Genomic DNA, 54,178 nt, shown 5'->3' with positions numbered 1-54,178 from the left:
ATATTATTTCAACTGTCAACTTGACAGGGCCCTAGTGCAGTGTTCAGAAGAACTGCTTTTTGTTTATTTTTGGTACCTTTCGTCCATTTCTCCACCGAGAGGAGGACAACTCTGCAAATTCCTCAATTTTTTGATTTGCTTCGCTTACTTTATACGATTTCCCTCAAATCCAATAAATCATCAATTTGATATGTAGGACTCACCGTCGAATGATTTGGCTGTAATGCTGGATTAAACCATACCGAGTCAATCCCAGCATTTTTACCACCCTGAATATCCGACGTTAACGAATCTCCAATGATCAGCGAATTTTTCGGCGTAAATCCGGCAATAGCCTTCGCCACATAATCAAAGAACTCAATTCTTGGTTTTTGAAAACCAACCTCCTCGGAAACAAACACATGGTTAAAGTAATTCATCAATCCTGAATCATTGAGCCGATGTTCCTGCACCGAAGCAATTCCATTGGAAACAATAAATAAATTAAACTGGTCCTGCAAACTATTTAATAATTCCCGTGCATGAGGTTCCAGCTGGTGCCCTTGATTCAAAAATTCACGATATATTCTTTCATATTTGGTACCATCCACATCTTCATTTAAGTGCGCAAATAGCTTTGTAAATCGTGTGTTGACTAAGGTTCGGCGGTCTAATTGACCAAGTTCAAATCTTTGCCACATTTTATCGTTTAAAACCCGAAAATAACTCACAATCTCATCAGTTAGCGGGTACTGAATTTCATTAAATAAGCCCTTGAGTGCTTGTTTTTCAGCCGCTTTGAAATCCAGTAGTGTGTCATCCACATCAAACAATAAATTTTGATATTTCATGCTTCTCACCTCAATCCCTCTTGAAGAGCATTATAACAAATCTAGCGATGCCTGACGAATTTCTTCAGAAAATGGACAATATTATGTTCATTTTGTCTCCAACTATGGTACATTAAATGTAAAGGTTCACATTAGGAGGATTAGTAATGAATGATTTAACAAAACTTGCTGAAGAAATCGTTAACTATCAAAAGAAGCATGATTTAACAGATGCAGATGTGGCATTTGGCACTCATTTATCGGTAGAAAAAATTCATAACATTAAGATTAATTCGTATACGCCCACTACGGACGATATTCAAAGAATCAATAATTTTATGAGAGATCATAAATAAAAGTAAACGGCACTAATTAAGTCGTTTTTCAAATATAAGTAGAGAAAAGACGAGCACGTAAGCCGCCCAAACTCTGATTACTTCTTAAAGATTGATTGTATAACTCTGACACTCCAGCTCAAAAACGATCCAACCAAAAAAGCTAAACCGGCCCTCTTTAGAGAGGGTAACTGGTTTAGCTTTTATGCGTTTATGCACGACTAGCAGTCAAATAAGCCTGATAAGTATCATTATCAAAACAAACCATCGTGACTGTCTTAACATTTTGAGCGGTGGCTAAAAAACTTTGAATCGTTTTGACCGCAATTTTTGCACCGTCTTGCAATGGAAATCGATAAACACCTGTGCTAATCGATGGAAAAGCCACACTCGTACACTGATTCTGATCCGCTAATTTTAAACTATTTAAATAACTATTGTGTAGCAATTGTGCTTCATTATGCTGTCCACCACGCCAAACAGGCCCCGGTGTGTGAATCACAAATTTTGCTGGCAATTGGAATCCTGGCGTAATTTTAGCCTCGCCGGTTTGGCACCCATGTAATCGTCGACACGCCGCTAACAACTCAGGCCCAGCCGCACGGTGAATAGCGCCATCTACCCCACCGCCACCAAGCAGCGTGGTATTAGCCGCGTTGACAATGGCATCCACGCTCATTTTGGTAATGTCACCGCGAATAACTTTAAAACCCATCATTTCACCTTCCTACAAAATGCCTTTATCTCGTAGATGATTTTCAAGCAGTACAGCATTTAAGAAATCAAAGGAGATTTCATCCACATCTTCAACATTAATCTCCACGCCAGTTTGATCCACATATAAATCTGTCTCAACGACATGAAAGCGGAAAGTTTTATCGTTTAACTCTGAAATGTAGCCCATATCATGGGCACCCGTCAGCAAGGTCACACTCAAGACGCGTGAAAAAGTGGCTGCTTGTTTTATTAAAGCCAAAAATAAATTATCGGTAGCATCAAAAAGACGCTCTTCGTTTAAAATAGGCTGAACAAAGGTGTGGTGCGCTTTTTGATACGCAATAAAAGCTTCAACAACCTTCAAATAATCTGAACGCAAGGTTATACTAGCGATCGTATCCATTCGAATCAATGAATAACCGCCGAATTGCCCCGCCATGTCTACCAAATTACAGAGCACCTCATGTTCATTGACCGCATTAATCGTTCCCACAAAGAAATTTGAAGATTTCGTCTCATCATTAATTGAAACCAAGCTCTGTTTTTCCTCAGCTGCTTTTAACACCTTATAAAAATTGCTTTCATCGGTCACCATGAGCCGTGACCCTGGTGTTTCATTTGCAATCTTAGGCCAGGTTGACGTTTCAACTTCCAATTCACGGCCTGAAAATTCCACGATTTCTGCTTCTGTATACTTAACCTTGGTTTCCACTAAATGAGCCAAATTAAACTTGTCAACCAAATGCATTTCAAACTCATTTTCATGCACCGCTACAACTGAACCTTCTTGATAATTTTGCAAATCACTTCTTGTTAAAACGATGAATTGTTTGCTTTGATAAGCTGCCTCAACAACCTGTTTGATTAAATCACTAGTGGCATCAAAGTTAGGAATATTTTCTGTGGCCATAAACAAATGATCATCCTCGGCCATTTGAATCATCTCAGCCATATTATTAAGATCCGGACTGTCATATTCAACATTATCAATGGCGTCAAATTGGATATAGACTGCACCATCAGCTTGTCCCGTATCATCAAAAGTATTGAGAATAACACCGTCAGCTCCGATACTATTTACAAAGCCTGTGTAAAACGTCTCTTGTGCCTTAGGAAACACATTGGCAAGACGTTGATCGTTCTTAGCAAATTCCAAATCATACAAGATTGAATCCATTATGACACCTTCTTTCGGTCTGGCGTTCTTCCCATTAAGTATACGACCAATAGGCCGAAAAGTACTAATCCCCCGAGCACGAAAAACGTCCCGTGGTTAAACCAGTCCGAAATAAACCCGAAAATAAAGGAACCAAACGGGTGCATACTATCAAAACAGAGGAACCAAATAGAAAACACACGCCCCAAATAGGCGATTTCCGTCACATTTTGCACAATCGTCATCATTCGTATACTCATTCGGGAAGTGTAGAAACCATAAATGAGTGCCATTACTAATAACACCTGATAGTTCACCCACACTCCGGTAATAATTAACGCCATTCCTAAAATAAAGGCATCTTGATAGTTATGTTTAATTTTGGGTTTTTGCTTATTCAGTACTAGTGACAAGCCACCAAGCAGGCCCCCGACCGCCACCAGGGTCAACACGTAACTGTACAGCCGCTCATCGCCATGATAATAACGGTCCACATCATATGGAAGTAAAAGTGTAAAACCGGCGTACATCGCCGCTAAAATAGCATCAAAAATGATTAACCGGAAAACATCTTGATTATTGCGGACATAACCAAGCCCATTTGCCAGACTCTTAAAGACAGGCATACTTTCTTTATCATGCTTTTGTTCCGGGACATACTTGAGAACCCAAGTAAAGATAAAGGATAGTAAAAACGATATCGCGTTGATCATCAAAAACGACCGAAAGTCGATCCAATGCAACGTGAGTAAAAAGCCCCCCAATAAGGGTGCGATAATGTCAGCTAGGGTCAGACCAGTATTTGACCAAGAATTAAAAATAGAAAGTTTATCATGCCGAATAATTTCCGGAACGACCGCCTTTGCAGCCGGAAAATTAAATGCCAAACCAATATCAATGACACAAGTTAGTAAGACCAGCTGGTAAAAAACAGGTTCATTCACATCCATGACCGCTGCCATCCCTAGACAAGCAAAAAAGCTAATGGCGTCAGCAAGTAGCATAATTAATTTTCGATTATATTTATCGACTAATGGTCCTGCAAATAGATCACCAGCCACCAAAATTATGCCCCCAATACCTTGCACAATTCCTAGTAAAGATGCATGCCCAGTAGCCTTGACAATGAACCAATTTAGCCCAAACACAAATAAAGCATCACCTAATCGTGATACAAAGGGGCTCAAAAATAAGGGCCAACTAAATTCTTTTTTTAACCGTTCATCCACATGAACACCTCCCTGTACGTAACCCCTCCATTTTACAGGAGTCCTCGGCTCTGAACAAGCCACGCTACTAGGATTGTTTCAGTAAATTTTCAGTAACTAAAAACTAACAATGAAGATCGCTCATTAGCACGTCTTCATTGTCAGTTTTCGAGTGACACATTTACTTAGCGGGATTATTCTTAATACCATTTTTATCAGTAAAATCAATAAAACCAACGTTATCATCAATTAGGCCGCCATCACCGCTGAGTTGCAATGTGCCTTGATGAGCATTAAATTTAATCGACATATTTTCTTCTAAATCTTCTGCGGAATAATCCTTAATCAACAGATCACCAATATTAGAATGAACTACCGCATTATACCCCTCAACTGGGGCATCCTTATCCACAATATTAATTGTAAACTGCACTTGCATATGAATCATTGCGTGTTGTGAATACTTACCAACACCATCCTCAAATGTAAGGAGCAACTGTTTGTTGTCATCCATATGTGCCTTAACTTTTTCTGCAGATGCCGTATCAAATGTAATATTCATACCCATTCATCCCCTTTTTATGCTCATTGTATTCGCTTCCAATAAATAATCCAAGCAAAAATACTTGGCAGGCACCGAAAATGGGTTATGCTATGATTAAGAATACAAACAGACGAGGAGACTCATTATGGAAAAGTTTGAAAAGTACCATCCAATTTTAACCCCCCATTTTACATTAGATTGGCTGACTGCTTCTAAAGTTAAAGATATTTTTGAACTACGACATGATAAAAAAATTGCCGCATTAAGTGGACGTGACATTGACGAAGACATTGAACAAACAGCTACGTATGTCAATCGAACCATGCACGCCATCATGAATAATGAGGCGTTACTCTGGGGAATTTTAGATCGTCGGACTGACAAATTTTTAGGCACTCTTTGCATTTGGCATTTTAATGACCAAAAAAACACTGCAGAGATTAGATTCGAAGTGCTTGCCGATCAACAAAATCAAGGTATTATGTCTGAAGTCTTAGGACATATGAGTTCATTTGCTTTTGCGGAACTTGGTCTCAAAAGTTTATACGCCATAACCCAAGCTAAAAACGGCGCTTCTCAAGCTGTTTTAAAAAAGAACCATTTCCAGCTTGATAAGACCGACACTAATGAAAAAGGCACCCTTAGATTTTATCTAAATGCGCCTAATAATGAAGCTTAATCGTTATACCACTCTAATTTTTCCAAACTTTTTTTAATGGCGTCGACCGATTGCTGCTGGCTTTTCGGTACGACGTTATTTTTTATTGCCGCTTTGTCGGTCTTATCTGTGGATCGATCATTTACCCGGGCAGTGAAAGACGATGTCTGAGTATTTTCATTGGTCATCCGATCCATCGTTTGATTCAACAATTGGTCCACGAAGACATTGCCTGCATTCGTAGCATGTCCTTTTGTCCAGTAATAATGTAGATGTGGAAACTGAGCCAATAAACGATCGAGTTCTTGCCATAACTCACGATTAGCCAACGGTTGATTACCACTACGTTGCCAACCACGACGTTTCCACCCGACTATCCAATTTTTTTGAATGGCATTTAACACGTAGCGCGAATCAGCCACAATGGCAACTTCCTGGGTAGCTTTCCCATTGTCTTTGAGCCAAGTTAGCGCTTGGATAAGGGCCATAATTTCCATTCGATTATTGGTTGCTCCGTACTCTCCTTGTGAGTCCGAATGCTGTTGTCCAGCAATCTCAATGAGATAGGCCCACGCAGCCTTGTCCTGCTTCTTCACATGACCACCGTTAACATTACCTGTATTACGCGAACCACCATCCGTATACACCACAATAGCCTCGGTAGGCTCTTTTGTGGACTCACCTGAGAGCGTTGCCGTTTTAGAAGGGGCCTTTGCTATCCGCGGCCCACCTTCGTCCAACCAAGATTGCGCTTCTTGTCGTGTAGCAAAGCCCTTATAGCGCGCACCAGCATATCCCTGAACCAGCGCTTTTGTGGTATTCCAATCTGTAAAAATACCAGTTTGCTTGCCTTTAGCAACGGCATAAAATTTTTTCTTCGCTGTCATCTTTATTCTCCAATTTCATATAATCCATATGCTACTTATAACTTATTCATTGAACCATATCTCCATCGCTAGTTTCAAGTAACCAAGGTATCAAAAAATTCCTCTAGAATAAGTTTAATACCTACGTATCAACTTATTCCAGGGGAATTGAACTTGTTACCCGAACCGGAATCATCAGCATTCAAAATTGCTAGACCTCGAATTTCTATTTAGTTTGCGTACTGTTGGTGTACTTGACCATTAGTTTTTTCGTATAACTTGTTAAGTGCTTCTGTGATGGTAACACCACTTGCTTTAATACTTGGATCATTTTTATCGCTAGCCCAGAATAACTGTGTTTTTGTATCCAAAGCAATGCGATAATCCTGATTACTAAAGTTTCCAAATCTCATTGTAAAACCCTCTTTCCTTTTGTTTCTCAACAAAGGCTTCAATGAGATACGAAATATCAATGATTCAAAAATGAATAATTTTTTGCAGCCGCGCTCTTCCCTTCAAAAATGATATGTCGTACCAAAATACCTTTGTCTGGTTACTACTTATAATTTAGCAACCGTTATTTATTACATTAACACCCCAACCGCCCACATGACAAGTAAAATGCCTGTAACAAGATTCTTTCTTTATGAATTTTTAAACTGATTTTTTAAGTTTTAGCTGTCTTCTTGGAAAATTTGTGCCTTTCTATTTTGTTTGCTTAAGGACAACTCCGCAAATCAGTAAGGGACATTTAAACGTGGCTCCATGCGGGATCGCCATCCCGCCTCCATCACCTCTTCACTGCTTTTCTCCACTGAGCCTTAGGACCGCTCGGCAAAACAAAAGGCGGAAATTAAGCACAACTCCCACGGGATCGCGATCCCGCCTCCGTTGTGCTTAATTTCCGCCTTTTACCGTTTTGCCTCGCGCACTCTTTTCTATCCCTTACTCAAAATATACATGAAGAAAATAAACACAAAGAACAAACCGTACATAATCGGATGCACCTCTTTACCCCTCTTCGCCGCAATCATCGTAATCGGATACGTAATAAATCCCAACGCAATCCCATCCGAAATACTATACGCCAAAGGCATCCCAATCAAAATCAGAAATGATGGCACCGCAATCTCCATCTTTTCCCATGACACATGCTTCATATTTTGCGCCATCAACACACCCACTATAATCAACGCCGGTGCCGTCACCTGATTCGTCACCACCGTCAACAACGGTGAGAAAAACATTCCCAATATAAACAGAATCCCAGTTGTTACCGCCGTTAATCCTGTTCGTCCACCAACCGCAATTCCTGCCGAAGACTCCACAAACGCACCAACCGGCGAAGTCCCCAACATTGAACCTGCCAACATTGCAGTTGAATCTGACATCAATGCCTTACCTACCCGCGGCATCTTATTATTCTTCATAAATCCAGCCTGCTGAGCCAAACCAACTAATGTTCCCGCCGTATCAAAGAATGTCACCAACAAGAACGTCAGCACCACAACCCACAACTGAACCGTATTAATATCACCAATATGCCGTACACCAACCAAAAAGGTCGACTTGATACTTGGCGCAGCTGAAACCCACTGTGCAGGCGCCTTAATCAAATTGGTCAAAAGTCCTAAAATTGCCGTTGCGGCCATTCCAATAAAAATGGCTCCTGGAACTCGACGAACCATTAAAACTGCCGTTAATAACAACCCAAAGATCGTTAACCATGTAGTCGCCACCGCAAAAGAACCCAGACCGACCACTGTCGATTTGTTAGCTACGATAAGCCCCCCGTCATGCAAACCAATAAAGGCAATAAACAGACCAATCCCACTTGAAATGGCATATTTTAAATCTGCCGGAATTGCATTAATAATCATTTCTCGCAATTTAAAAATAGTGATTAACATAAAAATTAATGACGCCACAAAAACGCCAGCTAAAGCCGTTTGCCATGGAATGTTCATCCCAATACATACCGAATAAGCAAAAAAGGCATTAATACCCAGTGCCGGTGCAGTCGCGATGGGATATCTTGCCAAAACTCCCATTAAAATACACCCTATTGCACTAGCCAGCGCAGTTGCTGTAAACACCGCACCTTTATCCATTCCTGAAGCACCAAGCACACTTGGATTCACGAAAAGAATGTAGGCCATCGAAATAAATGTTGTGAAACCTGCCAGCATCTCACGTTTTACCGTTGTATGTAACTGATCAACTTGAAAATAGTTCTTAATCTTTTCTCCCATAAGTACTTTCTCCCTTAGCATGACTAATTCAAAGCTTCTTAATGTGCTTTGTTCGTGTTTTGCTATTTAAACAACAATATACATCATACTATAAAAACTAATCAAAGTAAAACACAAACTTTAATTTTATTTCAGCCCATAATGCTTACTAATTTTAATCAACCTTTTTTCAAAATGCCCTTTAAGTTCTACTCGTAATTCCTAGAATAAGGGTGTATAATGCATATTTATGACAGTGTGTCACATTGAACACACAACGTATACTTAAAGGTAGGGATAAATTATGAAAAAAATGGTAACAGGTATTATTGGGTTACTCGCTCTTTTTACACTAGCAGGCTGTGGTAATCACCAATTGACCGTTGGTGCCACAACCAAGAAGCCAAGTGGCATGGTCGCAGTAATCAAAGGAAAAACCAATAAAGGTGCTAAACTCAGCTATCAAATTAGTGGTCAATCCAAAAAGACCGTCAAAAATACAGATGGGGCCTACATTATTGAAGTACCTGCCAAAACAAAGGATCAAAAAGTCACGGTCACTTCTAAAGATGGCACAAATGTGATTCATAAAAAAGTTATCGTAAAAAAAACCAAGGCTTTGGGAAATTATAAAAAAGTGGCAAATAGCTACAATCAGGCTGTGATTGGCATGTCACTTTCTAAGTCCACCCAACAAAAAGCCAAACAACTTGCTCAGGCTCAACAGAAAGCTAAAACGGCTGGCACCCAAACTTCAGCTGCAAAGGCCAAGGCAGCAATTGCCAAATTACCAGCAGCCGAACAGAAGAAGGCCGTGGCTAAGTTAAAAGCACAACAAAAACAAATGCAGGCTTTGCAGCAGGAAGCCAAAGAAGTGCAGTCGGCCATGGCTACAGCTAAAAAGAAAAATCAGGACAAATTATTACCGACTAGTTTAAAAAACGGCGTTCAAAACGTCATTACACAAAAAAATTACACCGTACGCGCGAACTACCAGGACCAAAACTTAATGGGATTGACTTTAATTGTGCCAACCAAAGCCATGAAAAATAAAGATCGTCAAAAAGATTTCGGAACCACCTTTGCTTTACTCACAACTGAGGTCGGCGCAAAACCGAAGTCTGTGATGAAGCAATTTGCCAAATTTCAAAAAGATGCCAAAAACAGTACCAGTACTTCAACCGCTACTCATATCATTAAATCAAATGGCGTTAAATTTCAGGTTGGGTACTCTACAACGCATTTATACATCTACATCACAAAATAAATAGCAGCTAAATAAGCTTGGGAAAAAGGTGTTTTGGTCACTTATCCCCTATAACTAAAAGCGGCAAGTGACTGCGTCAACTTTTTTCTCCGATTACACCTATATAAAATAAGAGACAAGCAAAGTGACTGGGAGGTTTCTCTCAGTCACTTTGCTTGTCTCTTATTTTAATGATCTACTTTTACCAGATTTGCACTCTGTCTTCCGGCTTCAAATACATGCCATCCCCAGGCTGCACATCAAATGTGTCGTAAAACTCGTCAAAGTTCTTCACTTGCACATTGGCGCGTAATTTGTTTGGTGCATGCACATCAATCGACAATAACAACTGTTTATACTCAGTTGTCGACTTGCTGCGCCATACAGTTGCCCAGTTCACAAAGAAGCCTTCCAAGTCGGTATTCTCCGTTTGCTTAGCCGCCTCTAAGGCACAACTTAAGCCGCCATCATCGGCCACATTTTCCGTCACAACTAACTTGCCATTGACCTTACCGCCAGCAAATGGCAAACCATCAAACTCCTTTACCATGGCTTCGGAGCGCTTCTTGAATTCTTTCATATCGGTCTCTGTCCACCAATTATGAAGACTACCATTTTCATCAAATAAAGCACCATTAGGATCAAATGCATGAGAAATTTCGTGCGCCATGACAGCCCCAATTCCGCCATAGTTTTGACTAGCTGTTTGTTTCAAACTATAGAATGGTGCTTGTAAAATAGCTGCTGGGAAACAAATCAAGTTTCCTTCTGGAGAATAATACGCATTAACCGTATCGGCACTCATTTCCCATTTTTCTTTATCAACAGGCTGGTTGTATTTACTTAATTGGTCCTCAGTAAAGATCTTGGAGAAGTTTTGCACATTGGTCAACAAATCACCACCGTCTTCAACGGGTGTAGTGTGCAAACGTTTATAAACCTCTTCCATTTTATCTGGATATCCCACATGAATATCCATCGCATTTAGCTTCACCACCGCTTTTTCACGAGTAGCTTTGCTCAACCAAGTATTATTTTGCAGACGTTTCTTATAAACACCTGTCATGGATACTGCCATATCATGAACATCTTGTTTGGCCTTTTCACCAAAGTACTTTTTGCCATAATAGTCGCCGACCACTTGGCTAAACATTCTACGTGCCATGTAAAAGGCACTCTTCTGTTGTTTCATAGCTTCTTTTTGTCCAGATAAGGCGCGCTGATAGGTGCCGCCTACCTGACGGAAGTCCTCACTCAAATAACCTGCAAATTGGCGTACCACATTGACCAATAACCAGTTCTTAAAGGCTGGGAAAGTCTCTTCATTTACAAATTTTGTGAAGTTTTCAAAGAATTTTGGTTCTGTCACAATGACTTGCTTGGGTGTCTCTCCCAACAGTTCACTAATCGCCTCATCCACTTTAAAAACGCCCAGATCTTTGATAATTTCAGCAAAATCCGTTGGGTTATACAGTTTGGAGACATCACTCATTTCTTCTGAGTTCTTTTTGAATGGGGCCATAGAGGCATCGAATTTCTTGGCATCTGCTACAATGACTTTTGCCTCTGATTCTGATTTACCTACCATGGTAAGTAATTTTTCTGCCATTTGTGTAAAGACTGCTAATAACTGTGGTCCGGCCTGATTATCTTTTTCATAATAAGTTTTATCAGGCAAAATTAGTGATCCACCTTCTGCCCAAAGGACATTTAGCTTCGTTTTTCCCTGTGTCTTCAAATCTGGCTCCACACCAAGATCAAAAGGCGTTGGTAATCCAGCTAATAGCCATTCTTTAAATTGTTTATTCAAGTCCTCGAAACTTTGAATGGCTTCTACTTGATCAATGTACGTTTTTAAAGGTGTCGCCCCATCTTGATCACGTTTTTCAAAATTAGCAGCTACATCATAGAATTTCAAAAATTCTTTTATCAAAGGATCGTCATTAGCTAATTTTCCCGACTTCATATCGGCAAAATCGCTCATTAACTTCTTATCCACATCATCCACCAGGTCCATAAAGCCACCCGTTGATGAATGATCACTTGGAATCTCAGCGGTTTTTAACCAGTCACCGTTTACGGCATCGTAAAAATCGTTTTTTGCTTTAGTTGCATCTATCATTAATAATCCCATCCTTTGCTTTCAGTTAGCAACATTATAGCGCACTTTTAATTTTCTCACAAAATTTTAATTTTAAGATACAGCATTACTTATATAATCCCGTAACGATTGTCCCTTCAAACCGGCACTAATCCCAATTAATAATTTGATCCGTGCTTTAGGTCCATTGAGTCCTTGACAAAATGTCACACCCATACGTTCTAAATCTATACCGCCACCGGGATAATCATAAATTGGTTCCGCGACACCATTATAACAGCGCGATACCATTACGACAGGGATTTGGTCATCCAGTAATTGTTGGATAGCTTGGACGGTTTCTAGTGGCATATTACCAGCGCCTAAGCCCTCGATAACCAGCCCATTCGTTTCTGGCTGATCCAAACACGCCAATAAGCTCGCTGGCATCCCCGCATACGCTTTCAACAGATACACATTATGTTTTAAGTGATCAATAGGAACCACCGTCTGCTGAATTAATTCCTGAAAGTAGTGAATACCTCGTTTTCCAACCAGTCCAATTGGGCCAAACGTGGGTGTTCGGAATGTATCCACATTGGTGGTATGCGTCTTTGTCACATAACGAGCGGTATGAATTTCGTCATTCATCACCACCAATACGCCTTTATCGAGTGATTCATCCGAAGCGGCCGTTAAAATTGCACTTTGAAAGTTATAAACACCATCCGACCCAATTTCATTAGAAGACCGCATAGCCCCCGTTAAGACAATTGGTAAGTGGTTTGGTAACGTTAAATCTAAAAAGTAGGCTGTTTCCTCTAACGTATCCGTACCATGCGTGATCACCACACCGTCATAAGCCTGTGTTTCCGCCTCTTTGACACGCTTTTGAATGATCAACATATCAGCGGGCGTTATGTGTTCCGAAGGCTTATTTAAGACAGTTTCGTTTGTCAGTGTAATATTGTCATTAATAAAACGACTATCCAACAAGGGATTTTCTTCATTCGTTGACACTTCACCAAGATCATTGGCTGACATTGAAATCGTGCCACCAGTATGTAAAGCTAAAATTTTTTTCACGCGTATCTCCTCCCGTTTTACAGTTCTCTATAAACTTGATTCTAATCGATTTTGGTCGAACTTACTAGGTATCGTAGAGGTATTTCTAAAAAAACTCTTGCGATTGCCATTTAAAGGTTTACAGTCACATTTAATGGGTTAGAATTAAGCTAACATCTTGTTCAATAGGTGAGTCGTATGATTAAAAAACAACAAAATTGGCTATTCTACTACCACTTTTTCATTGGCATTTTAGCGTTAATATCAAGTGGAATTGCCTTTTCAACCTTTTTCACACATGCCAATTTGCTAACCGGACCAATGGGTATTTTGATGAATATCATGCTAGCCATTTTCTGGATAGATTATTTAGTTCGCTTTGCTTTTTCGAAAAACAAAAAAACGTTTCTCATTGAAAATTCGTTTGATATGCTGGGTCTGGTCCCACTCCACCCAATTTTTGCGGTTTTCCGAATTGAACGCGTGATTCGTTTAATTCGTTACTACCATCTTTTTTGGCGATTAGGATTGGACGGCAGGCTAACTAAAGCTGTTCACCGATTTTTTTACGCCACTGGTTTTGTTTACCTACTATATATTAGTGTGGTTATCCTCGTTTTGAGTGCGTTACTCTACTCAATTGTAGAAAAGATTTCCTTGGCCGATTCACTTTGGTGGGCAATCACGACTGCCACAACGGTCGGGTATGGCGATATTTCTCCCCATAGCACCATTGGCAAAATTATTGCGTCGTTACTGATGCTTGGTGGTATCGGTTTTATTGGTTTATTAACTAGTACAATTACCGGTTTTTTCACCTCAAACAGCGCCCACATGGAAGATTCAGATTTAAATTTACTCCTACATAAAATTGATGATCTGTCCGATCAGGTTGCCCAACTGCAAAAACAAGTTTCCAAAAATCAGAAAAAGTCACGTAAGAAGAAAAAATAAAAACCAGCAGATTTTCGAATGCCAAATCTACTGGTTTTTATTTTTGGGTCTAATCCACAAACTTAACTGCCGTGCCATAAGCCGCTACCGTTTCCATATCTTGGCTAATCGAATCTGAATCAAAACGCATCATCACAACTGCATCGGCTCCTAGCTCAGAGGCATTATCTCGCAAGCGTGAAATAGCAGTATCGCGAGCTTCAGTCAGTAATTCCGAATAAGCTTTAATTTCGCCACCCACGATGTTCTTCAGTCCCGCACCAATATTTTTGATCACATTTTTAGATTGGGTCGTAAGTCCAAAAACTTCCCCGATAATTTCATAATGATGTCCTGGAATATTTTCTGTCGTGGTTACTAGAATTTTCTCTGTCATATTAATCTCCCCATTTCTTTAATCGCTGAATTATTAGTCGTATTATAGCATAAAAACGGTTAATCTAAACGAATTATTTTGTGGGTTCCTGGATACAGCCTTTGAACCATTTCTATAAATCTGTCAAAAACACTTCCACTGAGCTTTAGGACCGCTCGGCAAGTCAAAAGGGCAGAAATAAGAATGATTCCCGCGGGATCGCGATCCCGCATCCATCACCCTCTACTGCCTTTTTTCCACTGAGCTTTAGGACCGCTCGGCAAGTCAAAAGGGCAGAAATAAGAATGATTCCCGCGGGATCGCGATCCCGCATCCATCACCCTCTACTGCCTTTTTTCCACTGAGCTTTAGGACCGCTCGGCAAGTCAAAAGGGCAGAAATAAGAATGATTCCCGCGGGATCGCGATCCCGCATCCATCACCCTCTACTGCCTTTTTTCCACTGAGCTTTAGGACCGCTCGGCAAGTCAAAAGGGCAGAAATAAGAATGATTCCCGCGGGATCGCGATCCCGCATCCATCACCCTCTACTGCCTTTTTTCCGCTGAGCTTTAGGACCGCTCGGCAAGTCAAAAGGGCAGAAATAAGAATGATTCCCGCGGGATCGCGATCCCGCATCCATCACCCTCTACTGCTTTTTTCCACTGAGCTTTAGGACCGCTCGGCAAAACAAAAGGCGGAAATTAAGCACAACTCCCGCGGGATTGCGATCCCGCATCCATCACCCTCTACTGCTTTTTTTTCACTGAGCTTTAGGACCGCTCGGCAAGTCAAAAGGGCAGAAATAAGAATGATTCCCGCGGGATCGCGATCCCGCATCCATCACCCTCTACTGCCTTTTTTCCACTGAGCTTTAGGACCGCTCGGCAAGTCAAAAGGGCAGAAATAAGAATGATTCCCGCGGGATCGCGATCCCGCATCCATCACCCTCTACTGCCTTTTTTCCACTGAGCTTTAGGACCGCTCGGCAAGTCAAAAGGGCAGAAATAAGAATGATTCCCGCGGGATCGCGATCCCGCATCCATCACCCTCTACTGCCTTTTTTCCACTGAGCTTTAGGACCGCTCGGCAAGTCAAAAGGGCAGAAATAAGAATGATTCCCGCGGGATCGCGATCCCGCATCCATCACCCTTATTTCTGCCCTTTTACCGACTTGCCTCGCGCACTCTTATTTAATCCTCACTACCAACAAATTCGCCGACTCCCGCTGCCAACACTGCTCCTACCAACGGGGCCACCAAATACAGCCAATAATGCGCCATCGCCGAACCGCCCACAAACAACGCCGGTCCGAAACTTCTTGCCGGGTTCAATGAACCACCCGTCAAATTCAACGCCACAATAATCATCAATGCCAAAGTAATCCCAATTACCAAACCAGCAAAATTAGCATTACCCCATTTCTTACTTGTCACCAACAAAATTACCAATACAAATAAGAATGTTACCAATGTTTCCGTAATGAACGCGCCACCTACCGAAATTTTAGGAAAATCCGTTTGTCCCAAACTGTTAGTTGGCAAGCCAAGTTCATGCACCAAATCAAACACCATTGCTGAAGCTAAAATAGCGCCCACAAACTGGGAAATTACATAGCCTACAAAGTCTTTCCAACTCAACCGCTTATTAATTGCCATTGCCAATGACACCGCGGGATTAAAATGACCGCCTGATATTGCGCCTACCGAATAAGCCATTACCGTCACTGCCAGCCCGAAAGCCAGACCAATCGTTAGGGTACTCCCCTTGGCAACTGTCACTGTGCCTGTTCCGACAAAGACCAAGACAAAAGTACCAATAATTTCTGCAATATATTTTCTCATCCTGACATCTCCTCATATATTAAAAATAATGAATAATTGCTATCTACTAAAAATTATAGTTTATATTTTCAAAATAAACAATGTAGATGAACTAAAAATTACCTTTATTTCTTAACTATCCATTAAAAATTACGAAAACAAAGGCTTAGATAAGGTGAAAATGTGATTGTTATGGTAAAATATAACTAATATATTTTAGGGGGAATGACCATGAGTCAAATCGATGTCACATTAATCACAGAACCAACTGCCAAAGAATTTTTAACCGATTATAAAGAACAAAAACGTAACAATAACGTTCCCGAACTTAAAGCTCAGGGTCACTATATTCTACCCGATTACAAACTGACTAGACAACGTAAAGCTTTCAAAATCATGAAGCATACGTATTTAACAAAGCACTATAAATCCTACGTCGCTTTTGATTCTGACAATGGTCACACCCTATGGATGAAAAATTTTGCAAGCTTGACTGAAGCCGTCTTTTGGTTGGAAACCGGATTGGATATTGGCGACACAGATACCCGTTCCACATACAAAGATTGGAAAGTTAAACATAATGATGCCATTGAGGCGTTAAAGGATCAATTGCGTGACTTAAAAAAGAAACGTGATCAACGTGTTTCTTTAGACAGCGCCAACTAGTTATTTGCATAAAAATTGCCATTATTGAAGTTTTCTACCCATTTTTAGGTAGAAAGCTTTTTTCTTATTACAAAATTAATTTCTTCGTTTAATCACATTGAGACGTCATAGTTACGCTCTTGTAATATTTATCCCGTAAGATAGTCATTAAACAATTCGCGCGGGGGTAACAACATACATGAAAAACATCATCAAATTAATTGCAATGTTTGCCATCTTCATCGGAATCACAGCGGCAACTACCACACAGGTACACGCTGCTTCAACTTCTCGTGTAGTCTCTACTACCAATTTAACAGTTAAAAATTATGTTCGAAGAAGTGCCAAAGGATCGTTGTATAACTTAAAGGGCGGCTCCTATGTCAGCTTTCAACGCGTTCATGATTTAAAGAATTATCCTAATACCACTTGGCGGGTCACCAAATCACGTATCATTCTTCGTAACGGTGTTCGCACTCAGTATTTCTTTGTAACGAGCTGGAATGGTCGTGCATCGGGTTGGGTATGGCATGGTTATTTAAAAGCGAAACCAAGTACCGTGACTTACTCAAAAGTATATAGCCAAGCCCGTAAACAATTAGGTAAACGTTATGTGTATGGTGCGGTTGGTCCTAACTCATTTGATTGTTCCGGTTTAACTAAATATGTTTATAAAAAGTCCATCAAAAAAGCACTACCTAGAACTGCACAGTCTCAATACAATAAATACAAAAAAGTTTCCACACGAAGTCGAAAAAAAGGAGATCTTGTCTTCTTCGGCAGTAGCAAAAAACACATTTCTCACGTTGGTATCTACGTCGGAAGTGGAAAAATGATCGACGCACAAAATCGTGGTGTGATCACTGAAAAGGTTGCTTCACCTTGGTGGCATTGTGTCGGCTATTGTCGTCCTGCGACCTTACATTAAAAAGTTTAGTCATGCACACCTGCATGACTATTTTTTTACTTTTAACCATATTTCTATATACTTTTCTCTAAATCCGGTAAAATGTAATTAGAAATAATAAGGGAGGTTGATATCGATGACCACTGAAAACAAATTATTAAGTGCCCTTTCCTATCTGAGTATTTTATTCTTACCTGTGTTGTTTCCATTAATTGTTTGGATTCTAACCAGTGATCGCCCAGAAACGCGGCATTATGCAGCGAACGCTTTAGTTCTGCATCTTCTGCCCGCAATTCTGCTCTTTGCCATTTTTGTCACAGCCGGTATCCTAGGATTAACGACCAATAATGCGGCTTCTGTAGGCTGGTTTTTGATTATTTTACTCAGTCTATTTGCCCTCGTTGCATTTGGTTTCTTCATTTATAGTATTTATAAAGGCATCAAAATTCTTGTGGATTAAAACAAGCCTGTCTAGAGAGTGGGAAAAGCTGACTTAAGCATACGACCTCGTCCGCGCAACTAAAATTGCTAAAACGGTAAGTTACTATGGCAGCCTTTCCCCCGATTGCGATTATTAAAGTTCAGAAACAGAGAACGACTGGGAATTTTTCCCAGCCGTTTTTATTTTTAAAAAAGATAATGTTTTTGTGTTGCAAGCGGTTACATCATGTGCTAATATAATAAGTGAGGAAAGGGAATGAAAGATTTCCGATTAACTCAAACTTCTCGAAGTGCTTCAGGTCAGTCGTCGGTTGCCGATGGTGATCTTAGGTAGAAGCACAACCAGCGGCTATGTCGTGAAAGCTTATCAATCATGGGCATCATGTAAAGGTTTTGCTTGTTGAAAAACATGTGAGCAGTTTACAGTCAGATTGAAGTGTATGTTTAGCTCAAAAGTTTTGATGCGCGACTTAAGCGAGTATGATGAGATACCTTAAGTCATGAGCATCGGTTTTCAAGGTTTTGATGTTGAAAGACATTGTGAGCGGATAAAATAGTTAGTATTTGGCTCAAAAGTCTCGATGTGCGATTGATGGGTGCATAGCTTTCTTGGTAGTATTGCAACTGATTTTGGTTCATATGTAATTAGACTTCGGTTTAAGCAGGTGTTGCCAATGACAAGAGTAAGTGCAAGTTAGAAGTAACTTGCAAAGGTTCCAAAGTTAGACGAAAAAGTAAAATGTAACTAGTACGTTTGCGGAGGTATTTAGGATAAAAAAACTAATTTCTTCCAAAACCGTCTTTAATCACCGTTAGCCTGTATTTTGTGTGAGGCATCACGTGAGAATAAACTTACGCTGAGTCACATTAGCAGATTTTGACAACGACGATCACAGGTAGGTCAGGTTCACGACGGTAGAACAATTGAACATGAAGGTGTAAAGTTATTAACAATTTTGATTCAGTAAATGTTAATCGCGGAATCCTTTCCTCATAGGTAGACTTCAAGCTTTGAGAAGAACTTGAAGTCTATTTTTTTGTCTAAAGTTATAAAATGAGAGCCATACAAAAAAGCGTATCCACATTTTCTATGGACACGCTTCTGCTACCCTTTAGTCTCGTTGCGCTTCTTCTTTGCTGAAGCGGTTGTTAAACAAAGGGCTAACTGGTTTGTTTTCGTGAATTAAACGAATTGCCTCACCAATTAATGGGCCAACCGAGATCTGGGTAATTTTATCAATTTTCTTTTCTTCTGGTAAATTAATGGAATCAGTCACAATCAGTTGTTTGATTGGTGAATTTGCGATTCTTTCAATGGCAGGACCAGACAATACTGGATGTGTACAACTTGCATAAACTTCTGTAGCACCTGCATCCATTAAAGCCTGGGCCCCAAGTGTAATGGTACCAGCTGTATCAATCATATCATCAATCATAATGCAGCGTTTGCCTTTTACTTCACCGATAATGTTCATCACTTCTGCCACATTGGCACGTGGACGACGCTTATCAATAATCGCGATCGGTGCCTTCAAGAATTCAGCTAACTTTCGAGCTCGAGTCACACCACCATGATCAGGTGAAACAACGACAGAATCTTCATCTAAATGATGTTCAATGAAGTAATCTGCTAATAATGGTGCGCCCATCAAATGATCCATTGGAATGTCAAAGAATCCTTGAATTTGAGCGGCATGCAAATCAAGTGCAATAATTCGAGTAGCACCTGCTTTTTCAATCATATCGGCGACTAACTTAGCCGTAATTGGTTCCCGTGAACGTGCTTTACGATCTTGGCGGGCATATCCATAATAAGGAATGACCACGTTAATCGTTTGCGCACTTGCTCGTCTTAAGGCGTCAATCATGATTAAAAGTTCCATCAAATTATCATTCACTGGTGCTGAAGTGGACTGAATAATGTACACTTGGTCTCCACGAATACTTTCTTCGATGTTGATTCTAATCTCGCCATCACTAAAACGATCAACAGACGTCTTACCTAGCTTAACACCAACTGCTTCGGCGATTTTTTCCGCCAAAGGTTTATTTGAATTCAAAGCAAAGATCTTCAACTTTGGATCAGAATATTGTCCAGACATGAAATCCTCCAATAATGATTTTTAACAATCTGTTCGATTACCACTATATATAATAATTCATTTCAGACCCCAAAAGCAAGCGCATTTGATGCCTGGCAACCAAATATTTCCACTTAGCCAATGAACCTGTCCCTATTTTGTAGAATGATCTGCTTCTTCTTGTTTCAAGGCTTCATAAACAGGTAATTTTTTGAAATAGCCTGGCTTGGTTGTTTGTCGTGCTCGGGCAATACCCATGTCATACTGTGCTAAATCATCTGTAATCGTTGACCCAGCTGCTACGTAAGAATCATCCGCCAATTTTACTGGCGCAATAATGTTAGAATTGCTACCGATAAAGGCATGATTGCCAATAATTGAAGTATGTTTGTTTATGCCATCGTAATTGACAAACACGACACCACATCCCACATTGATATCAGTACCTAAAACGGCATTTCCAACATAAGTCAGATGGCCCACCTTTGTACGTGCCCCTAACTTCGCCTTCTTAATTTCACAGAAATTCCCAATATGCACAAATTCGCCAATTTCAGCTTCTGGACGTAAGTGACTGTTAGGACCAATATCACTATCATCATGCATAATTGATTCTTCAATCGTTGATGAGGTAACGTGCACACGGTCACCAATTTTAGAAGAGACAATCTTAGAATTAGCCCCAATAACACAATCAGACCCAATTTCTGTATTACCTGAGATCGAAACTCCGGGTTCCACCACAGTATCAGAACCTATCTTCACGTCCACATCAATGTACGTATTATCAGGATCAATTAAAGTCACACCGTTTGTCATATGTGCGTCATTAATACGTGCCTGCATAATTTTGGTAGCTCGCGCCAATGCCTTACGATCATTAACCCCCATTGATTCAGAGAAGTCTTTCATTTCATAAGCGGCCACAATTTCACCCTGTGATTTCATGATTTCAATCACGTCTGGTAAATAGTATTCTCCCTGGGCATTATTATTCTTCACTTGGTGTAAGGCTGCAAATAATTTCTTGTTATCAAAGCAGTAGACACCGGTATTAATTTCATGAATGGCTGCTTCTTCGCGAGTGGCATCTTTTTGTTCCACAATCTTTGAAACGACACCTACATTATTGCGGACAATTCGACCATATGAAAAAGGATCATCTGCGTCTGCAGTCAAAATCGTAGCTGCTGCTCCTTTTTCCTTATGATATTCAAATAGATCTTCGAATGTGCTTGCCCGAAATAAAGGCGTGTCGCCGCTGACCACCATCGTCATGCCGTCTTGATCACCTAAAATAGATTCGGCTTGTAATACCGCATGGCCAGTTCCTAATTGTTCTTCTTGGTAAGCATATTCGGTGCGATCTCCGAGTTCATCTTCAACCCGTTGTGCGCCATGTCCCACAACTGTCACAACTTTATCCATATGTGTTTTTTCGACTTGCGTTAACACATGGTCCACCATCGAACGTCCACAAACGCGATGCAAAACCTTATATAATTTTGACTTCATTCGGGTACCTTGACCCGCTGCTAAAATAACGGTGTACTTTCCGCTCATTTGAATACCTTCCTCAATTTATAACTTAATTTAATCCTAATAAAAATATCTTTATTTGATCAAAAGATTTATTCAAAAACTTTTGTTAAATAATTTCCTGGCTGAATCCGAATGGCATCTGTATTTGCATCCACATTCAACAAAGAGGTCACATCATCACTCATGCGTTGCCCCTCAGAATTGCCAAGGGCAAACACGGTCGTCCCAATCAATTCAGCATCAAACTCTCCGATTAGAGCCTGCATTCCTTTTAAGGTACCGCCACCCTTCATATAATCATCCACAACCAACACACGTGTGCCGGCCTGTAGACTACGCTTAGAGAGTTCCATTTTCTTGATTTGCGCAGAGGTCCCAGAAACATAGTTGACACTAATTGTTGATCCCTCGGTAATCTTTGAATCATGCCGCACAATAATAAAGGGAACACCCAAATAATCCGCCACACTTTGGGCAATCGGGATGCCTTTCGTTTCGACGGTCATAATGGCATCCACTTTTTGATGTGCATATTCACTAGCAATTAAGCGACCCACTTTTCGTAACACCACCGGATTGCTTAACAGGTCAGACATATATAAATAGCCCCCTGGTAAAATTCGGTCAGCGGTTGATAATTGCTGAATGAGGTCATTAATAATTTCTTTTGCCTCTTGTTTTTGAATTGTAGGGATAAACAAGGCTCCCCCGGCAGCTCCTGGAATTGTTTCTAAGATTCCAGTTCCGCGATTAGCGAAAGTCCGCTTGATAATTGCCATATCTTCACTAATGGAAGATTTAGCAGAATCGTAACGTTCAGCAAAAAAGCTTAACGTTACTAACGTATGAGGCCGTTCCAGAAAATAACGGGTCATATCGATTAATCGATCACTTCTTCGGACACTCACCACACCCACTCCATTCCATATATAAGTTACTTTACCTTCGATCATAGCATAAATGTTCGTGTTTTGGGCAAAAATATCATTATTTTATCGTAATTGTGCGATTTAAAGAAAATAGGCGAAATCTTTTTTTCGAAAGCAACCTTAGGAAGCGTGCCATACCAGCTGCATGCTGGCATATTCCCACTTTTGTTCCTAAGCTTCAAAAAAAGCATTTCGCCTATTCATTAATTACGTACACGATTCCAAATCAACGCCGTAAAGTAGATGACACATTCAATCATTGCGATGAAGAAGCTAACGGGCCAATTCGTCACGTACCCTAGATAAAGGCCTAGCCAAACACCCAACAATGCGGCTCCAATCGCAAATACCATCATCCCGCTCACTGTTCTCGTAAAGTATTTGGCACTAGCCGCCGGTAACGTTAGTAACACGAATATTAGTAATGAACCCACAATCTGAGCGGCCACACTCACGCTCAAAGCCAAAATGACTAGAAATACGATAGAAATCAATTGCGTGTTGACCCCTTTTACTTGCGCACCCACGTGATCAAAAGAATCAAACCGGAGATCTCGGTAAACTAGAAAAATAATCACTAACACAGCCAGAGATAACCACAAAATTTGGTTAACCTCCCCTTGGCTAATCCCAATCATACTTCCAAAAAGAATACTGGTAGCGTCACTTGCATTTTTGTTTGCTAATGATAAAAATAAAATACCTGACCCCAAGAACAAGCTTGAAATGGCACTAATTGAAGCTTCTCGTCGTGACGATTTAGAGCTTAGCTGACCAATCAAGACCGAGCTTACAATGGTGAATAGTAACATCCCGTTCAAGGGCGGCCAACTCATAAAGATTCCAAAGGATGCCCCTGAGAACCCAATTTCTGACAACATGTGGCTTAAAAACGACATATTGCGCCCAATCACATATACTCCGATTATGCCACTAATAATGGCAATCATAGTCCCCGCTATGTAGGCATGCCGCATAAATGCAAAACTAAGCATGTTCCGCCTCCTCCAAATCTGACTCCTTAAATTGAGCGATTGGCCCACTTTGATAATTACCATGTCGCATCAATAAGTATTCATGGGCATAGTCTTTTGCCAATTCAATATCATGTGTGATAAACAAGACGGTCACACCTTGATGTTCATTAAATTCTTTAACTAAGTCTAATAATTCAAATTTGCGGACATTATCCAAGCTCGCCGTTGATTCATCTAAAATCAGTAAATCAGGATCATTAATTAAGGCTTGTGCGAGATAAGCCTTTTGTTTTTCACCACCTGAAGCATCCCCTAATGGTGTATTTTGAATTGTCTCTAAATTAGTCTGTTTAATGATTTTATCCAACTTTTGTCGCTCTTTTTTTGAGAGCCAAGGTAACCGGCTATCATGTAAATTAAGCCCCACAAAATCTCTAATCGATAGTGGATATTCTTCATCAATATTACGAAATTGGGGAACATAGCCAATCTTCATTCGTTTAAATTCCGGATGATACTTAATTTTGCCATGCTGTGGGGCTAACTGCCGTAAAATGACCCGAATTAAAGTGGTTTTTCCCACGCCATTTTGACCCACGACACTCAAAAAGTCGCCTTGATTTAATTGCAAAGAAAGATCATTTAGGACCAAGTGGTCAGGAAATGACACAGTTAAATTTTTAATTGCTAGAACAGGTTCACTCATGATTTACTTTCCTTCTTTTGAATTTTGGCAACTTGCGCATACTGAGCCGTCATCCACTCTAAATAAGTTTTATTCGACGGTTGTGTTTCGGTCACATTTAAGACAGGAACTTGATGCTTATGCGCTAATTTCACCATGTTTTTTACCACTGGATCAGAAGCCTGGGGATTATTGACAAAAAAGGCAATTTTGCGTTGCTTAATGTCATTTTGCATCTGACGGATATCCTTAGCAGTCGGATCGGAGCCATTTTCAACTGATAAGGCAAAATGAGAATTATTAATCCGATAGCCCATCTTTGTAAGGGCATAATCAAACACAGGCTCGCTCACATCAACTCGGCTTTCTTGGCGATTTGCCTTAAGTTGTTTAATCTGAGTTTCAATTTTTGCCAACGATTTCACATAACGAGCCGCATTTTTTGCGTACTGTTTTCGATGGTCAGGATCTTTTTTTGCAAACGTATCTGCCAACTTATATGCCAGCCTTGGCATCGTGCGATAATCATACCAAACATGGGGATTATCCGTTAGTTTTTTTCCCATAATCGCCTGTCCAACGTTGATTTTGGTCACGCCCGCTTCTGAATCTGCTTTAACTAGCCGTTGCATCCAGCTATCGTAACCCAATCCGTTATAGACAATAACATCTGCTTTAGCCACAGATTTGGCCGTTTTTGTGGTGGGTTCAAAATCATGTGGATCCACATTAGGCCCATTAATAATTTTATCTACGGTTCCGTATTTACCAACTACTGCTTCGGCCGCTTCTCCGTAAAAATTCAGCGACGTCACGATATGTAATTTGTCTGACTTTTCTTTTTGAGGTGTACAACCCGTTAAGAGAAGAAAAAAAACGCCGATTAAGGCTACTAACGCATAAATCCCCTTTAATTTTCGCATAAGCGTCTCCATTTATTTAAAAAGTAATCATTACTATTTAGTAACGGTCTACATTATAGCAAACCTATTCCGGTTGAAGCAAGCTCAGTGACTATTTCTTTAGAATTCCGCTCGAAGTAAATCTTTCATAAATTAAGCTTCAAATCTGTCTATACCATTGCCGATTATGCTAAAATTAAGGTATAAATTCACCATGGAGGTTCCTATGAAATCACGTTTTGTCCTTGATAAGACAGCAAAATCTGCCTTGTATGCGTTATATCTGTATGCTTTCAACAAACCAAACAGTGCGGATCGAAAAAAATTCTGGTCCACGCGTTTTGACCACGGTATTCCCTATGGCATTTTCGACGAGCATGAATTAGTCAGCGGCCTTTTCAGCATGCCGTTTGAAGTCAATTTTCATGGTCAGCATTTTTTGATGAACGGCATTACGGACGTGATGAGTGTCCCAGAATATTCTGGTAAGGGTGCAGCTGGCACTTTGATGCAGGCCGCGCTACAAGATATGTATGCTAATGCGGTCGTACTTTCCTATTTGGCACCCTTTTCTTTCTCCTACTATCGTAAGTTCGGCTATGAACAAGTTTTTGATCATCGCCTTTATCACTTGGCAGGAGACAAGCTGCCACGTGTCAAACCAGCTGCCAAGGGTCGGGTGATTCGAACCAGCTTGACTAAAGCAATTCCACTAATCAAGAAAACTTACTCGGCCTCCTCATTGAGCCAAAAGGGCGGCCTACTCAGGCAAGCGTGGTGGTGGCAATATCTCACTGAAAAACATCCCGATTGGCAAGTAGCCTATTATCAAGATGAACAACAAGCCATTACCGGTTACCTGATCTATACTAGAACAGCTGATCAATTTTCTGTCCATGAGTTTGTACACTTGACTCCTGCTAGTTACCAATCACTAGCAAGTTTTGTTTTCAAACATGGCGCAGGTTATCAAACCTACACCTTTGAGGATGCCGATCCAAGTTACCAAGGAGACTTGTTGGCTGATCCTTACGCCTTGCAAGTTACTACTCAGCCCTACATGATGGGTAGAATTGTGAATTTACAATCCTTTTTAGAAAAATATCCATTTCAGCAAGTCAACTTTGAACCAATTAGCTTTAACCTTAAAGATGAAACTATTAAACAAAATCAAGGAGCTTGGACTATTTCTGCTACCGCTGGCAAAGTGGGCATCGAACATGATTCTGAGTCACAAGCTAACGTTCCAACCTTTACCATTCAGCAATTCACTAAAGCAGCCTTTGGATACCGCTCTTTTGCTTCCCAGCAACATTTTGGTCAACTTGACGCTGACCCAGAACAATTAACGGTATTGGACAACTTATTTGTGAATCAAAAACCAATTTTGGCTGATTACTTCTAAAATTAAAAATCACCTATCAAGGATCTGTTACTCCTGACAGGTGATTTTTAATTTTTTAAATATTTGGGATACCGATCCCTCCCATGGGAAATGTTTGAATGTCATAATCAGTTTTATAAAGCTTTTCTCCCTTCAAAACGTTCACAAGGACATCCTCTTTGTAATCATCTAATTTTCTAGTTTGCAAAATCACTACTGTTTGTGCTTTATTCCCCGTCCATTTTCCCATTTTTTTTAAAACTGGATAGTGGTTAGGATTGAAATCTGTAGGTTGCTTAAATTTAATGCATACCAACTCTGCATTTAGATTATTTAAAGCAAATTCAAACAAATTCTGCTTTGTCATTGCTGCGGCCTCCAACCTTAAATACCTTATTTTTAACCTGCCCAATTAACTAAAGCCATCGGACTAATCGTTGGTACGATTTTTAACTGATACTTATTAGTAGCTTGTCCAAGTTTCAAAAATTCATTGTTAATGATTTGGGTTGCTTTCGTCATACTTTTTTCTTTAGCCAAATCTCCTTTAATCGCCACAATCAACATTTTTTGATCTGGACTAATATACCATTTCCCGACAGCAGCTAAAACTGAGTCTTCAGTCGGATCAAAACTTACCCTTGTATCAAATTGAATTCTGATCCAGCGCCAGGCAGCTCCCAATTCCTTCGACTCTTTTTGATATTCTTGAATTTTATGTTTAAGTGTCAAAATACGCACTCCTTTTGCTTGATATTTTATATCCCAAGTTTTAATTTATTACCACTAACCGTGTTTAATTGTTGTGGATATCCTGCTGCAGGCGCCAAATCATTGAATTGTGTTTCAAAATATTTATACTTTTTTTCAGGGTCATCAGGCATCTTCGTCAGCACAAATGGATCTTCAAAACTCACATTATTTTCTTTCATTAATTGTTTTAGTTCATCAAAAACGTGATAGTTGGCATTCAAAAAATAATATTGGTTATCTTTTATGCTGATGATTATCGCCAACTCATAATAGTAATGCGGTAACGCTGCAAGTATTCCTATTGTCCGTACGAGACCAATTTGCATATAGGAAATTTTTTGAATGGACTCCGTTTCAATAACCGTATTTTTATGATTACTTATTTGCATCTTACCGTTCGCAAATTCAACGCTTAACGGCTTTGGTTCCCCCAAGACCGCTCTAACCGCATTTTTCAGTTTTGGGTGTCCTGCTTCATAGTCCACGCCATTCACTGAAATTCTTACTGGTGTCAATCCTTTACGATAAGCATCACTCGCACCCGATAAATACAAACTTGCATTTTCAAACGCTTCTTTAGCAATTTTATGCATGTTATTCATCTTCTTAATCTTGATACATCCTTGAATTCAACTCTTTTACTTCTCCGTTAGAAGGGTGTGTAAGTAAACGGTACATTAGGCACATGTGTCAACAAATATTCTTTTGGCACATATTTTTGCTCACTTAATACCTGCGTAATTATTTCTTGCACTTGATCAACATTTTGAATTTTAGCACTCCCTGGAACGGCCAAAATATATACATTTTTATCGGGGTCTTTCCACCATCTACCAAGGACTTGTAATTTTAAATAATCTCTGGGATTAAATTTAACCGGTTCTCTAAATTCGATTCGATACCATTGCCATTTTCTTTTCAGAACACTCATTTTTTGAAAATAACCTTTTATTTTGTCCATAACACTCATCTCTATTTTTAGTTAGCTTCGTTTGACTCTTAATCCGCAAGCGACTTCTGAATACTTTGCTTTCGCTTTCCCGTGACTGCAAACAAACCAACGATGACAAGGACAATGACCACAATCCAAGTTGCAACCCATTCCACACCGTCTGGTGCTTCCATCAATAAGCTGCCATTCATATTAGAAAAAGCAAGCACATCTAGGAAGAAATGACTAATCATTGGCACCGCAAGACTTTGCGTATAAAGATATGCGGCTGAAAGGATAACACCGCCACCAGCTGCAAATAGCATCTGATTCAACGTGGCACTAACCGATTGTCCTGCAAGTAAGTTGGCTGAATGCCACAGACCGAAGAGCAAACCATTAATTAAAATGACCCAAACGTACTGATTTTTCCGGTGACTAAACGCTTTCAAACTTAAAAATAGGACTGCAAAACGAAAGGCCCACTCTTCACTAATAGTCTCTAAAGCCTGCAATACAATTTTTAAGTTAAAGTGCCCCCAAGTAAAATCAAAGCTCGTGAAAATAGTCGATAACTTGTCACCATCCCCAAAACCATTCCAGATGATCAAGGCCACCAAAGTCACAACCAACAAACCCACGACCAGCCAGTTGGCATTCCGTGAAATACGCCAGCCCGGTTGTTTAAAGCCCCATAGATACATCAAGAAACCAATGGTAAGTATAAACGCGAGCGCATTCACAATGCCACTCATGTCAATCGTTTGTAGCACGGATCCAATTTCTCTAGGTCTGGTATACATGAGTGATAGTACTGATCCCGTCCCAATTGTTTCAAATACAATAATTGTAATTAAGAGAACTCTGCCAATATAGGACTGAATATTTACGAGCACATAGTACGTTGCAGGCAAATACATTACTAAAACATACAACATAGCCAAGATCGCTAATATGGGGTAATTCAATAATAAAACTTTATGCAAGATTAAAGTAATTGCGGCTAAACCCAGCGGTAGCAAAAAAAATTGTCCTACTGATTGGAAAATATAGTTACATTTTCTAAGTACCTTTTTTACCTTTTGATTTGACTTGAGCGGCTTTTCAAAAGGTATGCCAACTCCCAAGATCACCACCAAGGCACCAAAAGCTACTTCTACAAATCGTGTTGATCCAAATGGCTCCCAAAAGAAACTCAGACAAAACGCAACAAACAACACAATCAGTTGCCAAATATACCACTGCTTTAACACACGTACATATTTTACGGATAAATTATTGATCATTACTTACTCCCCCAAAATTTCTTGCTCGCTTTTATATCAAAAATGGCATCCATTTTAACTGCAATGGATAATTAGTACCTTTGATTCGTTCAACATAGAACTTATTAAAATAATTTTCACGTTCTTCATTGCTGGGTAATGAGGCGATGTCAAAAGGATCCTCAACAGTAACTCCCTGTTGCTTCAAAAGGGGTGACAAGCGTTGAAATACCATAAAGTTTGGATTCAGCACATAGTAGAACCGCTCTTGAACACCAATAACCATCGTCATAGAATACGTATATGCAGGAGGCGCAATTGGCATTGTCCGAATTGCACCAAACTGAACAAAGTTAAAGTCACTCATTTTTTCAGTCCTAGCCACGTTGCCTTGTTTGTCATGCACCATCATTTCATCATCTGTAAATTCAATTGTGGCTGGCTTAGTAAGTCCCAAAGCCGTTCTGACGGCTTTATGATTCTTTTTTGGAATACGAGGGAAAAATTCATTATTAACTGAAATTCGCATCGGTGTCAAAACGTGTAATACCGATTTTTCTTTATCATTGCCGTAATCATTAATAGATTCAAATACCGAAGCTGGAATCTTATACATATTAAAGCCTTCTTTGAAATTGACTAAATCATTTTCAAAATAAAACCCCTTGATATTTCTTCCAAAATAAGTGCCTTTTAAACCAAAGCCAGAAGTAACGCTCCCCCTATAAACAAAAGGATCAGGCCAAAGAACAGGCCAAACCATAAACCGTACCCCACAAATACATTGTTATTGCTACCAGCATGAGCTTTAAAGGCCTGAACCGCCTTTTTAAAACTGTAAAATTGCCATGCGGCTAACAATAAAACCAATACACCGGCTAATCTTTCTGATAACATTACGCGCATCCCCCAACGCATGTATTTTTCCACGACTCTAGGTCAGAATGGCCACCATTCTAATGACAGCGGATAATTCGTACCCTTAATTTTCTGTTCATAGGAATTACCAAAGTAATCTTCTCGTTGTTCATTACTTGGTAACTTGGCGATATCAAATGGATCTTCAATTGTGACCGAATGCTGCTTTAAAATTGGCGTTAAAAGTTGAAACGGCGTAAAGTTCGGATTCACAACATAATAGTGCTGATCATGCACGCCAATAACCATGGTCATCGCAAATGTGTACGCTGGAAATACCATAAACGTTCGGAGCGCTCCGAATTGAACAAAATCAACCATATCAATTTTTTCTGTGCGAATAACGTTTCCCTGCTCATCATGGATTTTAATTTCATCATTTGTAAACTCAATTAAAGCTGGATTATTTATGACGGCAGCTTTTTTAGAAAATTTTTTCAAGGCCCCATGATCTTTTTTCGGAAGCTGCGGAAAAATTTTCCCATCAACTGAGATCCGCATTGGTGTAAAGACATGTAACACTGCCTTTTCCTTATCATTCCCATAGTCGTTAATAGATTCAAATGCTGAACTTGGAATCTCATACATAAAAATCACCCTCTCAAATAAAAAGAAACCGCTTTCTTGATATCACACCGATATCATAGCACCATTTTTTAAAAATAGCAATAATTACTAAAATAAACCTTATGTTTCCAAAGAAATCAGAAACATAAGGTTTACATTTTACTCACAACCTACATTAATTTAATATCAGACACTACATCTGATATTTTTATTTTCGCTCAATTAATTTCGCACTTTATTGCCGAAACGTGTTAAAAAAACAGACCTCTTGCAAAGTCTGCCTTCAAAACCTTATTTCAATTCAAATGTACTCCATGGTTTAATGTAATCCAAAAGGAATAAATCATCGTCGGTCAAGTGACCCACAACATTACGACGGCCATCATTTGGGAAAGCCTTCAACGCAATCTGTAATTCACCCTTGTAGCGACTATAATCATCATTCACCACAATGATATCACCACGTTTAAAGTCTGCTTTTGCATGATGTGCAGGAATTTCTTTATCCTTGTACCAAACACGTGGCATGGTGTCCCGCAAGAGATAATCCGAAGCATCCCCACGATACAAGTGTGGCTTGCCCAAAGCAACCAATTTCTCGTTAGTTGTCAGGTCGTCCACAAAATCAGCATGCAATACCGGATATCGGCCAAAGAACGTCTCAGAAGCCGCCCTAAGCTCTTCTTCTGAAGCATAGGCATTGCCAATCAATACATCGTCAATCAGACCGGTCAATAGTAAGTGCTGCACTTGAGTTGCAATTGGCAAATGACGATCATCTTCAATCGTTGGCAAGCCATCTTGAATTGGCCAAGGACCGAAACCAGCCACTTTTGAACTGACAAAGGCAGCGGTATTGATATTGTGTTGACGGAACAGCTCAGAACATTTTGTAAAGAATTCTTCACCCAGTCCTGTATATTCCTGTGGATAAAAATTATGACAACCCAATAAATTTTGTTTGTCGGGTGCAAAACTCAAAATGTTTTCTAAATAACGTGTGCCGTTACTCATATTCACTTCAATCTTAATGCCGTAAGGATTACGTGTCATACGGGCCTCTTCCATTCCCGTAAATCCTTCATCCAAACGTAGACCCCAAGCACCGAGATCATCAAAAAATGACAAATCATCATAGGTGACCCCGAGCTGTTTAAATAAAGATGGGTTCATATCAACCATCACTTTGAAATCAAGTGATTTAGCATATTGCACAATCTTCTTGAAGTTAGCCACAACTGCTTCTTGGTCACCATTAATTTGCAAAAGTGACGTGAAAACTCGTGTATAACCATATTTATGAGCTAAGTCTAAATAGGCTTTGTCCTTTTCAAATGTTGAGTGTTCTGGATATAATGAAATTCCTAATCTTCCCAAAATAGTTCCTCCTTGAATATTAAGCTGTAAAAGCTCTGTACAGCTGATAGATGAGTACTATCGAACAAATGAATACCACCAATAGATTGGCCAGGAAGGCAAAAGTCTCATTCCAAGCCAAGTGTTCAATGTCTTTCACCTGTTCCGATTTTCGCCTAATTTTAATGCTGACATAACTACCCCCAGAGATAATTAAGCTAACGAAAGGCACAATAAACAGGGCATTTTTGCTTACCACAAGTCCCCCACCCATTGGGACACGATTATTTAGAAATGGCGTTGCCAAAACTGCAATAATCAAGGGAATAAAAGAAACTGCTTCACTGTAGCCAAATCGATTATAGGCAATATTTTGCGCCCATTTTGGAAGATCATAAATGGTCGTTTGTTGCGTTTTGGTTTTTGACTTGATCTTGTCCACAGTAGCTTGTGCAGCTCGTTCAGCAGCTGCACTTGGTTGATATTTTTTATGTTTACTCATGGTAATCCGCTCCTCTTTGAAACCAATCTCTCTTTTAATGTCTGTCTACTTTAATTATACGCATTAATAGGTGTCTACAGTTAAATTCTTTTGTAGAATTTAACCCTTGTGTTTAAATGGACCATCCTTGGACTTGTTCACATTCAAATCCCATGGTTCTTTTAAATACTGTCTTACTAAAAAATCTGCCGAAAAGAATTCGACAGATTTTATTGGGTTTAACAACGAATGTTTAGTTGTTTGCAGCAGCTTCTGCAGCTTCTTTATCAGCAACTTCTTTTTCTTGTTTCAATGCTTGACGATCAGCAATCTTGAAGAATGGGTACCAAATAGCACCACCAACAACAAAGTTAACTAATTGCAATACCGCACCAGAAATGTGTCCAGTTGCCAACCAACCTGAGATAATTGGCGGTGTGGTCCAAGGAACCGCAACACCCATTGTCCGTGCAACAAGTCCTGTATCCATACCAACGTAACTAATCACAACGGTTACTAAAGGTACTAAGATAAATGGAATTGCCATAACAGGGTTCAAAACAATTGGAACACCAAACATAATAGGTTCATTAATATTGAAGATTGCAGGTGCAGCAGCCAAACGACCAATAGCCTTTAAGTTAGCTGATTTAGCTAAGAAGAACATCATTAAGGCTAAGGAAATTGTTTCACCAGAACCACCAGCATGAACGAAGTTATCAACGAATTGTTGACTAACAATGTTTGGAATAGGTTTGTTAGCTTTAACAGCGGCCGCATTTTGTCCCATTTGTCCTAACCAGATTGGCGCCATGATACCACCAACAACGTTGGCACCATGAATACCAAATAACCAGAGGAAGGAAACAAAGAATTCAGCGACAAGTTCGCCCCAGATTGTACCACCAACGGCTGTCAAAGGTTTCGCTAAGATAACTGTGATGATATTAGGAATTGTCTTGAAGAAAGTAAATCCAACGGCAATCCGAAGTAACCAAACTAAAGCAATAATGATGAAGCCAGGAATTAATGCAGAGAACGCATTCCCAACTGCAGGTGGCACAGTGTCTGGCATATGGAACTGCCAGTTCTTATGAATCATCCATACATAAAAATCAGTAATGAATAATCCAACCAATAGGGCTTCGAACAATCCCATTGAACCTAACATTGTCAAAGGCACGAATACGTTACCGGCCTTGTCTGTGGTCAAAGGAATCGTTAGTAAGAAAGCACCTAACGAAATAATACTTGCTGATAGTGCGTCAACACCATCATACGACTTAGCTAATTGGTAAGAAATACCAATGCAGGCAACCATTCCAATAATATTGAACGTTGCGTTAGTCGCCCAACCAACAACTGTTGCCCAGTTAGGACCAAATACCGAACCCATCCAATTGATGTATGCCGGAATTGGGAACTGACTGACAATCATGAAGACTGAACCGATAATGATTAGTGGCATTACCAGCGCAAATCCATCACGAAGAGCAACCAAATGACGAGAAGCAGCCATCTTCCCAGCTAAGGGAATCAGTGTGTTTTGCACGAAGCCGTTTTTCTTCTCACTCATATAAAACCCTCCCAAATTATCACTTGTAACGATATATAAATAGCAAAACCTGTCAAATAATAAGCATAACTTTGCAAGTGATAACGTTTATTTGAAATCGTGTTGTATGCGGTTTCATCATTTACAATATAGCACATTTTAAGATTTGTGCCTACCTATTTTGGCAAAAAAAGTTAATTTTTTCTTTAAAAAAACATGTTTCAAAACGAAACATGTTTCATGGTACTAATTGGTCTATCTTTAGAATTGTCTTGTATAAACTACGCACTTGATCTTCACATTATTGGTATAGTCCGATTAAAAAAACCAGAATAATTTTTAAAAAATGGAATCTTTTTGAACTTGTGAAGCCTTTAAAAGATCCTTATGTGCTTTAATGCCAATTTGTTCTAATAAAAACACGACGGGAATTTGCGAAGTCAGATTTAAATCTGCCATTCGCACTTCTGGCACGTTATATGAGATATTAAAGTCCACTAGTTGTGCCAGTGTGGAATAGCGATTTGCTGTAATCCCCATTGTTTTCGCACCATTTTCTTGATAAAACTTAGCTTGCTGCAAAACTTGTGGTGTCTCACCCGAAACGGAAAGCAAGATTAACAACGTGTCCGAAAAATCTCTACGTGCCAAGGGTTTCGGTTGAAAAGGATCTGTAATACTTAGCGTGTAAATACCATAATTGGCAAGTAAGCGGGCCCCATACTGAGCTAAGCTGCCACTCGTCCCCAACCCAAATAACAAACTGGTATCTGCTGCAATAATAAAATCGGCAGCCTGCTTAATTTTGTCAAGAAAATGTTCATCATTTACCTGATCAAAAAATTGACTCATAGGTAACGTTGGTTGTTCATCTGGCTGTTTGGTGGCCATTTTTTGCTGGCGCTTCAAGGCGTACTTAAATTCTGAGTAACCATCAAAATCCATTTTACGTAAAAAACGTAAGATTGTGGTTGGTGAAACATGACTTTTTTTCGCTAACTGGCGAATCGTCATACTTTCGACTTCTACTGGATGAGCAATGATGTATTTATAGATGCTTAGTTCCAACTGATTTAATAATTTAACTCTTTCATACGGAAACATCCTTTGCACCTTCTTTTTGAGGATACCTTTACCATAACACTTTCACAGGTTCTTGGAACATGTTTCAAAAGAAAAAAACAGCCAGCCATACTTTGGTTGACTGCTTTAAAATTTTGAAATTAAGATTCTGAAATGTCTTCTCCATTCGTGGCAATGACTTTCTTGAACCAGTCAAAGGAATCCTTCTTAGAACGTTCTAGAGAACCATGGCCTTCATCATCTTGATCAACATAGATAAAGCCATAACGTTTCTTCATTTCACCCGTGCTGGCTGAGATAAGGTCAATGCATCCCCATGGTGTGTAACCCATTAAGTCCACACCATCTTCGACGACCGCTTTTTCCATTTCCTTAATATGATCATGGAAATAACTAATGCGGTAATCATCATGGACACTGCCATCAGCTTCTTTCTTATCATAGGCACCAAACCCATTTTCCACGATAAACATTGGTTTGTGCCAACGATCTTGCATCCAGTTCATGGCGTAACGCAAACCAACAGGATCAATTTGCCAGCCCCAATCAGATTTTTCTGTATATGGATTATCAACTAAGTCTTTAGATTCTGTGTAAACATAATCAGGATTATCGGCACGATACTTCGTCACAAACGACATGTAGTAACTAAAGCCAACGTAATCCGCTGTCCCTTCACGTAAATCTTTGGCATCTTGCTCAGTACGATCAATTTTAAAGCCTTTACGTGCCCAATACTTAGGAACCCAGTTTGGATAAAAACCGTTTGCCTGGACATCGCCGTAGTAGTAACGCGTCTGCATAGCACGTTCTGCCATCATAATATCCTTTGGATCTGCTGTCAGTGGATAAATAGGACACATAGCAATCATATCGCCAATTTGAAAATCTGGATTAATTTCATGACCCAACTTGACCGCTTTGGCACTAGCCACCATTTCATAATGTGCAGCCTGGTACATAGCCTCTTCCCAATTGTCATCTTTGCCTAATTGTAAGCCAGAATTCTGTAGCATAGGATGTGGATCATCCCATGTGGTCTGATTATTGATCTCATTGAAGGTCATCCAGTACTTAACTTTGTTACGATAGCGTTTGAAGACTGCTTCCGCATAGTTCAAGAAGAAATCAATCATCTTTCGATTGGACCAGCCACCGTATGCTTTGACTAAATGATAAGGAATTTCAAAATGCGATAATGTAATGACGGGTTGAATGTTGTATTTCAACAATTCGTCAAATAAATCATCATAAAACTGTAAACCTTCTTCATTGGGTTCTGTTTCATCACCCTTAGGAAAAATTCGTGTCCATGCGATGGACGTTCGGAAACATTTAAAGCCCATTTCTGCAAATAATTTAATATCTTCTGGATAGCGATGATAAAAATCAATGCCCCAGTGGTTAGGATAAACCTCGCCATCTTTAACGCCATCAGTTACTCGACGTGGATGGTCTTTGTCGCCTGCTGTCATCACATCAGCAATGCTAACTCCTTTGCCACCTTCTTGCCAACCACCTTCTAATTGATGGGCCGCTACTGCACCGCCCCATAAAAAGCCATCTGGCATTTGCATTTTTTGTTCACTCATAGTTGCACCTCGTTTTATTTAAAAAAGGCTGAGAAAATAACAATTTTCCCTAGCCTAAGTCTTCCATTTAGGAATATTATTATTCAAGTTAACAATCAGACAGACTAAGCCGCCTCAGTCATTAATCGTCATCTTCAACTTTAACGCCATCAAGACGTTTATAAAGATCCACAATTTCTCCTGCCAAATCACGGAAAGTAATGGCATTCATAATATGATCTTGAGAATGAACTGTTAACAAAGTAACTTTGGCATGCTTGCCGTTGGCTTCATCTGTCAACATTCCAGTTTGAGAGTTATGCGCTTCTGTTAAGAAATGGTCAGCTTCCTTCAATTTGGCATCCGCTGTTTCAAAGTCGCCCTTTTTGGCAGCGTGAATTGCTTCAAATGAGGAACTTTTAGCATTCCCACCATTCATAATTAAGCCCATGATTGCTTCTAAATTTTGTTCTTGTTCTTCTTCAGCCATTACCTGATCCTTCTCCTTCAATAGTTATGTAAAAGCGGAAGCAATTGCTGTTTCCGCTTACAAAATCAATTAATGTTAAGTCTTTAAATTTAAGGCTTATTTGCTAACGCCTAAAGTCTTGAATGCTTCTTTCAAGACTTTTTCACCATTCATCATACCGTAGTCTTGCATGTTAATAACTTCAACAGGAATATCCAATTTACTCTTGAAGTTATTTTCCATATAACGAACTTGCGGTCCAAGCATTAAGATATCTGGATGTTTTTCTTCCAATTTGTTATTTGCATCGGAAGCTGCGGTTGCAAAGATCTCTGCATCAACGCCTTCTGCTGCTGCGGCCTTTTGCATCTTAGATACCAAAAGACTTGTTGACATACCTGCTGCACAAACTAACATAATTGTTTTTTCTGCCATAATGCTCACTCCTAATAATAATTGTATTTTTGTTAGTGGGCGATTTATTTTTAAACCGCTTTCATTACAATTGAATTGTAACTCGTAGGTACAAATTTTACAAGTCCGAGCATCAACTTTTTTTATAAAGGCGCCGTCATCCTGCTTGGTGCCGCGGATCACTAGTTTTTAAGTTTTTTTAATGAATAAAATTTGTACTTTATTCACAAAATTGGTGCTCATGAATTAAGTCGTTTTTAGCTCTAAAACATGTTTTTAGATGAAAAAACATGTTCTTTTTTCATTTTAGAGTTGACTATTAAAACGGTTACATTACAATGAGTAGATGAATGGTGGGTACAAATTTTAAATGAGCCAAACTGGGGATTGGAGGCAAAATACATGTATCACGACATTGCGGATGATTTGATTCATTCGATTGAAAATAAACTCTTTAAAGAAAAACTTCCCACTGAGCATCAACTCATGGAACGGTACAATGTGAGCCGCAATACCATCCGAAAAGCCATCGATATTGTTGCGCAAAAAGGACTCGTCCGCCGTGTGCAAGGAAGCGGCTACTTTGTTAATGATATTAGTCAGGCCGAAAAAACCGTCGTCAATCTTACAATGGGATTAAGCCGCACACGCTATCATAAAGAAATGACTTCAAAAATTGTAACTTTTGATGAAATTCACGCTGACGAAGCTTTGTCACAACAGTATGGGGTGCGCAACGGTGCTGCCTTATTACGTGTCATTCGCTTACGGTATGTGGAAAAACAATTATACAGTTTAGAATATGCGTACTACGTCAAAAGCGAAGTTCCTTCACTTAGTTTGGCAAGTATTAATCACTCTATCTTTGATTATATCCGCGACAAATACAATATTCGGATTAATAACTCTGACCAATACTTATCCCAAGACCGTTTGACCAGTGAAGCTGCTAGCTTATTAGGATTAAAACCTAAAACGGCTTGTATGACTTTGCAACAGTCTAACTTTTATAAAAATGACGTCCTATTTAATTTTTCACAAACTATCTACGTCTATCCAAACCTTAGTTTCTATTTTCATGCCGCAAATCAGTCCGGTAATTAGGCATCCAAACTAAAAAATAAACCTTCACCATAATTCTTGGTGGAGGTTTATTTTTTAGTTATTTAAATCTACGTCAGCCACTACTTGGCTAGTTTGATAAGGAAATCTCGATTCAGAAAACTCAAAAGGCTTCCCGTCTTCTAAATAGCTAACCTGTTTAATCACCAAAACGGGGTCATCTTTTTTTACACCCAAAGCTTGCACATCCTTTGAAGTCGCTTTGTCAGCCCTAACTATTCGATGAGATCCTGATATTGTGACGCCACATTCCTTAGTTAGATAATGATAAACCGAATGCTTCAGGACAGTTTCAGTGATTTCCGCAATTGCAGTCGGCATAATTGTGTGCTCGAAACTATAAACTTTTCCGTCTATATAACGCACCCGCTCAATCACATACACAGGCTCTGTCGCCGTTATCATGAGTCTCTGTTGCTCTTCTGGATTAGGTAATCGTGCATCTAATTTTAAAACCTTACTTTCAATCTTCTTGTTTGGATGGGTATGTGTCGTTCCCAGCGGTTTATCAAAAGAGTTACCCATGTCATCTAAATTTTGCAAGTAATCTTTACGCACAAAGGTGCCTGCCCCACGTTTAGTGTAGACAATTCCTTCAATGATTAAAGCTTGAATGGCTTTTCTAATCGTAATTCGCGTCGTATTAAATTCCTCAGCAAGCTGATTTTGATCAGGCAAAACCTCACCTGCCTTGAAATTTCCTTGAACAATTTTCTTTCTAATATTTTCAGAAATTTCCTGATATTTGTACATTTTCTTCCTCTACTTCATCTTTTTTATATATTTATATCTACAGTTTACCTTTTTAAGAGCCTATTTAACACCATATCATACCGTAAAAAGCACAGACTAATGGGATTTTTAAAAATAAGTATATACTTATTTTTAAAAAGTCTTTACTTAGTTATAGATATGGTTATATAATGTAAACGGATTCAAGAAAGGTGGAGATTGATTTATGACACAAGAGATGCCCAAAGGATTTCTTTGGGGGAATTCTGTATCAAGTATGCAAACGGAAGGAGGTTACAACGAGGGCGGAAAAGGCAAATCCGTCTATGATACGTATCCCGCCACAGAAAACTCTTCTGATTGGAAGGTTGCTATTGATGACTATCACAATTACCCAGAAGATCTTGACTTGATGGCAAACCAAGGCATGAACTGTTATCGATTCCAGATTTCGTGGAGCCGCGTTAATCCTGAAGGTGATGGCGAGTTTAATGAAGAAGGTATTAAGTTTTACGACAACTTAATCAACGAATTATTGGCACGACATATTGAACCAATGATTTGTCTTTATCATTTTGACATACCCCTTCATTTGGCGGAAAAATATAACGGTTTTTTGGATCGTCATGTCGTTGAAGCATTTATCAAATATGGTGAGAAAATGGTCGATTGTTTTGGCGATCGGGTAAAGTACTGGATTACTTTTAATGAACAAAACCTGTATTCATCCCCAGAAGCATTTCGAATTTCCGGCTATCTTAAGGGTGCAAAGACAGACGACGAACTTTACCAAATTACCCATCACGTCATGCTGGCGCATGCAGGTGTAGCTAACTACTTACATAAGCAAACTGACGACTTAATTGGTGGCATGCTAGCTTACAGCGAAGTCTATCCTGCCTCTGCATTACCTAAAGATGTTCAATACGCTCGCCAAATTGACGAATTTTCTAACCGAAACTTGTTAGACGTTTTTGTGCATGGCCACTATTCTAACGAGGTTCTTACTTTCGTCAAGAATCACAACATTAACATGGATTTTACAGATGCTGATCAAGAAATATTTAATCAATTATCTAGTGATTTTATTGCATTTAGCTATTATCAAAGTGTCACTGTCAGCAGTTCCATCATTCCAGATGGTACCCTCCCAAATTACTATCTAGAAGTTGGCGGAAAAGAAAATCCATTCTTAAAGGTTAGTGAATGGGGCTGGTCGATTGATCCACTAGGATTTCGAGATATTCTCACTAAGACATACAACAGTTATGGGTTACCCATGTTCCCCATCGAAAATGGGATTGGCGTTCGTGAAAAGTACGATGGTCATGAAATTCAGGATGATTATCGTATCAATTACCATCGTGCTCATATCCAAGCCATGAAAGATGCCATGTTCGAAGATGGTGTGGCAGTGATTGGTTATCTTGGTTGGGGATTAATTGATATTCCAAGTTCTTCGGGAAATATGGAAAAACGATACGGCATGGTCTATGTGAATCGCGGAAACCACGATTTGCGTAATATGAAACGTATTCCAAAGAAGAGTTATGGCTGGTTTAAAAAAGTCATTGCTTCAAACGGTAACGACTTAGCATAAGTTGTTTTAAATAAAAGGAGGAAAACTCATGAGTGAAGATAAGAACCAAAGTTCAAGTGAAAAACTTGAAAACTCGGGTTTTATTGCAAAATTCACTGAAATATCTGTAAAAGTTGGTAATTGGGTTTATCTTCGGTCTTTACGTGATGCATTCGCAGTTATTTTACCTGTATTCATCATTGCTGGACTTGGGGTATTACTCAATAACACCGTGTTTACTTGGATATTCCATGGTGAAACTTTAGCAAAAGTACAAGTTTTTGGTAACGCCATTAATAATGGGACGTTACAAGTCGCCGGTTTACTAGTTGCCCCCATGATTGGATATGCATTAGCTAAAAACAAAGGCTTTTCTAACCCAATTGCCGCATCTGCTATGTCATTAGCTTGTTTAATGATTATGATGCCTCAAACTGTTTCGTTAGGAACTGTCGCATCTGCTGGTGCTAAGATGTCAACCGTTACTGGTGGACTTAGCTATCTAAACACTGGTACACAAGGGATGTTCGGAGGTATTATTGTTGGTCTACTTGCAACTGGTATTTTCATTAAATTATCCAGTTACAAGAGTTTACAGATCCATTTAGGCGACAATGTGCCACCTGCAGTTTCTTCATCATTTAGTGTGTTACTTCCCGCTTTAATCTTAATGTCCTTATTTGCACTAATCGCTGCTTTACTTGCAGGCTTTTTCAACGCAGATTTGATCAACTTAATTAAGACTTGGGTTCAGGAACCTTTGCGTGGATTTAATACCAATATTGTTGGATTCTGTGTCATTTATACAGTTGCCAACTTCCTATTCACATTAGGTATTCACCAAACCGTTATTTCTGGTACTTTGATGGATCCCCTAGTTTTGATCAATATGAATGCCAACATGACTGCATATGCAAGTTCACATTCATTTGCACATATTCCAAACATCATTACTACTTCATTTGTAAGCAGCTACACTTTAATTGGTGGTTCTGGAAGTACAATTTCTTTGATTATTGCTATTTTAATTTTCAGTAAAGTAAAATCTTCACGTCAAGTTGCTAATTTATCATTGGCACCTGGACTTTTCAACATTAATGAACCCATGATTTTCGGTTATCCAATTGTATTCAACTTACCAATGATGATTCCATTCGTTCTGTTCCCAACTATTGGTAGTATTATTGGATATTACGCGACACTGGTTGGCTTAGTAAGACGAACTGTCGTGTTGGTACCTTGGACAACGCCACCTCTAATTGGCCCTTACCTAGCAACTGCTGGTGATTGGCGTGCACCTATTGTACAGCTCATTATCATTGCACTTGGTGTGGTTCTCTATCTTCCATTTATGAAGATTAGTGAACGTGTTGCCAAAGTACAAGCTGAAGAACAAAATGCTTAGGTCGTGAATAACTATGAACAGAAAAATCATTTTTAGCTTTATCGGCGCAATATTTATGCTACTACTATCCATCGTTGATTTCGTCTCATTTGGACTTACAATCACCACTGTGAGCACAATTGCCATCTTTATTCTGTTCAGCTATGATCTTTACAAAGCTTGGAAGCTTAAAGAAGAGAAATCGAAATGATAAAAAAGACGATCCGCTTAATTGCGGGTCGCCTTTTTAGTTTAAAACGAATTCATATTTACGCTGCATTCCCATAAATAGGGACTCTTTTTTCACCTTTTTGATCACATACTTACCCGCATTTGTGGCCTGGATTTGTTTACCAACTTGATAAGCCTCTCCATTCAACACTTCCAATTTACCAGTCTCGTAAAACCAAACGTACGTATAAAAAATCTTCGTGTTATCTTCTGTGGGAAGAATTTTCATTGAAATTGACTTGTTAGCTCGCATTAAGAGCCACAACGGGATGAAAATACAAAGCAACCCTATTATTGTTAAAACACCTGTATAAATTAAATGAACCATTCTTAGAATCCCCTTTAAATTTGTATATACTTGTAAAATTTAAAGTATACTTGTTTAGTTCATTTTAGCATATTAGTTAATACTTGTATGCCATATATAAAAAGAAAAATTCTAATATTCTATAGCAAAAATTAAGCTCGAGAAACAAGTGTTTGATTCCACGCATACGCCGTTATCCCTGCACTTAAAATAGCTAAAGCAATCAGTTGTTAGGACAGCTTAGAGGACCGATAAATTCGTTCTTTGACTTGTTTATTTTTGTAGCTACAGGGCTCCGATTGCGCCTATCAAGTTTTTTAGACTGTGTTTATTTTGCTTTCGCTAAACGCACAACCTTATTCGTCACATGCTCAATAAAGGCTTGGTCATGTTCCACAATCAACATAGATGGCTTTACAGACTTAATCAGAGTTTCCAGCTGCTCCTGATTAAAAATATCCAGGTAATTCAGGGGTTCATCCCATAAATAAAGTTCTGCTGGGACCGATAAAGACTTGGCTAGTTCGACCTTCTTACGTTGTCCCATACTCATATGCTCAATTCGCGTGGTAAACACATTGCGCTCTAATCCTAATTTGTGCAAATTGTTCAAGAATTCCTGATAATCCAAATGTTGCGCTTCTGCAAAATCCTGCAAAGTTCCACGATTATCCTCATAAGCTTGGCGTACATAGCTCACTTTTAGATTTTTTGGTTGAATCACCTCACCAGTAATTTCACCCGCAAAATCTCCTAAAATCGCATGAATCAAAGTGGATTTACCAGCTCCATTAGGGCCTATAATTCCCACGCGTTTACCTTGTTTAATTTCAAACGAAATCGGATCAAACAATGGTCGCTTAGCATCTGGATAACTCAACGTTAGTTTATTGACCGTCAATAGGCGTTCATGATGACCATGCTGAAAATTCATTGACAAAGGGTCCACATACTCAATATTTTTCAGTAGCTTTTGTTTTTCATCAATCTCTTTTTGCATGTGCTTCTGCAAAGTCAGCGACCGCTTCATGGTACGAGCGGCCCGTGCCCCAATAGCGCCCGTATCAAAAATGGCGCCGCTACCTTTCACGTGAGAATTACCATACTTCTCGCCCTCTTTAGATCGCGACCACTCCGCCTTTTCGGCAGCCGTTTGCTTTAATCGTGAAATGTCTTTCTTGAGTTTGCTATTTTCCATTTCTTCATGAACATCACTTAATTTTTTCTGTTCTTCATAGGTCGCAAAATTGCCCTGATACATCAAGATATTAGATTTTTCAATCGATAAAATGTGATCTGCCACATCATCCACAAACTTACGGTCATGGCTAATTACAATAAAGCCTTGTTTCTTGTGATTCAAATACGCCGCCACTTGTTGCCGCGCCTTGATATCCAAATGGTTCGTAGGCTCATCAATTAGTGGAAAATTCATACCCTGCGTAAATAGACTAGCCAATAAGACTTTGGTCTGCTCGCCACCTGACAAACTGGCAAATTCACGCCACAAAATATCGGGATCCGTCCCCAACAGATTTAATTCACGTTCGACTTGCCACGCTTCGTCTACTCCCAAGTCATCCAATACATAAGCTGTCAGCTGGTGAGGATTCTTAATCGTTTGTGGAAAGTAATCAAAGGCTAGATTCGCTAAAATTTTGCCTTGGTATGCGAGCTTGTGTTGCAATAATTTCAAAAAGGTTGTTTTGCCACGACCATTGCGTCCAATTAACCCTAACTTCCAATTACTATCCAGGTTTAAATTCACGCGATCAAATAACAACTCTCCTTGTGTGTCATATCCAAACGTTAAATTTTTAATTTCAATTTTCGACATTTATAACCTCATTTCTTCACCTTTTTCAGAACAAGCTAAAAATGAGCACACAAAAAGGACCTGCCCATCGAGAAAGATTAGCCAATCCTGAAAAACTGCATAGTCCTCCCTATGACAGGAGTACAAACAGATTCAACAGAATTAACTTAATTTCTCAACGGCAGATCCCTCACTTTTATAATTTTTCTAAAGTATAGCACGCCTTAAGAATTTCGTCTATAAAAAATACGGTCACTCTCATTTATGATTGATATAGCAAGGAATATGAAGTATACCTTGTTTAAGGAAACCGCTTTCATCTGATATCACTTCCATCACATTTAATTATAATGTCATGCATTTTAATAAACTGTCATCGGAGGTAAATAAATCATGAAAAATCCTGTATCAAAATATGCAAAAAGTTTATTACGTATGAATTTTGGAACCATCTCTGTTTATCTAGAACTCAAAAAGAACCCGGCACAACTAAAGCCATATGACGATACCACATTAAGTACTTTGGGTAATTGGCGAATTATCCAAAAAAATCATAGATGGGTACTAGCTTCCAGGGTGTCGCACGATGTAATCACTCAGTCTATCAACGACTACATGCAAGCCAACCAAATTCAGCCAAAAAATTACGCAATATCATTTACAAATTCATGGCCATATGGTGATATTAAGGAACATTAGCCACAATATTTAACCACTTAAACTCAAATTAAAAATACAACGTGCCACTGCTCAACTTTTTTGAGGACTTTAAAAAGCAAGTCAATGCCTTTAGTAAACAGATTCAAGACTTGAGCCTTCAGCCAACGCTGCGTCAAAAATTTATAAAAACAATTTTTTCACATCAAATTTTTATATTCCGCTTGACACCCGCTGAAAATTTATCTATACTCATAGCTAATTAATAAAGAAAGTTGGTCACGCACATGACAAAGACAAATTCACAACTGAATAATCGTTGGCAAAGCCGGTAATTAGGTTGTGTTTGTCTTTTGGCAAGATACGACCTGGATGCATACAGATCGTATCTGTGCCGGCTAATTTTGACGTAGAAAAAGCCCACATGGATAGCAAATATTCATGCGGGTTTTGTTTCGATTTATTAAGAACAATCCTGCAATTGGGATTGTTCTTTTTTCTTTCAAAAAAATCAATCTCAAGCGCAATTATAGATAAGGAGTGACGGAAATGAAGCGTTTAATCACATTTGTAACAGCAATTATTCTTTTTCTTGGTTTCGCGTTTTTTCAAGGAAATTCTGAAAAAACAACCAAAGCTAAAATACCAACGGTGGGTATTCTGCAATTGATGAACCAACCCGCTTTGGAACAAATCCAAAAAGGTGTTATTTCAGGGCTCAAGCGAGAAGGTTATGTCAAAGGTAAAACGGTCAAAATTGACTATCAAAACGCCCAAGGCAATCAAAGTAATTTAAAGACTATGAGTGAACGTTTTGCAAACGAAAACGCCGACCTCATGATTGGCATTACCACCCCTTCCTCCCAAGCACTGGCCGATGTGACTCAAAAGACACCCATTGTTTTAGGAGCGGTAACCGATCCTAAAGGAGCTCGACTCGTCAAAAATGAGCAGCAACCGGAAGCTAATATCACAGGTGTCTCTGACCAAGCACCTTTAAAAGAGCAACTCGACTTAATCTTAAAATTAATGCCTAACTTAAAAACACTAGGTATCATCTATACTTCGAGCGATAATTCGGCTGTGACTCAGTACAAGCTCTTTAAAAAGCTGTGCCAACAAGAAAATGTCACTTTGAAGGCTTACTCCATTTCTAATTCAAATGACTTGAATCAAGTTTCTCAGACCATGCTCCAAAAGGTGGATGCCGCATACGTCCCTACTGACAATACCATTGCGGGCGCAATGCAAACACTAGTTAAAAATGCCAACAACTCCAACGTTCCAGTCTTTCCAGCCGTTGACTCCATGGTAAAACAAGGCGGGGTCGCAACGTACAGCGTTAACCAGTACAAACTTGGCGTTATGACCGGGAAAATGGCTGGTAGATTACTGAAAGGTCAAAAAGTGAAGGATACACCAGTTGAATATGTAAAACATGGTGACCTGACCATTAACCTTAAACAAGCCAAAAAATTAGGCATTCACATTCCTGAGTCCCTAATTCAAAAGGCCCAAAAGAAAGGGGAGTTATTCAAATGAACTTAATTACATCTGCAATTGGACAAGGTTTTTTATGGGGTATTTTAGGAATCGGCCTGTTTTTAACTTTCCGAATTCTTGATTTCCCAGATATGACCGTTGAAGGGACCTTCCCTATGGGCGCGGCAGTTTGTGTGGCGGCTATCAGCCATGGTGTCTCGCCAATTTTAGCTACCCTTTTAGCAATCGTGATCGGTATGGTGGCTGGTTTAGTGACTGGCCTGCTTTATACTAAAGGCCGCATTCCTATTTTATTGGCTGGGATCCTGGTCATGACAGCATGTTACTCCATTAATTTACGGATTATGGGCACATCCAATATTTCCCTTTTAGGAAAACAAAGTCTGTTTACCAACCATTTTCTGGAATCCTTGCCGAAATACTTTGACAGTGTGACGCTCGGACTCCTAATCGTCATTATTGTCACCCTTATTTTAGCTATGTTCCTACAAACCAACCTAGGACAGGCTTTCATCGCAACTGGGGACAACGAAACAATGGCCAAATCACTTGGCATTCACATTGATAGTATGAAAATCATGGGTTTGATGGTCTCAAATGGTTTAATCGCTTTATCTGGCGCCTTAGTTGCCCAAAGCGATGGCTACGCGGATGTTAACATGGGCATTGGTATCATCGTAATTGGCCTTGCTTCCATCATTATCGGTGAAGTCGTCTTCGGTAATCTATCTATGAACCAACGCCTCATTGCCGTGACTTGTGGCAGCATTTTATACCGCTTTGTCTTGCTAATCGTGCTGCAGCTTGGGTTCAGTACCAACGATTTGAACCTAATTTCTTCGATCGTTTTGGCCCTTTGCCTTATGTTACCGACATTCCGTAAAGCACTCCATTTAGATAAATTTATTAAAAACAGTGTAAAAACCCCACTGCCAGATAAGAAGGTGCGTAACCATGACTAATCCAATTTTAGAACTCAAAAATGTCACTACTTTTGTCAATCGGCATACACCTGATGAACAAAAGATCCTTCGCGGCATCAATCTGAAGGTTTATCCCGGTGATTTTATTACGGTCCTCGGTTCAAATGGCGCTGGTAAATCCACGCTGTTCAATACCATCGGTGGCAATTTAGCCGTTGATGAAGGCCAAATTCTTGTGAAAGCTAAGGACATCACCCATCTCTCTGAGGAAAAACGGACCCGTTTTCTCAGTCGTGTTTTCCAGGACCCTAAGTTAGGCACGGCACCTCGTATGACCGTTTCTGAAAACTTGTTATTAGCTGAAAAGAGAGGTGCTCATCGTGGCCTGATCTTCCGTGGGTTAAAGAAACACGTTGCCCACTTCCGTAAAATAACCAGTACCATGGCAAATGGTTTGAGTGAACGCCTTAATACGCCAGCTGGTGAGCTTTCAGGTGGTCAACGCCAAGCCTTAAGTTTCTTGATGGCTACAATTAAGCGTCCTGACATTTTACTTTTAGATGAACACACGGCAGCTTTAGATCCTAAAACTAGTCAGGAGTTACTGCATGCTACTGACGAGCGTATTAAAGAAGACAAGCTTACCTGCTTAATGATTACCCATCATTTGGAAGATGCCTTAAAGTATGGGAACCGACTGATCGTATTAGACAAAGGTCAAATCAAGATTGATGTTACTGGTGAAGAAAAACAACAATTGACGATTGATGATTTATATAAATATTTCGAAATTTAAGCCAAACTAAAATGAGGTCGAGAAAATGCAAATTTTTCTCGGCCTCATTTTTCAAATTAAATTAATGCATTGTAACCTTATTTTTAGTCTTATTTACGCCGTTTTCCCTTGCTAACTACAAGCTCAGATCAAACTAAAAAATGAACCATTACAACGGATGAAATTTTTCAGCCGCTCCGTCCTTTTTGGTTTATCGAAACAAGTCACCTCAGTCAAATGCAACAGAAAATATCCGAATCGAGAACAGAACATGATATCCGCGGTTTGCCCATTAAACACAGATACCACTTTCAGGACAACAAAAAGATGACCACTGCAACTAAGATCAAATATGCCACAAAAAAATCTCGTGAGTTTCACAAACAGAAACCAACGAGATTAGGACTTTATATAGGTTCACTACATCTTCATACCCATTTTTTCATAAGAGCCCATGCCACCGAGCCAGAGATCTTTAGGATCCACATGATTTTCCTTAGCAAAGGCATTCATCAAGGTATCCATATCCATCAATTTATAGGTCTTTGGATGCTCTGGATCGTAAGACTCAATCTGGGCCATCATACCGCCATCCTCATGTTCAATAATATGACAGTGATACATGTAAACGCCTGTATACTCAAAACGAACTTTAATTTGCACATGTTCATCAGGATTGACACTCACCGTATCCTTCCAGCCACGCTCATTTGGATATGGGGCATGCCTGTTACGCGAAACAACCAAAAATTGAGTGCCATGAATGTGGAACGGGTGAATCATACCGCCAACCATATCATTGGTGTTCGTAATATCCCATAGCACAACATCGCCTACTTTTTGACGTGCATCAATGCGTTGCATATTGAATTTCTTGCCATCAATGGCTACTTCCTCATCCATCCCGGACATAATCACATGACGAGTTTCGGACCCAGGTGTAACCGGTAATTCTGGAATGTCTACTAAGTGATCTGGCAACTTTGTATCGTCTTTTGCAAAGGCATGAATTCGGAAATGAACTAACGCCACATCGTCAGACATCAGCGCCACTTCATCCCCATCATGATACTTTCCAAAGTCCACGATAAATTCATCCCGCTCTGCGCAAGTCATCATCACTTTTGTGAAGTAGACCGGTTCTGGTAAGATACCACCATCAGAAGCGATCTGGGCAAATTCCAGACCATCACTAAAGTGTAAACGGAACTCGCGGCGATTGGCACCATCCAACACACGTAAACGAACCCGTTGCGTCGTCACATCTACATACGGATTAATCGTGCCATTAATCATTGGTGTTTTACCTTGGACACCGTCAGGATCGTAATCAGCCTGATAATCCCACTGATTGTCTTCGTGGAAGTTACGGTCTTGCAAAACAAGCGGAAAATCATCTACGCCATAATTACGTGGCAATGGCAGTTTAGCTTCGTCTTCATCTTGAACTACAACTGGTGTCGCTAGACCATGCCAAACTTGCTGGGCAGTTGATGGACATGGATGTGCATGTAGCCAAAGCGTTGCTGCCGGTTGATTGCAAACAAATTCAATGTCACTGGATTCTCCTGGATAAACAGGCGCATGACAGCCACCATCAATGTACGGTCCCGGCACATTGAGGCCATGCCAATGGAAAGTTGTGAGTTCATGTAAGTCATTTTTTAGGGTGATATGAATTTTTTTACCGCGTTTAAAAATAATCGTTTTGCCTAATAAACTGCCATTGTATCCCCAAGTCTTTGTTTTAGGTCCTGGGAGCAACTGGCTTTCACCTTCTTGAGCGGTTACCGTATAATACATATCCGTAGCCGTTTCCTTATCGGGCTGCAATACGGCTGGAACGTGCAGCTTTTGTTGTGGCGTTGTAGGTTCTTCCAACGGCACATAGCCACCGTCATGCGTATTCCATGCTGGCTCATCAAAAAAATAATCGTTATAAACTTGCTTTGCCATAATGTTCATGCCTTCTTTTAGAATTATTTGTTTCTAATAATCATTCTAACTTTCTCATCCATCTAATTCAACCGGTTTCATTTTAACGAATAACTAAAACTGAAACTGGCGAATATTTAGCCATGTAAGAAGCTTGACTACCAAAGTAACGTGCCACACCTGAACGAGAAGAGGACCCAATAACTAATAAATCAGGTTGGACGTGTGGAATCACATCTTTAACAATTGTTTCCCCTGCGTCTCCCTCAGCAGTGTAGGTTTGCACCTTGCGAATTCCAAATTCTTCCGCAATTTTACGATAACCTTGCAAATGCTTTTCCAAGTCGCTGCGCTTTTGCTGGATATAATCTTTATTCAACGCTTGGTAAATATTAATATCATCCTGCTCTAAAATTGACACAATATCGAGCTCAGCGTTGTCTTGTTTGGCCCGGTTCATGGCAAACCGAAACGCTAACTGCGCGTCCGGGGAATCGTCAACCCCAACCAATATTTTTGAAAATCGTTTCGGATCTAAGCGGCTTTCGCTCATCTTAAATTCCCCCAATCGCTAATTATTTTAATATCCTAATTTTAACATCTTTTCTCACCGGTCACGAGTAAAGGGCTCACAAAATTTCTCCCAAGATATTGCCGATCCCTGCGTTTTTTCTCTAACTAAAAGTTATTGTTGGTTCACAGTCTGAATAAACGCCTGAAATCCAGTACGACCATCCTCAGTGCGTTTAAACACCCCTGCATCTTCCAAAACACGCAAAAAAACGTGTCCAACTGCCTGACTGATTACCTCATGCACATTTTCAGGTGTGATCTCCTGTTGTTTTAACTGATCGGCCCAAGTCTGGTGATAGGCTTTCATGGCATTGGGCTGGCCTAACAAATAACGCGCCACTTCCTGTAACTCCGTTTTCAAACGCGCGGGGAGAATGGCACGGCCCATTACTTCAATCAACCCGATATTTTCTTTTTTAATGTGTTGTACATCCTTATGTGGATGAAAAATACCATCTGGATACTTTTTAGTGGTCTGATTATCACGTAAAACCAAATCCATTTCTAACTGGCCTTGACGTTGGCGAACAATGGGCGTAATTGTGTGGTGCAACTGACCATCAGTAGCGTGACGAATATCGCGTTTCACATCGTCATAATGTTGCCAAACTTGCAAAATATGGGTAGCTGCATCAATCAAATCCGTTTCCGAATCACTTGTCAATCGAATGACAGACATCGGCCATTTCACGATTCCTGCTTGAACATTAGCAAAACCGATTAGCTCAAATGGTCGTTCAATAGGTGCCTTGGCCATTGGAAAATCGTGCTTACCACCTTGATAGTGATCGTGGCTAAGCATAGAGCCGCCTACAATGGGTAAATCCGCATTACTTCCCACAAAATAATCTGGAAACAGCTTCGTTATGGCCACTAGATTTTGAAAGGTAGCGCGATCAATGTGCATCGGTCGGTGCTGGTCCGAAATAAAAATACAGTGTTCGGAAAAATAAGCGTATGGCGAATACTGAAATCCCCACGTTTCACCATCAAGCTGCAATCTGATCAAACGATGATTGCCACGTGCTGGGTAACCCACGCGGCCTTCATATCCTTCATTCTCTAAACATAATTGGCACTTAGGATAGGTGGTAGAAGCCGTTGTTTGTGCTAACGCAATGGCACGTGGATCCTTTTCTGGTTTAGAAAGGTTAATGGTAATCTCTAAATCACCGTAATCTGTGGTAACCGGAAATTCGATATTTTTCGCAATAGCACGTGTTTTAATATAGTCATTTTCTCGACTCAATTCATAAAAATAATTTGTCGCTTTTTGTGCGCTATGTTGATATAAGTCCCAAAACTTAGCATTCACAGCATAGGGCGTCGGTGTCAGGAAATCCATCAAATCAGCGCCCAAAATTTCACGTTCCGTTGGGTTATCCTGAATTTTGTGATTCTGGATCGCCATTTCGATTAGTAAATCATGTATCTGCAACAAATTCTGTTTTGCCGGTTGTTCAGCTAATGGCTGTTCTCCGACTAAAGCAAAGATACGATTTATTAAATAGCGGCGATCTAGTTCATGATAAGTCCCATGTTTGATAATTTCGGTCACAAATTGGGACACTAACCCCGTCGATTGTTCATCTTCCACTTATGATTACCTCTTTTGTAACTGACTTGGCCCATCCGCAATTTCTGCCACGTAGAAATCAGCTTTGTAACCAATCTTTTCTTGATAAACCTTTCCGACTGCTGCTTCAAAGTTTGGGACCTGATCTTTTTGAACGAGAGCAATCGCACAGCCACCATAACCGCCACCAATCATTCGGGCACCCAAAACGCCTGGCTGTTGCCAAGCCGTATGGGCTAACGTATCTAGTTCTTTACCAGTCACTTCAAAATCATATTGTAAAGACATATGTGAGGCGTTCACTAAACGACCAAACTTCTCAAGATCCTGGTTTTTAAGTGCCTTGATGGCCTCGCCAACCCGTTGATTTTCAAAAACAGCGTGACGAGCCCGTTTTAATAAAGGTTCGCTTTGAATCAAGTAACTGTATTCGTCAAATGTTTCTTTATCTAAAGCTCCTAGTGTGGGCGTCTTAACTCCGGTCTGCAACTGGGCTAGGGCCTCTTCACACTCACGACGATGCTCATTGTACTTGGAATCCGCCAATTCGCGCCGTTTGTTAGTATTCATGATAATGATCACATGATCGCCAAGTTTCAAGGGCACATGCTCATATTTTAAGGTGTTGGTATCCAGTAATACTGCATTGTCTTTTTTGCCCATCTCCACGGCAAACTGATCCATAATGCCAGAATTCAGGCCAATGAACTGATTTTCTACCTTCACACCCGTTTTAACCATGTCTAACGGTGTGACTTTTAACTGAAATTCGTCTTGGAAAATTTTACCAAACAGCATTTCTAACGAAGCCGAAGATGATAGTCCGGCCCCGTCTGGTAGATTTCCTACAATATAGACATTCAGCCCGTGTGTGATTTGAGCACCAGCCTCAGTGAGATACCGGAGCATGCCTTTGGGGTAGTTTGTCCACTGATTTCCCACTTTTTGTTGAATTTCTGGTGTGTTCAGCGTTGAAACTTGAACCCCTTGATCGGCAAAATTTTGTGAAAACAAATGAAATTCTTGATCATCTCTTGGTGATACTGCCGCATAAGTTCCTAAGCTGATGGCACATGGAAAGACACGGCCACCATTATAATCTGTGTGCTCGCCAATCAAATTAATGCGGCCTGGTGCAAAATAATAATGACTTGCAGGTAAATC

General features: G+C 39.8%; 55 protein-coding genes (1 of these 55 running past the window's edge). 15 read left to right on the top strand and 40 right to left on the bottom strand.

The annotated features are described in order from the left end of the window. Window positions 1-149 precede the first annotated feature (149 nt). Window positions 150-830: a YjjG family noncanonical pyrimidine nucleotidase gene (locus IV80_RS07925; RefSeq protein WP_057751891.1), complete on the bottom strand. Its 681-nt coding sequence runs from the start codon at window positions 828-830 to the stop codon at window positions 150-152. Between the two features lie 146 nt (window positions 831-976). Here IV80_RS07925 and IV80_RS07920 point away from each other — a divergent pair, with 146 nt between their 5' ends. Continuing rightward, window positions 977-1,165 carry an LBP_cg2779 family protein gene (locus IV80_RS07920; RefSeq protein ID WP_057751889.1) on the top strand — a complete coding sequence of 63 codons (189 nt, stop codon included), beginning with the start codon at window positions 977-979 and terminating at the stop codon, window positions 1,163-1,165. Window positions 1,166-1,355: 190 nt separating this feature from the next. Here IV80_RS07920 and IV80_RS07915 read toward each other — a convergent pair whose 3' ends face one another. The 4 genes from IV80_RS07915 to IV80_RS07900 form a co-directional block, all read right to left on the bottom strand. After that, window positions 1,356-1,862 (bottom strand): O-acetyl-ADP-ribose deacetylase, encoded by a 507-nt coding sequence (locus IV80_RS07915; RefSeq protein WP_057751886.1) that lies wholly within the window; start codon window positions 1,860-1,862, stop codon window positions 1,356-1,358. Window positions 1,863-1,871: 9 nt separating this feature from the next. Continuing rightward, on the bottom strand, window positions 1,872-3,038 hold the full coding sequence (locus IV80_RS07910) for a hypothetical protein (protein ID WP_057751883.1): 1,167 nt from the start codon (window positions 3,036-3,038) through the stop codon (window positions 1,872-1,874). Beyond that, window positions 3,038-4,246, bottom strand: a complete 1,209-nt coding sequence (locus tag IV80_RS07905; protein ID WP_057751880.1) for an MFS transporter — start codon at window positions 4,244-4,246, stop codon at window positions 3,038-3,040. Before IV80_RS07905 ends, IV80_RS07910 begins: the two co-directional genes overlap by 1 nt. Before the next feature lie 160 nt (window positions 4,247-4,406). Beyond that, entirely contained in the window at window positions 4,407-4,787 is a 381-nt protein-coding gene (locus tag IV80_RS07900; RefSeq protein ID WP_057751876.1) for an iron-sulfur cluster biosynthesis family protein, read from the bottom strand. A gap of 127 nt (window positions 4,788-4,914) precedes the next feature. On the opposite strand from IV80_RS07900, the gene IV80_RS07895 reads away from it, so the two are divergent. Next, window positions 4,915-5,448 (top strand): GNAT family N-acetyltransferase, encoded by a 534-nt coding sequence (locus tag IV80_RS07895; protein WP_057751873.1) that lies wholly within the window; start codon window positions 4,915-4,917, stop codon window positions 5,446-5,448. On the opposite strand, the gene IV80_RS07890 is transcribed toward IV80_RS07895, so the two are convergent. The 3 genes from IV80_RS07890 to IV80_RS07880 all read right to left on the bottom strand — a co-directional run bounded on the left by IV80_RS07890 (window position 5,445) and on the right by IV80_RS07880 (window position 8,545). After that, window positions 5,445-6,314 carry a ribonuclease H family protein gene (locus IV80_RS07890; RefSeq protein ID WP_057751870.1) on the bottom strand — a complete coding sequence of 290 codons (870 nt, stop codon included), beginning with the start codon at window positions 6,312-6,314 and terminating at the stop codon, window positions 5,445-5,447. The genes IV80_RS07895 and IV80_RS07890 overlap by 4 nt on opposite strands. A gap of 209 nt (window positions 6,315-6,523) precedes the next feature. After that, window positions 6,524-6,706, bottom strand: a complete 183-nt coding sequence (locus tag IV80_RS07885) for a hypothetical protein (protein ID WP_057751865.1) — start codon at window positions 6,704-6,706, stop codon at window positions 6,524-6,526. A 525-nt stretch (window positions 6,707-7,231) separates the two neighbouring features. After that, a complete protein-coding gene (locus IV80_RS07880; RefSeq protein ID WP_057751862.1) occupies window positions 7,232-8,545 on the bottom strand; it encodes an NCS2 family permease in 1,314 nt (437 codons plus the stop codon). 283 nt (window positions 8,546-8,828) lie between these two features. Between IV80_RS07880 and IV80_RS07875 the strand changes: the two genes are divergently transcribed. Continuing rightward, window positions 8,829-9,791 (top strand): hypothetical protein, encoded by a 963-nt coding sequence (locus IV80_RS07875; RefSeq protein ID WP_057751859.1) that lies wholly within the window; start codon window positions 8,829-8,831, stop codon window positions 9,789-9,791. A gap of 181 nt (window positions 9,792-9,972) precedes the next feature. Here the strand turns inward: IV80_RS07875 and IV80_RS07870 are convergent, their stop codons facing one another. Both IV80_RS07870 and IV80_RS07865 read right to left on the bottom strand, forming a co-directional pair. Next, window positions 9,973-11,892 carry a M13 family metallopeptidase gene (locus IV80_RS07870; RefSeq protein WP_147186346.1) on the bottom strand — a complete coding sequence of 640 codons (1,920 nt, stop codon included), beginning with the start codon at window positions 11,890-11,892 and terminating at the stop codon, window positions 9,973-9,975. Window positions 11,893-11,964: 72 nt separating this feature from the next. Next, window positions 11,965-12,936: an asparaginase gene (locus IV80_RS07865; RefSeq protein ID WP_057751853.1), complete on the bottom strand. Its 972-nt coding sequence runs from the start codon at window positions 12,934-12,936 to the stop codon at window positions 11,965-11,967. A gap of 177 nt (window positions 12,937-13,113) precedes the next feature. On the opposite strand from IV80_RS07865, the gene IV80_RS07860 reads away from it, so the two are divergent. Continuing rightward, window positions 13,114-13,869, top strand: a complete 756-nt coding sequence (locus tag IV80_RS07860) for a potassium channel family protein (RefSeq protein WP_057751850.1) — start codon at window positions 13,114-13,116, stop codon at window positions 13,867-13,869. 49 nt (window positions 13,870-13,918) lie between these two features. On the opposite strand, the gene IV80_RS07855 is transcribed toward IV80_RS07860, so the two are convergent. Both IV80_RS07855 and IV80_RS07850 read right to left on the bottom strand, forming a co-directional pair. Then, complete coding sequence (locus tag IV80_RS07855; RefSeq protein ID WP_057751848.1) at window positions 13,919-14,245, bottom strand: heavy metal-binding domain-containing protein; 327 nt, start codon at window positions 14,243-14,245, stop codon at window positions 13,919-13,921. 1,170 nt (window positions 14,246-15,415) lie between these two features. Then, complete coding sequence (locus IV80_RS07850) at window positions 15,416-16,066, bottom strand: MIP/aquaporin family protein (RefSeq protein ID WP_057751844.1); 651 nt, start codon at window positions 16,064-16,066, stop codon at window positions 15,416-15,418. Window positions 16,067-16,276: 210 nt separating this feature from the next. Between IV80_RS07850 and IV80_RS07845 the strand changes: the two genes are divergently transcribed. From IV80_RS07845 to IV80_RS07835, 3 genes are all read left to right on the top strand, one after another. Beyond that, on the top strand, window positions 16,277-16,711 hold the full coding sequence (locus IV80_RS07845; protein WP_057751841.1) for a hypothetical protein: 435 nt from the start codon (window positions 16,277-16,279) through the stop codon (window positions 16,709-16,711). 178 nt (window positions 16,712-16,889) lie between these two features. After that, window positions 16,890-17,618 (top strand): C40 family peptidase, encoded by a 729-nt coding sequence (locus IV80_RS07840; RefSeq protein ID WP_057751839.1) that lies wholly within the window; start codon window positions 16,890-16,892, stop codon window positions 17,616-17,618. Window positions 17,619-17,733: 115 nt separating this feature from the next. Further along, window positions 17,734-18,057, top strand: a complete 324-nt coding sequence (locus IV80_RS07835) for a magnetosome magnetite crystal formation protein family (protein ID WP_057751837.1) — start codon at window positions 17,734-17,736, stop codon at window positions 18,055-18,057. Window positions 18,058-19,150: 1,093 nt separating this feature from the next. Here the strand turns inward: IV80_RS07835 and IV80_RS07830 are convergent. The 6 genes from IV80_RS07830 to IV80_RS07805 form a co-directional block, all read right to left on the bottom strand. After that, the gene (locus IV80_RS07830; RefSeq protein WP_057751835.1) at window positions 19,151-20,140 is read right to left on the bottom strand and encodes a ribose-phosphate diphosphokinase; all 990 of its coding nucleotides are present in this window, start codon (window positions 20,138-20,140) and stop codon (window positions 19,151-19,153) included. A 132-nt stretch (window positions 20,141-20,272) separates the two neighbouring features. Beyond that, window positions 20,273-21,682 carry a bifunctional UDP-N-acetylglucosamine diphosphorylase/glucosamine-1-phosphate N-acetyltransferase GlmU gene (gene glmU, locus IV80_RS07825; protein ID WP_057751833.1) on the bottom strand — a complete coding sequence of 470 codons (1,410 nt, stop codon included), beginning with the start codon at window positions 21,680-21,682 and terminating at the stop codon, window positions 20,273-20,275. Window positions 21,683-21,750: 68 nt separating this feature from the next. Further along, window positions 21,751-22,569: a pur operon repressor gene (gene purR / locus IV80_RS07820; protein WP_147186345.1), complete on the bottom strand. Its 819-nt coding sequence runs from the start codon at window positions 22,567-22,569 to the stop codon at window positions 21,751-21,753. Between the two features lie 224 nt (window positions 22,570-22,793). Beyond that, window positions 22,794-23,585, bottom strand: coding sequence for a metal ABC transporter permease (locus IV80_RS07815; RefSeq protein ID WP_057751827.1), 792 nt, complete (start codon window positions 23,583-23,585; stop codon window positions 22,794-22,796). Then, entirely contained in the window at window positions 23,578-24,273 is a 696-nt protein-coding gene (locus IV80_RS07810; protein WP_057751824.1) for a metal ABC transporter ATP-binding protein, read from the bottom strand. Before IV80_RS07810 ends, IV80_RS07815 begins: the two co-directional genes overlap by 8 nt. Continuing rightward, window positions 24,270-25,175, bottom strand: a complete 906-nt coding sequence (locus tag IV80_RS07805; RefSeq protein WP_057751822.1) for a metal ABC transporter solute-binding protein, Zn/Mn family — start codon at window positions 25,173-25,175, stop codon at window positions 24,270-24,272. Before IV80_RS07805 ends, IV80_RS07810 begins: the two co-directional genes overlap by 4 nt. Window positions 25,176-25,380: 205 nt before the next feature. On the opposite strand from IV80_RS07805, the gene IV80_RS07800 reads away from it, so the two are divergent. Continuing rightward, on the top strand, window positions 25,381-26,559 hold the full coding sequence (locus IV80_RS07800) for a GNAT family N-acetyltransferase (protein WP_057751820.1): 1,179 nt from the start codon (window positions 25,381-25,383) through the stop codon (window positions 26,557-26,559). A 55-nt stretch (window positions 26,560-26,614) separates the two neighbouring features. Here IV80_RS07800 and IV80_RS07795 read toward each other — a convergent pair whose 3' ends face one another. From IV80_RS07795 to IV80_RS07730, 15 genes are all read right to left on the bottom strand, one after another. Further along, a complete protein-coding gene (locus IV80_RS07795) occupies window positions 26,615-26,905 on the bottom strand; it encodes a hypothetical protein (RefSeq protein WP_057751817.1) in 291 nt (96 codons plus the stop codon). 32 nt (window positions 26,906-26,937) lie between these two features. After that, window positions 26,938-27,270 (bottom strand): hypothetical protein, encoded by a 333-nt coding sequence (locus tag IV80_RS07790; RefSeq protein WP_057751815.1) that lies wholly within the window; start codon window positions 27,268-27,270, stop codon window positions 26,938-26,940. A gap of 26 nt (window positions 27,271-27,296) precedes the next feature. Next, window positions 27,297-27,884: a hypothetical protein gene (locus IV80_RS07785; RefSeq protein WP_057751813.1), complete on the bottom strand. Its 588-nt coding sequence runs from the start codon at window positions 27,882-27,884 to the stop codon at window positions 27,297-27,299. Window positions 27,885-27,940: 56 nt separating this feature from the next. Further along, entirely contained in the window at window positions 27,941-28,252 is a 312-nt protein-coding gene (locus tag IV80_RS07780; protein WP_057751811.1) for a hypothetical protein, read from the bottom strand. Window positions 28,253-28,290: 38 nt separating this feature from the next. Then, window positions 28,291-29,508 carry a CPBP family intramembrane glutamic endopeptidase gene (locus IV80_RS07775; protein ID WP_057751809.1) on the bottom strand — a complete coding sequence of 406 codons (1,218 nt, stop codon included), beginning with the start codon at window positions 29,506-29,508 and terminating at the stop codon, window positions 28,291-28,293. 31 nt (window positions 29,509-29,539) lie between these two features. Next, window positions 29,540-30,103 carry a hypothetical protein gene (locus tag IV80_RS07770; RefSeq protein WP_147186344.1) on the bottom strand — a complete coding sequence of 188 codons (564 nt, stop codon included), beginning with the start codon at window positions 30,101-30,103 and terminating at the stop codon, window positions 29,540-29,542. A 77-nt stretch (window positions 30,104-30,180) separates the two neighbouring features. Beyond that, entirely contained in the window at window positions 30,181-30,384 is a 204-nt protein-coding gene (locus IV80_RS10125) for a hypothetical protein (RefSeq protein WP_147186343.1), read from the bottom strand. A gap of 42 nt (window positions 30,385-30,426) precedes the next feature. Beyond that, entirely contained in the window at window positions 30,427-30,993 is a 567-nt protein-coding gene (locus IV80_RS07765; protein WP_057751804.1) for a hypothetical protein, read from the bottom strand. A gap of 270 nt (window positions 30,994-31,263) precedes the next feature. Then, window positions 31,264-32,349 (bottom strand): DUF871 domain-containing protein, encoded by a 1,086-nt coding sequence (locus IV80_RS07760; RefSeq protein ID WP_057751803.1) that lies wholly within the window; start codon window positions 32,347-32,349, stop codon window positions 31,264-31,266. Window positions 32,350-32,368: 19 nt separating this feature from the next. Further along, window positions 32,369-32,830 carry a hypothetical protein gene (locus IV80_RS07755; RefSeq protein WP_057751801.1) on the bottom strand — a complete coding sequence of 154 codons (462 nt, stop codon included), beginning with the start codon at window positions 32,828-32,830 and terminating at the stop codon, window positions 32,369-32,371. 232 nt (window positions 32,831-33,062) lie between these two features. Then, window positions 33,063-34,385 carry a PTS cellobiose transporter subunit IIC gene (gene celB, locus IV80_RS07750; RefSeq protein ID WP_057751799.1) on the bottom strand — a complete coding sequence of 441 codons (1,323 nt, stop codon included), beginning with the start codon at window positions 34,383-34,385 and terminating at the stop codon, window positions 33,063-33,065. 318 nt (window positions 34,386-34,703) lie between these two features. Next, window positions 34,704-35,468: a MurR/RpiR family transcriptional regulator gene (locus tag IV80_RS07745; RefSeq protein ID WP_057751797.1), complete on the bottom strand. Its 765-nt coding sequence runs from the start codon at window positions 35,466-35,468 to the stop codon at window positions 34,704-34,706. A 119-nt stretch (window positions 35,469-35,587) separates the two neighbouring features. Next, on the bottom strand, window positions 35,588-37,039 hold the full coding sequence (locus IV80_RS07740; protein WP_057751794.1) for a 6-phospho-beta-glucosidase: 1,452 nt from the start codon (window positions 37,037-37,039) through the stop codon (window positions 35,588-35,590). 121 nt (window positions 37,040-37,160) lie between these two features. Continuing rightward, a complete protein-coding gene (locus IV80_RS07735; protein WP_057751792.1) occupies window positions 37,161-37,508 on the bottom strand; it encodes a PTS lactose/cellobiose transporter subunit IIA in 348 nt (115 codons plus the stop codon). Between the two features lie 96 nt (window positions 37,509-37,604). Further along, window positions 37,605-37,922 carry a PTS sugar transporter subunit IIB gene (locus tag IV80_RS07730; protein WP_057751789.1) on the bottom strand — a complete coding sequence of 106 codons (318 nt, stop codon included), beginning with the start codon at window positions 37,920-37,922 and terminating at the stop codon, window positions 37,605-37,607. Window positions 37,923-38,303: 381 nt separating this feature from the next. On the opposite strand from IV80_RS07730, the gene IV80_RS07725 reads away from it, so the two are divergent. Continuing rightward, window positions 38,304-39,005 carry a GntR family transcriptional regulator gene (locus tag IV80_RS07725; RefSeq protein WP_057751787.1) on the top strand — a complete coding sequence of 234 codons (702 nt, stop codon included), beginning with the start codon at window positions 38,304-38,306 and terminating at the stop codon, window positions 39,003-39,005. 54 nt (window positions 39,006-39,059) lie between these two features. On the opposite strand, the gene IV80_RS07720 is transcribed toward IV80_RS07725, so the two are convergent. Next, window positions 39,060-39,776, bottom strand: a complete 717-nt coding sequence (locus IV80_RS07720; RefSeq protein WP_057751784.1) for a GntR family transcriptional regulator — start codon at window positions 39,774-39,776, stop codon at window positions 39,060-39,062. Between the two features lie 205 nt (window positions 39,777-39,981). Here IV80_RS07720 and IV80_RS07715 point away from each other — a divergent pair, with 205 nt between their 5' ends. Together IV80_RS07715 and IV80_RS07710 are read left to right on the top strand one after the other, a co-directional pair. Beyond that, window positions 39,982-41,355 carry a glycoside hydrolase family 1 protein gene (locus tag IV80_RS07715; protein WP_057751782.1) on the top strand — a complete coding sequence of 458 codons (1,374 nt, stop codon included), beginning with the start codon at window positions 39,982-39,984 and terminating at the stop codon, window positions 41,353-41,355. A 28-nt stretch (window positions 41,356-41,383) separates the two neighbouring features. Next, window positions 41,384-42,739 (top strand): PTS sugar transporter subunit IIC, encoded by a 1,356-nt coding sequence (locus tag IV80_RS07710; RefSeq protein WP_057751779.1) that lies wholly within the window; start codon window positions 41,384-41,386, stop codon window positions 42,737-42,739. A gap of 226 nt (window positions 42,740-42,965) precedes the next feature. On the opposite strand, the gene IV80_RS07705 is transcribed toward IV80_RS07710, so the two are convergent. Together IV80_RS07705 and abc-f are read right to left on the bottom strand one after the other, a co-directional pair. Next, the gene (locus tag IV80_RS07705; protein ID WP_057751778.1) at window positions 42,966-43,277 is read right to left on the bottom strand and encodes a hypothetical protein; all 312 of its coding nucleotides are present in this window, start codon (window positions 43,275-43,277) and stop codon (window positions 42,966-42,968) included. Window positions 43,278-43,584: 307 nt separating this feature from the next. After that, window positions 43,585-45,093 (bottom strand): ribosomal protection-like ABC-F family protein, encoded by a 1,509-nt coding sequence (abc-f, locus tag IV80_RS07700; RefSeq protein WP_057751775.1) that lies wholly within the window; start codon window positions 45,091-45,093, stop codon window positions 43,585-43,587. 372 nt (window positions 45,094-45,465) lie between these two features. On the opposite strand from abc-f, the gene IV80_RS07695 reads away from it, so the two are divergent. The 4 genes from IV80_RS07695 to IV80_RS07680 all read left to right on the top strand — a co-directional run bounded on the left by IV80_RS07695 (window position 45,466) and on the right by IV80_RS07680 (window position 48,951). After that, the gene (locus IV80_RS07695) at window positions 45,466-45,771 is read left to right on the top strand and encodes a hypothetical protein (protein ID WP_057751773.1); all 306 of its coding nucleotides are present in this window, start codon (window positions 45,466-45,468) and stop codon (window positions 45,769-45,771) included. Window positions 45,772-46,278: 507 nt separating this feature from the next. Then, window positions 46,279-47,271 (top strand): tryptophan ABC transporter substrate-binding protein, encoded by a 993-nt coding sequence (gene trpX, locus IV80_RS07690; protein WP_057751770.1) that lies wholly within the window; start codon window positions 46,279-46,281, stop codon window positions 47,269-47,271. Next, window positions 47,268-48,194, top strand: coding sequence for an ABC transporter permease (locus tag IV80_RS07685; protein WP_057751768.1), 927 nt, complete (start codon window positions 47,268-47,270; stop codon window positions 48,192-48,194). The genes trpX and IV80_RS07685 overlap by 4 nt, the downstream gene beginning before the upstream one ends. Further along, a complete protein-coding gene (locus tag IV80_RS07680; protein ID WP_057751765.1) occupies window positions 48,187-48,951 on the top strand; it encodes an ABC transporter ATP-binding protein in 765 nt (254 codons plus the stop codon). Before IV80_RS07685 ends, IV80_RS07680 begins: the two co-directional genes overlap by 8 nt. Window positions 48,952-49,350: 399 nt before the next feature. On the opposite strand, the gene IV80_RS07675 is transcribed toward IV80_RS07680, so the two are convergent. From IV80_RS07675 to IV80_RS07660, 4 genes are all read right to left on the bottom strand, one after another. After that, a complete protein-coding gene (locus tag IV80_RS07675) occupies window positions 49,351-50,886 on the bottom strand; it encodes a multicopper oxidase family protein (protein WP_057751763.1) in 1,536 nt (511 codons plus the stop codon). 82 nt (window positions 50,887-50,968) lie between these two features. After that, window positions 50,969-51,418, bottom strand: a complete 450-nt coding sequence (locus IV80_RS07670; RefSeq protein WP_057751761.1) for a universal stress protein — start codon at window positions 51,416-51,418, stop codon at window positions 50,969-50,971. Window positions 51,419-51,550: 132 nt separating this feature from the next. Beyond that, complete coding sequence (locus IV80_RS07665; RefSeq protein WP_057751759.1) at window positions 51,551-53,035, bottom strand: UDP-glucose--hexose-1-phosphate uridylyltransferase; 1,485 nt, start codon at window positions 53,033-53,035, stop codon at window positions 51,551-51,553. 6 nt (window positions 53,036-53,041) lie between these two features. Beyond that, window positions 53,042-54,178 carry the 3' portion of a galactokinase gene (locus IV80_RS07660; protein ID WP_371861652.1) on the bottom strand. 42 nt of this gene lie beyond the right edge of the window, so the window shows 1,137 of its 1,179 coding nt (coding positions 43-1,179); its start codon lies off the right edge, out of view; it ends in the stop codon at window positions 53,042-53,044.

The organism is Pediococcus cellicola (genome assembly GCF_001438655.1).
In the GTDB taxonomy this organism is placed as follows: domain Bacteria; phylum Bacillota; class Bacilli; order Lactobacillales; family Lactobacillaceae; genus Pediococcus; species Pediococcus cellicola.
Note: the sequence above shows the minus strand (reverse complement) of the source record. Positions and strands in the feature narration are given on the sequence as shown.

Excerpts from the sequence above, each read along its gene's own strand:
- IV80_RS07925 (WP_057751891.1), bottom strand. The coding sequence starts at position 830 with ATGAAATATCAAAATTTATTGTTTGATGTGGATGACACACTACTGGAT.
- IV80_RS07920 (WP_057751889.1), top strand. The coding sequence starts at position 977 with ATGAATGATTTAACAAAACTTGCTGAAGAAATCGTTAACTATCAAAAG.
- IV80_RS07915 (WP_057751886.1), bottom strand. The coding sequence starts at position 1,862 with ATGATGGGTTTTAAAGTTATTCGCGGTGACATTACCAAAATGAGCGTG.
- IV80_RS07910 (WP_057751883.1), bottom strand. The coding sequence starts at position 3,038 with ATGGATTCAATCTTGTATGATTTGGAATTTGCTAAGAACGATCAACGT.
- IV80_RS07900 (WP_057751876.1), bottom strand. The coding sequence starts at position 4,787 with ATGAATATTACATTTGATACGGCATCTGCAGAAAAAGTTAAGGCACAT.
- IV80_RS07895 (WP_057751873.1), top strand. The coding sequence starts at position 4,915 with ATGGAAAAGTTTGAAAAGTACCATCCAATTTTAACCCCCCATTTTACA.
- IV80_RS07890 (WP_057751870.1), bottom strand. The coding sequence starts at position 6,314 with ATGACAGCGAAGAAAAAATTTTATGCCGTTGCTAAAGGCAAGCAAACT.
- IV80_RS07885 (WP_057751865.1), bottom strand. The coding sequence starts at position 6,706 with ATGAGATTTGGAAACTTTAGTAATCAGGATTATCGCATTGCTTTGGAT.
- IV80_RS07880 (WP_057751862.1), bottom strand. The coding sequence starts at position 8,545 with ATGGGAGAAAAGATTAAGAACTATTTTCAAGTTGATCAGTTACATACA.
- IV80_RS07875 (WP_057751859.1), top strand. The coding sequence starts at position 8,829 with ATGAAAAAAATGGTAACAGGTATTATTGGGTTACTCGCTCTTTTTACA.
- IV80_RS07870 (WP_147186346.1), bottom strand. The coding sequence starts at position 11,892 with ATGATAGATGCAACTAAAGCAAAAAACGATTTTTACGATGCCGTAAAC.
- IV80_RS07860 (WP_057751850.1), top strand. The coding sequence starts at position 13,114 with ATGATTAAAAAACAACAAAATTGGCTATTCTACTACCACTTTTTCATT.
- IV80_RS07855 (WP_057751848.1), bottom strand. The coding sequence starts at position 14,245 with ATGACAGAGAAAATTCTAGTAACCACGACAGAAAATATTCCAGGACAT.
- IV80_RS07850 (WP_057751844.1), bottom strand. The coding sequence starts at position 16,066 with ATGAGAAAATATATTGCAGAAATTATTGGTACTTTTGTCTTGGTCTTT.
- IV80_RS07845 (WP_057751841.1), top strand. The coding sequence starts at position 16,277 with ATGAGTCAAATCGATGTCACATTAATCACAGAACCAACTGCCAAAGAA.
- IV80_RS07840 (WP_057751839.1), top strand. The coding sequence starts at position 16,890 with ATGAAAAACATCATCAAATTAATTGCAATGTTTGCCATCTTCATCGGA.
- IV80_RS07835 (WP_057751837.1), top strand. The coding sequence starts at position 17,734 with ATGACCACTGAAAACAAATTATTAAGTGCCCTTTCCTATCTGAGTATT.
- IV80_RS07830 (WP_057751835.1), bottom strand. The coding sequence starts at position 20,140 with ATGTCTGGACAATATTCTGATCCAAAGTTGAAGATCTTTGCTTTGAAT.
- glmU (WP_057751833.1), bottom strand. The coding sequence starts at position 21,682 with ATGAGCGGAAAGTACACCGTTATTTTAGCAGCGGGTCAAGGTACCCGA.
- IV80_RS07815 (WP_057751827.1), bottom strand. The coding sequence starts at position 23,585 with ATGCTTAGTTTTGCATTTATGCGGCATGCCTACATAGCGGGGACTATG.
- IV80_RS07810 (WP_057751824.1), bottom strand. The coding sequence starts at position 24,273 with ATGAGTGAACCTGTTCTAGCAATTAAAAATTTAACTGTGTCATTTCCT.
- IV80_RS07805 (WP_057751822.1), bottom strand. The coding sequence starts at position 25,175 with ATGCGAAAATTAAAGGGGATTTATGCGTTAGTAGCCTTAATCGGCGTT.
- IV80_RS07800 (WP_057751820.1), top strand. The coding sequence starts at position 25,381 with ATGAAATCACGTTTTGTCCTTGATAAGACAGCAAAATCTGCCTTGTAT.
- IV80_RS07795 (WP_057751817.1), bottom strand. The coding sequence starts at position 26,905 with ATGACAAAGCAGAATTTGTTTGAATTTGCTTTAAATAATCTAAATGCA.
- IV80_RS07785 (WP_057751813.1), bottom strand. The coding sequence starts at position 27,884 with ATGCATAAAATTGCTAAAGAAGCGTTTGAAAATGCAAGTTTGTATTTA.
- IV80_RS07780 (WP_057751811.1), bottom strand. The coding sequence starts at position 28,252 with ATGGACAAAATAAAAGGTTATTTTCAAAAAATGAGTGTTCTGAAAAGA.
- IV80_RS07775 (WP_057751809.1), bottom strand. The coding sequence starts at position 29,508 with ATGATCAATAATTTATCCGTAAAATATGTACGTGTGTTAAAGCAGTGG.
- IV80_RS07770 (WP_147186344.1), bottom strand. The coding sequence starts at position 30,103 with ATGTATAAGATTCCAGCTTCGGTATTTGAATCTATTAATGATTACGGC.
- IV80_RS10125 (WP_147186343.1), bottom strand. The coding sequence starts at position 30,384 with ATGTTATCAGAAAGATTAGCCGGTGTATTGGTTTTATTGTTAGCCGCA.
- IV80_RS07765 (WP_057751804.1), bottom strand. The coding sequence starts at position 30,993 with ATGTATGAGATTCCAAGTTCAGCATTTGAATCTATTAACGACTATGGG.
- IV80_RS07755 (WP_057751801.1), bottom strand. The coding sequence starts at position 32,830 with ATGAGTAAACATAAAAAATATCAACCAAGTGCAGCTGCTGAACGAGCT.
- celB (WP_057751799.1), bottom strand. The coding sequence starts at position 34,385 with ATGAGTGAGAAGAAAAACGGCTTCGTGCAAAACACACTGATTCCCTTA.
- IV80_RS07745 (WP_057751797.1), bottom strand. The coding sequence starts at position 35,468 with ATGTTTCCGTATGAAAGAGTTAAATTATTAAATCAGTTGGAACTAAGC.
- IV80_RS07740 (WP_057751794.1), bottom strand. The coding sequence starts at position 37,039 with ATGAGTGAACAAAAAATGCAAATGCCAGATGGCTTTTTATGGGGCGGT.
- IV80_RS07735 (WP_057751792.1), bottom strand. The coding sequence starts at position 37,508 with ATGGCTGAAGAAGAACAAGAACAAAATTTAGAAGCAATCATGGGCTTA.
- IV80_RS07730 (WP_057751789.1), bottom strand. The coding sequence starts at position 37,922 with ATGGCAGAAAAAACAATTATGTTAGTTTGTGCAGCAGGTATGTCAACA.
- IV80_RS07725 (WP_057751787.1), top strand. The coding sequence starts at position 38,304 with ATGTATCACGACATTGCGGATGATTTGATTCATTCGATTGAAAATAAA.
- IV80_RS07720 (WP_057751784.1), bottom strand. The coding sequence starts at position 39,776 with ATGTACAAATATCAGGAAATTTCTGAAAATATTAGAAAGAAAATTGTT.
- IV80_RS07715 (WP_057751782.1), top strand. The coding sequence starts at position 39,982 with ATGACACAAGAGATGCCCAAAGGATTTCTTTGGGGGAATTCTGTATCA.
- IV80_RS07710 (WP_057751779.1), top strand. The coding sequence starts at position 41,384 with ATGAGTGAAGATAAGAACCAAAGTTCAAGTGAAAAACTTGAAAACTCG.
- IV80_RS07705 (WP_057751778.1), bottom strand. The coding sequence starts at position 43,277 with ATGGTTCATTTAATTTATACAGGTGTTTTAACAATAATAGGGTTGCTT.
- abc-f (WP_057751775.1), bottom strand. The coding sequence starts at position 45,093 with ATGTCGAAAATTGAAATTAAAAATTTAACGTTTGGATATGACACACAA.
- IV80_RS07695 (WP_057751773.1), top strand. The coding sequence starts at position 45,466 with ATGAAAAATCCTGTATCAAAATATGCAAAAAGTTTATTACGTATGAAT.
- trpX (WP_057751770.1), top strand. The coding sequence starts at position 46,279 with ATGAAGCGTTTAATCACATTTGTAACAGCAATTATTCTTTTTCTTGGT.
- IV80_RS07685 (WP_057751768.1), top strand. The coding sequence starts at position 47,268 with ATGAACTTAATTACATCTGCAATTGGACAAGGTTTTTTATGGGGTATT.
- IV80_RS07680 (WP_057751765.1), top strand. The coding sequence starts at position 48,187 with ATGACTAATCCAATTTTAGAACTCAAAAATGTCACTACTTTTGTCAAT.
- IV80_RS07675 (WP_057751763.1), bottom strand. The coding sequence starts at position 50,886 with ATGGCAAAGCAAGTTTATAACGATTATTTTTTTGATGAGCCAGCATGG.
- IV80_RS07670 (WP_057751761.1), bottom strand. The coding sequence starts at position 51,418 with ATGAGCGAAAGCCGCTTAGATCCGAAACGATTTTCAAAAATATTGGTT.